The 43,447-nt window shown below is 72.5% G+C and carries 36 protein-coding genes and 1 tRNA gene; 23 read left to right on the top strand and 14 right to left on the bottom strand.

Annotated elements, in window-relative coordinates:
* Positions 1-16 precede the first annotated feature (16 nt).
* Positions 17-1,642 (bottom strand): penicillin-binding transpeptidase domain-containing protein, encoded by a 1,626-nt coding sequence (locus tag AB0D29_RS20580; protein WP_362855915.1) that lies wholly within the window; start codon positions 1,640-1,642, stop codon positions 17-19.
* 140 nt (positions 1,643-1,782) lie between these two features.
* On the opposite strand from AB0D29_RS20580, the gene AB0D29_RS20585 reads away from it, so the two are divergent.
* The 3 genes from AB0D29_RS20585 (at position 1,783) to AB0D29_RS20595 (ending at position 3,805) form a co-directional block, all read left to right on the top strand.
* Complete coding sequence (locus AB0D29_RS20585) at positions 1,783-2,454, top strand: histone deacetylase (protein ID WP_362855916.1); 672 nt, start codon at positions 1,783-1,785, stop codon at positions 2,452-2,454.
* Between the two features lie 160 nt (positions 2,455-2,614).
* Positions 2,615-2,881, top strand: a complete 267-nt coding sequence (locus tag AB0D29_RS20590; RefSeq protein ID WP_362855918.1) for a hypothetical protein — start codon at positions 2,615-2,617, stop codon at positions 2,879-2,881.
* A 231-nt stretch (positions 2,882-3,112) separates the two neighbouring features.
* Entirely contained in the window at positions 3,113-3,805 is a 693-nt protein-coding gene (locus tag AB0D29_RS20595) for a hypothetical protein (protein ID WP_362855919.1), read from the top strand.
* A gap of 45 nt (positions 3,806-3,850) precedes the next feature.
* Here AB0D29_RS20595 and AB0D29_RS20600 read toward each other — a convergent pair whose 3' ends face one another.
* The 3 genes from AB0D29_RS20600 to AB0D29_RS20610 all read right to left on the bottom strand — a co-directional run bounded on the left by AB0D29_RS20600 (position 3,851) and on the right by AB0D29_RS20610 (position 7,657).
* Positions 3,851-5,140, bottom strand: a complete 1,290-nt coding sequence (locus AB0D29_RS20600; RefSeq protein WP_362855920.1) for an NAD(P)/FAD-dependent oxidoreductase — start codon at positions 5,138-5,140, stop codon at positions 3,851-3,853.
* Between the two features lie 189 nt (positions 5,141-5,329).
* The gene (locus AB0D29_RS20605) at positions 5,330-5,551 is read right to left on the bottom strand and encodes a cupin domain-containing protein (protein WP_362855921.1); all 222 of its coding nucleotides are present in this window, start codon (positions 5,549-5,551) and stop codon (positions 5,330-5,332) included.
* A 423-nt stretch (positions 5,552-5,974) separates the two neighbouring features.
* A complete protein-coding gene (locus AB0D29_RS20610) occupies positions 5,975-7,657 on the bottom strand; it encodes a phospholipid carrier-dependent glycosyltransferase (RefSeq protein ID WP_362855985.1) in 1,683 nt (560 codons plus the stop codon).
* A 236-nt stretch (positions 7,658-7,893) separates the two neighbouring features.
* Between AB0D29_RS20610 and rsmI the strand changes: the two genes are divergently transcribed.
* The 13 genes from rsmI (at position 7,894) to AB0D29_RS20675 (ending at position 24,021) form a co-directional block, all read left to right on the top strand.
* Positions 7,894-8,751, top strand: coding sequence for a 16S rRNA (cytidine(1402)-2'-O)-methyltransferase (rsmI, locus tag AB0D29_RS20615; protein ID WP_362855987.1), 858 nt, complete (start codon positions 7,894-7,896; stop codon positions 8,749-8,751).
* Between the two features lie 278 nt (positions 8,752-9,029).
* Positions 9,030-9,413: a hypothetical protein gene (locus AB0D29_RS20620; RefSeq protein WP_362855989.1), complete on the top strand. Its 384-nt coding sequence runs from the start codon at positions 9,030-9,032 to the stop codon at positions 9,411-9,413.
* A gap of 10 nt (positions 9,414-9,423) precedes the next feature.
* The gene (locus AB0D29_RS20625; RefSeq protein ID WP_362855922.1) at positions 9,424-10,305 is read left to right on the top strand and encodes a TatD family hydrolase; all 882 of its coding nucleotides are present in this window, start codon (positions 9,424-9,426) and stop codon (positions 10,303-10,305) included.
* Positions 10,306-10,462: 157 nt separating this feature from the next.
* A complete protein-coding gene (locus tag AB0D29_RS20630; protein WP_362855923.1) occupies positions 10,463-12,055 on the top strand; it encodes a ubiquitin-like domain-containing protein in 1,593 nt (530 codons plus the stop codon).
* Complete coding sequence (gene rsmA, locus AB0D29_RS20635) at positions 12,052-12,972, top strand: 16S rRNA (adenine(1518)-N(6)/adenine(1519)-N(6))-dimethyltransferase RsmA (protein ID WP_362855924.1); 921 nt, start codon at positions 12,052-12,054, stop codon at positions 12,970-12,972. The genes AB0D29_RS20630 and rsmA overlap by 4 nt, the downstream gene beginning before the upstream one ends.
* The gene (locus AB0D29_RS20640; RefSeq protein WP_362855926.1) at positions 12,969-13,880 is read left to right on the top strand and encodes a 4-(cytidine 5'-diphospho)-2-C-methyl-D-erythritol kinase; all 912 of its coding nucleotides are present in this window, start codon (positions 12,969-12,971) and stop codon (positions 13,878-13,880) included. Before rsmA ends, AB0D29_RS20640 begins: the two co-directional genes overlap by 4 nt.
* 141 nt (positions 13,881-14,021) lie before the next feature.
* Positions 14,022-15,377 carry an acyltransferase family protein gene (locus tag AB0D29_RS20645; RefSeq protein ID WP_362855928.1) on the top strand — a complete coding sequence of 452 codons (1,356 nt, stop codon included), beginning with the start codon at positions 14,022-14,024 and terminating at the stop codon, positions 15,375-15,377.
* A gap of 53 nt (positions 15,378-15,430) precedes the next feature.
* On the top strand, positions 15,431-17,239 hold the full coding sequence (locus AB0D29_RS20650) for an ABC-F family ATP-binding cassette domain-containing protein (RefSeq protein ID WP_362855930.1): 1,809 nt from the start codon (positions 15,431-15,433) through the stop codon (positions 17,237-17,239).
* Positions 17,240-17,394: 155 nt separating this feature from the next.
* On the top strand, positions 17,395-19,056 hold the full coding sequence (locus AB0D29_RS20655) for a PQQ-binding-like beta-propeller repeat protein (RefSeq protein WP_362855932.1): 1,662 nt from the start codon (positions 17,395-17,397) through the stop codon (positions 19,054-19,056).
* A gap of 43 nt (positions 19,057-19,099) precedes the next feature.
* Complete coding sequence (locus AB0D29_RS20660) at positions 19,100-20,878, top strand: PQQ-binding-like beta-propeller repeat protein (protein WP_362855934.1); 1,779 nt, start codon at positions 19,100-19,102, stop codon at positions 20,876-20,878.
* A gap of 165 nt (positions 20,879-21,043) precedes the next feature.
* Positions 21,044-21,766, top strand: a complete 723-nt coding sequence (locus tag AB0D29_RS20665) for a LuxR C-terminal-related transcriptional regulator (RefSeq protein WP_362855991.1) — start codon at positions 21,044-21,046, stop codon at positions 21,764-21,766.
* Positions 21,767-21,813: 47 nt separating this feature from the next.
* Positions 21,814-22,773, top strand: coding sequence for a UDP-glucose 4-epimerase GalE (gene galE, locus AB0D29_RS20670; RefSeq protein WP_362855936.1), 960 nt, complete (start codon positions 21,814-21,816; stop codon positions 22,771-22,773).
* Positions 22,774-23,253: 480 nt separating this feature from the next.
* Positions 23,254-24,021, top strand: a complete 768-nt coding sequence (locus AB0D29_RS20675; RefSeq protein ID WP_362855938.1) for a response regulator transcription factor — start codon at positions 23,254-23,256, stop codon at positions 24,019-24,021.
* Here AB0D29_RS20675 and AB0D29_RS20680 read toward each other — a convergent pair.
* Complete coding sequence (locus AB0D29_RS20680; RefSeq protein WP_030386194.1) at positions 23,980-24,477, bottom strand: MarR family transcriptional regulator; 498 nt, start codon at positions 24,475-24,477, stop codon at positions 23,980-23,982. The two genes, AB0D29_RS20675 and AB0D29_RS20680, sit on opposite strands and share 42 nt — an antisense overlap.
* Before the next feature lie 161 nt (positions 24,478-24,638).
* Between AB0D29_RS20680 and AB0D29_RS20685 the strand changes: the two genes are divergently transcribed.
* Positions 24,639-25,496, top strand: a complete 858-nt coding sequence (locus AB0D29_RS20685) for a trans-aconitate 2-methyltransferase (RefSeq protein WP_362855939.1) — start codon at positions 24,639-24,641, stop codon at positions 25,494-25,496.
* Between the two features lie 2 nt (positions 25,497-25,498).
* Complete coding sequence (locus tag AB0D29_RS20690) at positions 25,499-25,891, top strand: VOC family protein (protein ID WP_362855941.1); 393 nt, start codon at positions 25,499-25,501, stop codon at positions 25,889-25,891.
* 77 nt (positions 25,892-25,968) lie between these two features.
* Here the strand turns inward: AB0D29_RS20690 and AB0D29_RS20695 are convergent, their stop codons facing one another.
* Positions 25,969-26,640 carry a TetR/AcrR family transcriptional regulator gene (locus tag AB0D29_RS20695; protein WP_362855993.1) on the bottom strand — a complete coding sequence of 224 codons (672 nt, stop codon included), beginning with the start codon at positions 26,638-26,640 and terminating at the stop codon, positions 25,969-25,971.
* Complete coding sequence (locus AB0D29_RS20700) at positions 26,640-27,620, bottom strand: fatty acid desaturase (RefSeq protein ID WP_362855943.1); 981 nt, start codon at positions 27,618-27,620, stop codon at positions 26,640-26,642. The genes AB0D29_RS20695 and AB0D29_RS20700 overlap by 1 nt, the downstream gene beginning before the upstream one ends.
* A 418-nt stretch (positions 27,621-28,038) precedes the next feature.
* On the opposite strand from AB0D29_RS20700, the gene ppc reads away from it, so the two are divergent.
* Positions 28,039-30,732 (top strand): phosphoenolpyruvate carboxylase, encoded by a 2,694-nt coding sequence (gene ppc / locus AB0D29_RS20705; RefSeq protein ID WP_362855995.1) that lies wholly within the window; start codon positions 28,039-28,041, stop codon positions 30,730-30,732.
* A gap of 63 nt (positions 30,733-30,795) precedes the next feature.
* Here ppc and pth read toward each other — a convergent pair whose 3' ends face one another.
* From pth to AB0D29_RS20730, 5 genes are all read right to left on the bottom strand, one after another.
* Complete coding sequence (gene pth, locus AB0D29_RS20710; RefSeq protein ID WP_319729251.1) at positions 30,796-31,386, bottom strand: aminoacyl-tRNA hydrolase; 591 nt, start codon at positions 31,384-31,386, stop codon at positions 30,796-30,798.
* Between the two features lie 99 nt (positions 31,387-31,485).
* Positions 31,486-32,070 (bottom strand): 50S ribosomal protein L25/general stress protein Ctc, encoded by a 585-nt coding sequence (locus AB0D29_RS20715; protein ID WP_362855945.1) that lies wholly within the window; start codon positions 32,068-32,070, stop codon positions 31,486-31,488.
* Between the two features lie 182 nt (positions 32,071-32,252).
* On the bottom strand, positions 32,253-33,230 hold the full coding sequence (locus AB0D29_RS20720) for a ribose-phosphate diphosphokinase (RefSeq protein ID WP_030723354.1): 978 nt from the start codon (positions 33,228-33,230) through the stop codon (positions 32,253-32,255).
* Positions 33,231-33,363: 133 nt separating this feature from the next.
* Positions 33,364-34,809: a bifunctional UDP-N-acetylglucosamine diphosphorylase/glucosamine-1-phosphate N-acetyltransferase GlmU gene (gene glmU, locus AB0D29_RS20725; protein ID WP_362855947.1), complete on the bottom strand. Its 1,446-nt coding sequence runs from the start codon at positions 34,807-34,809 to the stop codon at positions 33,364-33,366.
* 132 nt (positions 34,810-34,941) lie between these two features.
* Positions 34,942-35,013 (bottom strand) — tRNA-Gln (locus tag AB0D29_RS20730).
* Positions 35,014-35,173: 160 nt separating this feature from the next.
* On the opposite strand from AB0D29_RS20730, the gene AB0D29_RS20735 reads away from it, so the two are divergent.
* Complete coding sequence (locus AB0D29_RS20735) at positions 35,174-36,469, top strand: histidine kinase (protein ID WP_362855949.1); 1,296 nt, start codon at positions 35,174-35,176, stop codon at positions 36,467-36,469.
* Positions 36,470-37,346: 877 nt separating this feature from the next.
* On the opposite strand, the gene AB0D29_RS20740 is transcribed toward AB0D29_RS20735, so the two are convergent.
* On the bottom strand, positions 37,347-37,856 hold the full coding sequence (locus AB0D29_RS20740) for an SUKH-3 domain-containing protein (protein ID WP_362855950.1): 510 nt from the start codon (positions 37,854-37,856) through the stop codon (positions 37,347-37,349).
* Between the two features lie 2 nt (positions 37,857-37,858).
* The gene (locus tag AB0D29_RS20745) at positions 37,859-38,437 is read right to left on the bottom strand and encodes a YwqJ-related putative deaminase (RefSeq protein ID WP_362855952.1); all 579 of its coding nucleotides are present in this window, start codon (positions 38,435-38,437) and stop codon (positions 37,859-37,861) included.
* Between the two features lie 230 nt (positions 38,438-38,667).
* Here AB0D29_RS20745 and AB0D29_RS20750 point away from each other — a divergent pair, with 230 nt between their 5' ends.
* From AB0D29_RS20750 to AB0D29_RS20760, 3 genes are all read left to right on the top strand, one after another.
* Positions 38,668-39,681, top strand: a complete 1,014-nt coding sequence (locus AB0D29_RS20750) for an SMI1/KNR4 family protein (RefSeq protein ID WP_362855954.1) — start codon at positions 38,668-38,670, stop codon at positions 39,679-39,681.
* 7 nt (positions 39,682-39,688) lie between these two features.
* Positions 39,689-42,220 carry an SUKH-4 family immunity protein gene (locus tag AB0D29_RS20755; RefSeq protein ID WP_362855955.1) on the top strand — a complete coding sequence of 844 codons (2,532 nt, stop codon included), beginning with the start codon at positions 39,689-39,691 and terminating at the stop codon, positions 42,218-42,220.
* 134 nt (positions 42,221-42,354) lie between these two features.
* Positions 42,355-43,230 (top strand): cellulose-binding protein, encoded by an 876-nt coding sequence (locus AB0D29_RS20760; RefSeq protein ID WP_362855957.1) that lies wholly within the window; start codon positions 42,355-42,357, stop codon positions 43,228-43,230.
* Positions 43,231-43,447: the final 217 nt, after the last annotated feature.

Genomic DNA, 43,447 nt, shown 5'->3' on the forward strand with positions numbered 1-43,447 from the left:
GCCCGGCCGATGCGGGTCAGCCCGCCTTCAGGACCTGCGCGACGATCGGACCCGCCGCATCGCCGCCGTGGCCGCCGCCCTCGACCATCGCGGCCGCGGCCACGTCGCCGCTGTAGCCCGTGAACCAGCTGTCCGGGTTGCCGGCGCCGTCGACCTCCGCCGAGCCCGTCTTCGCGCCCTTGTCGCCGCCGACCGACCGCATGACCTTCTCGGCGGTGCCGGCGGTCGCCGTCTGCCGCATCATCGAGACCAGCTGCTGCTGCACCGAGGGCTTCATCCGCCGCTCCGCCGTCGCGATCTTCCGGCCGTCCAGCTCCGGCGAGACCAGCAGCGGCTGGCGGAACACGCCGGTGCGCGCGGTCGCGGTGACGGACGCGATGTTCAGCGGGTTCATGGTGATCTTGCCCTGCCCGATGTAACCGGCGGCTTCCTCCGCGCCCGTCGCCGTCGGGACCGTGCCGTCGACGGACTGGATGCCCGTCTTCCAGTCCAGGTCGATGCCGAAGACCTGGTTGGCCTCCTTCGAGAGCGCGGCGTCGTCGCGCACCTGCGCGACCGGCTTGATGAAGGCCGTGTTGCAGGACTTGGCGAAGCTCGTCGCGAAGTTCGCGCCCGGCAGGTCGAAGTTGTCCAGGTTGTGGAAGGTGCGGCCGCCCCAGACCACGTCCTTCGTGCACTGCGCCGGCTTGTCGGCCGCGACCAGCCCGCGGTCGATCAGCATGGCCGCCGTCACGATCTTCATCGTGGAGCCGGGAGCCCTGGCACCCCGCATCGCCGCGTTGAAGCCGTCGGTGCGGTGGTTGGCGACGGCCAGGATGTGCCCGTTGCTCGGCTGGACGGCGACCACCGAGGCCTCCGGGTACTTGGCCACCGCCTGCTCGGCCGCCGCCTGCACCTTCGCGTCCAGGTACGTCTTGAGGGTGCTCGGCTCGCCCTCGACCAGGGTCAGCAGGGTCCGCTTGGGGGACTCCTTGAGGGCCGGCTCGATCCACACCTCCGCGCCCGCCCTGCCGCCCGTCTTGGCGCCGTAGTTCTGGCGCAGCTCGTCGAGGATCTGCCGCAGGGAGGGGTACTTCTCCGGGGTCAGCTCCTCGCCGTTGCGGTCGACGGCCTTGACCGGCGGGTTCGCGGCCGCGCCCGCGCGCAGCTTCTCGTCCTTCTGGAGCTGCGGGTGGATCACCGACGGCTGCCAGTCGACCAGCGGCTTCCCACTGGTCAGCCCGCGCACCACCGTCAGCTGGGAGTCGTAGGCGAGCGGCTTGGTGGTGCCCTCGTACGTGATCTCGGCCTCGACCTTGAAGGGGACGGTGGTGCCGTTCGGCGGGCCGGGGGTGATCACGGCCTTGGAGACGTACGCCTTGGTCTTGAAGTCGCCGACGGCGGTCTGCGCGGCCGCGGCGTTGTTCGTCAGCTCGGCGGCCACCCGCTCGTCCCCGGCGGCCCACGCGGCCAGGAAGGCCTTTGCGGTCGCGGCGGTCTCCTTCGCGCCGACGGGGCCGCTGCCCTTCTCGGCCTGGACGGACGTGTCGCCGTCCTTCCCCTCGCCGCTGTCCCCGACCAGGGCGTACACCCCGTACCCGGCGCCGCCGAGCATCGCGAGGAACACCCCGCCGACGATGGCACCCTTCGCTGCCCCGTTCACTGCGTCCCCTCCCCAGGAGCCACGGCTCTCTGAACATGTTCAAAGAGCCCTTGGTGTGGACCTTACGCTGCGGAGCGGATCGTTCCGGGCGTTGTTACCGGACCGGAACATCGCGACTGCGAAGACCGTTGTACGAACTGATGACCACGAAGAGGCTCATGGCAGTGGAGGCGCTCCGCACCGGCGGACCGCCTCCCGAGCGGATCTGGTACACCTCCTACGGCTCGAACATGCACCGGGGCCGGCTGGCCTGCTACCTGGCCGGGGGCACCCCCGCGGGCGGTGCCCGCCGCCAGCCCGGATGCCGCGACCCCCGCGCGCCGGCCCGCTCGGTGGCCGTGGAACTGCCCGGAAGCCTGTACTTCGCCACCGAGTCCCTCGTGTGGACGGGCGGCCGCGGGTTCTACGACCCGACGGCGCCGGGCCGCATCCGCGGACGGGCCCACCTGGTCACCGCCCAGCAGTTCTCCGACATCGCCGCCCAGGAGATGTACCGGGAGCCCGGCGCCGGCGCGGACGTCTACCTCACGCACGTGCTGCGCACCGGACGCGACGAGCTGGGACCCGGCCGGTACGAGACGCTGATCTGCGCCGGCGCCCTGGACGGCATCCCGGTGCTGACCTTCACCGCGCCCTGGGCGATGCACGAGGTGGAGTGGGTCAGCCCGGCCGCCGCGTACGTCACGCACCTGGCGGCCGGACTGCTGGAGTCCGGGGCCTGGAACGCCCGCTCCGTCGCCGACTACCTCGCCCGGTGCCCCGGCGCGGCCGGCCACTGGAGCGCGGACCGGATCGCGGCCCTCCTGACCTGAAGTGCGCGCCCCGGGGCCGTGCTCTAGCGTCGAAAGGGCGAGGGTGACCGCCGCGACGAGTACGGTCGCCCCTGCGCGTGCCCGCTCCGCGCCGCCGCCCCCGCCCGTGGTCCGGCGCACCCGCCGATCGCGCGACCGACCGAGAGAGCAGGTGCAGCGCATGCGTCCGTCCGCCCGTATCCCCGGCATCCTCGCCGGCCTCGTCCTCGCCGTCGGCGGCGCCGTCTTCACCGCCCCGGCCGCCCACGCGGACATGAAGGCCTGCGAGCAGTCCCTCGCGAAGAAGAACGTGCAGATCACGAGTGATGTCGTGCAGGCCTGCTACGAGGGTCAGATCGGCAACCAGACCAGCTGTAGCGCCAGCCTCACCGAGGCCGGCGTCTCCAAGGAGGACGCGGCCAACGCCTGCCAGGTGGCCCCGAAGTAGCACCGACGAGCAACGACGACGGGCCCGGCGCCATCAGGTGCCGGGCCCGTCGTTTTGGCTGCTAGACCCAGGTGTCCAGCCACATGCGGCCGCGCCAGGAGTCCATGGGCAAGGTCTGGACCGTGTAGATCGGCGTCTCTGACGTTGCCAAGCGACACCTGAAATCCTTGCCGTGCGGGCTGACCAGTGGGTCTGCGCCGCGGGCGGCCGGTGACACGGTAGGAGTGGGTGATGACCGCTTCTGGTTCAGCCCGTGAGGTGCCGGCGTCGAGTGGGTGGGAGGTCCGCCTGTACTGGCGCTGGATCGCGTACAACTCGATCGCGTTCGTCATCGTCCTGAGCGTGGGTGTCGCGCTGGCACTGCTGGGCAGTGACGTGCTGCACCTGAGACTTGCCAGTGGTCACGTGCTGGTCGCCCTGGTGATCGCGACCCTGGGAGCCGTGCTGTTCGGGGGTGTCCTCGGCACGCTTCAGTGGCTGGTCGTGCGGGAGCGGGTGGCCGCCATTCCCCGCAAGGCGTGGGTGACGTCCAACATCGGCCCGGCGTTGCTGGCCTGGCTGCTGGTGATCATGCCTGCGGTGATCGGCGCCCAGAACTCGGACCAGGACGTGTCCATGGCCTATCTCCTGGCCGCCAGCCAGAGCCTGGCGCTGGGTCCCCTGCTCGGCCTGTCGCAGTCACTCGTACTGCGCAAGGTCACCAGGCGCTGGGTATGGTGGATCGGCGCCAACCTGGCCTCATGGCTCGTCGTCGACGTCGCCCTGCTCCTTTTGTCACGGCTGTCCGGTGACCTCGACGTCCTGCGGGGTGACGGATCGGTGGCCGAGGTCTATCTTTCCCTCATCGCCACCACGCCACTCACCGGCCGGGCCCTGCTGTGGGTGCTCGCCCCCTCCGCCCTGACCGTCACCGAGGACCCGTAGCCAGATCACGGCGGCGGCGCCCGAAGCAGGCGCCGCCGCCGGTGATCAGCTGGTCAGGTAGTTGTCGATGTCGCGGGCGGAGCGGTAGCCGCTCTCGATCGCCCCGTCGATGAAACCGCGCCACACGGTCGCCGAGTCGGCGCCCGCGAAGAACAGCCGGCCCTCGGTGGTGCGCAGATCCGGCAGCACCTTCGCCAGCTGCCCCGGCCTGAAGATGCACCAGGTGCCGAGCGCGAGCGGGTCGCCGGCCCAGTCCCAGCCGACGATGCTCTCCACCTCGACACCCGGCAGGAGCGGCTGCAGCGCTGTCTGCATGCCCTGGACGTCGTCAAACTGGCTCATCTGCAGCTTGTCCGGGTTGGCGGAGAACACGATCAGCCACGAGCCTTCCGAGTCGTGGGTGTAGGTGACCACGAAGTTCACCGCCTGGGCCTCGGGGGCCACGATGCTGACGTTGCCGATGTCGCCCTTGACGCGGACGAAGCACTTCCTGCCGGCACCCGCGTGCCGGTCGGCCGACGCGGTCCGCTTGATCTCGGACAGGCCGGGCTCGAACTCCACGCTGTTCAGTACGTTCATGGGCAGCGCGATCAGCGCGGTCGGCGCGCTGACGGTCTCGCCGCTCTCCAGCTCGACCCGTACACCGCCGTCGGTCTGTGTGACACGCCGCACGGGCGAGTTGAGGCGGATGTCGGCCAGGGTGGCCTGCCCGGCAATGGAGTTGATCAGCTCGCGTGTCCCCTTGACCAGCTTCGTCTGCGACAGGGAGGCCATGGTCTGCGCCGCGCTGTACCCGGCCAACGCATGGCACCGGAAGATCTCGGAGGCACCGGCCTTCTCGAGGGGACCGAACGCGACCAGGCAGCACATCCCCTCCACCCAGTCATGCAGCACCGGCTCGGCCTTGAAGGAGTCGAGCAGGTCACGCATCGACCGCCCGCCTAGGCCGTCCGGGTCCGAACTCACCGTTTCCAGGAACGGCTCCGGGAACAGGCTCATGCCCGGGGCGCAGAACTCGTCGAACGCCTCCAGCGCCCGCTCGACATCCTCGTCGGACAGGTCCACGACGCGGCCGTCGGAGACGACCGCCTGCCGCAGCCCCTCCAGCACCGGGAACGTCTCCGTCTCGACCGCGTACCGGTCGACCTCCGACCACACGTGCGGCTGCAGAGGGTGGACCCACGTGCCGCCGAACTCCATCGGATGCCCGTCGTGGTCCTTCGTGTACGTCCGACCGCCCAGACGGTCTCGCGCCTCGACCAGCACCGCCCGGCGTCCGCGCGCCGACAATTCACGCGCGGCCGTCACGCCGGCGAAACCGCCGCCTACGATCACGACATCCACTTCAGAATCTGACGTCCCCACGATCTGCTCCCTTACCTCGTCCGGCCTGACTCGCGAGCCACTATCCGGGAATGGGCGGCAGCCGATCGCGCGCCACGCTCTGCCTGAAAATCGTGTCTTCTCGGTTCATCTCCTGGGGGTACGCCGACGCAAGTATCACGCTGCGTCCAGCACCTGTTCTCAGCCCACGACGAAGAACTTCATGAACGGCGACAGGGTTCTCCAGGTGCCCGTGAATCCGGCAGGGAAGGAATAGATGCCCCCGGCAATGAGCTCGATCTTCTCGCCGTCCGGGGTCTCCAGCTCGGCCTCACCCTCGATCACGTGGAACGTGTCCGTGGCCGCCGGCTTGTAGGGGAACTCCGCACCCTCCGCGGGGCCGATCCTCCACAGCCCCGACATCTGGCCCTCCTCCGCCTTGACGAGCCAATGAATCTCCCCAGTCTCGCGGCCGTCCTCGAAATAGGGTTCCCACGACTGGGCGGTTACCGATGAGCTTGAAAAACCCGCAGAGTTAGTCATATTTCCCTCCACAGGGAGTGAGACATTTGCCCGCTAGCAATAGCGGTGTCGAAGAGCAGGTCGTTCGCTCCACGCCGGCGGCGCCTCTACCCGTAGTGGATTAACCACTGATTCGCCGGATGGATCTTCTAGTGGGTTGCGCACCCCTCCCACACCAACGTACCCACGGTCGGGGCTTTGAGCCTGACGGAGGTCTTGAGCCGTCTGTGGGCCGTCGGGGGGCAGCCCACGACGGCCAGCGACCACCACTGACAACCACGACGGGCCCGGCACCATGAGGTGCCGGGCCCGTCGTTTTGGCTGCTAGACCCAGGTGTCCAGCCACATGCGGCCGCGCCAGGAGTCCATCGGGAGCGTCTGGCCCGTGTAGATCGGCCAGAAGTAGATGAAGTTCCACACGATCAGCAGGACCAGCACCCCCGCCCCGATCGCGCCCAGGGCGCGCCGGCGCTCGGACGAGCCCGCCGGGCCCAGCAGGGCGCCGATCATCATCGCCACCGCCAGGCACAGGTACGGGACGAAGACCACCGCGTAGAAGTAGAAGATCGTCCGCTCCTGGTAGTTGAACCAGGGCAGCAGACCCGCGGCCACCGCGCACGCGATCGCACCCGCCCGCCAGTCACGGCGGAAGAACCACCGCCACAGCACGTACAGCAGCGCGAAGCAGCCCGCCCACCACAGCAGCGGGGTGCCCAGCGCCAGCACCTCGCGGGCGCACTTGCCCGCCTCGGTCGCCGGGCAGCCGTCGGTGCCGGGCGCGGGGGACTCGTAGAAATAGGAGACGGGCCGGCCCAGGACCAGCCAGCTCCACGGGTTCGACTCGTAGGTGTGTCCCGAGGTCAGCCCGACGTGGAACTTGTAGACCTCGGTCTCGTAGTGCCACAGGCTGCGCAGCCACTCCGGCAGGAACGACAGCGCGCTGTGCTGGTCGTTCTTGGCCGCCCAGTCGCGCAGATAGCCGCCCTTGCCGTTGTCCGGGCTGAAGATCCAGCCCGACCACGAGGCCACGTACGTCACGATCGCGACCGGCACCGTGGAGACGAACGCGGGCAGCGCGTCGCGCCGCATCATCGCCGCGTACGGGGCCCCCGCGCCCGCGGTGCGGCGCGCGGCCGCGTCCCACAGCACGGTCAGGACCCCGAAGAAGGCCAGAACGACGAAGCCGTTCCACTTCGTGCCCGCGGCCAGGCCCAGGCAGACCCCGGCCAGGATCCGGTACGGCCGCCAGCCCAGCCGCAGCGTCTCGGCGATCTTCATGTCGGGCCGGGTCCGGCCCTCCGGATCGACGGGCAGCGCGTCCGCGAGTCTGAGCCGGGCCCGGTCCCGGTCGATGAGCAGCGCCCCGAACGCGGCGAGCACGAAGAACATCAGCACCAGGTCCAGCAGCGCGGTGCGGCTCATCACCAGGTGCAGGCCGTCCACCGCGAGCAGTGCGCCCGCCAGACAGCCCAGGAACGTCGAACGGAAGAGGCGCCGCCCGATCCGGCACAGCATCAGCACCGACAGGGTGCCGAGCACGGCGGTCATGAACCGCCAGCCGAACGGGGTGAAGCCGAACATCCACTCGCCGAGCCCGATGACCCACTTGCCCACCGGCGGGTGCACCACGTAGCCCGGGTCCACCGGCAGCGCGACCCCGTCCGGGTTGGCGAGGATCGACGAGTCGATGTCCTTGGGCCAGCTCGCCTCGTAGCCCTGCCGGACCGTGGCCCACGCGTCCTTGGCGTAGTACGTCTCGTCGAATATCACCGCCTTCGGGCTGCCCAGGTGCACGAACCGCAGCACCCCGGCGACCAGCGCCACCAGCAGCGGCCCCGCCCACCCGACGATGCGCTGCCAGGTCCCCCACACCTCTGGCGGCAGACCGAAGGTCAGCCACAGCTGTCGGGACGGCTTGGCGTACGGGGGCACCAGCCGGGTGCGGACGTCCGCGCGCGGCGACGCGGCGGCGGCCGGCACGTAGCCGAAGCCGCGCAGCCGGCGCAGCCAGGTGGGCGGCTCTTCTTCGCGCCCCGCCGGCGAGGCGGCAGGGGCCCCCGCGGGGCTGGGCGACGGCGTCGCGGTACTGGTCACCGGCACATCGTAGGGAAGAGAACTGTGTGCGCCCCAGTGGCCGGGGCCTGACGGGGGGCGGCGGGGCGCGGGACTGAGAGGATGGGCGGGTGACAAACGACCAGCCCCGCGGTACCCAGCCCACCCCCCATGCCGCCGCGGCCGAAGGCCTGACGGGCACGCTCGTCCTCGCCGGAACCCCCATCGGCGACCTCGCCGACGCCCCGCCGCGCCTCGCGGCCGAGCTGGAACGGGCCGACGTGATCGCCGCCGAGGACACCCGGCGGCTGCGCCGGCTGACCCAGGGCCTCGGCGTCCACACCACCGGGCGCGTCCTGTCGTACTTCGAGGGCAACGAGTCGGCGCGCACCCCCGAGCTGGTCGAGGCCCTGGCCGGCGGTGCGCGCGTCCTGCTCGTGACCGACGCCGGCATGCCCTCGGTCTCCGACCCCGGCTACCGGCTGGTCGCCGCCGCCGTGGAGAAGGACATCCGGGTCACCGCCGTCCCCGGGCCGTCCGCGGTGCTCACCGCGCTCGCCCTGTCCGGGCTGCCCGTGGACCGGTTCTGCTTCGAGGGGTTCCTGCCGCGCAAGGCCGGCGAGCGCCTCGGCCGGCTGCGCGAGGTCGAGGCCGAGCGGCGCACCCTCGTCTACTTCGAGGCCCCGCACCGGCTCGACGACACCCTCGCCGCGATGGCCGAGGTCTTCGGCGCCGAGCGGCGGGCCGCGGTCTGCCGCGAGCTGACGAAGACGTACGAGGAGGTCAAGCGCGGCGGGCTCGGCGAGCTCGCGGCCTGGGCCGCCGAAGGGGTGCGCGGGGAGATCACCGTCGTCGTGGAGGGCGCCCCGGCCGCCGGACCCGGCGACGTGGACGCCGAGGAGCTGGTGCGCCGGGTGCAGGTGCGCGAGGAGGCGGGGGAGCGGCGCAAGGAGGCCATCGCGGCGGTCGCGGCCGAGGCCGGGGTACCCAAGCGCGAGGTGTTCGACGCGGTGGTCGCGGCAAAGAATGCGGCACAGAAGATGCCGTAAGTCGGTAAAGAGCTAACCTGAAAAGCAAAGCTCAGACCGGGCACCGGGCGCTTTGGGCATGGACTCGCCCAAAGACCGTCCAACACTGGACAGGGCCTGATGCGCTCCCGCCCGAAGAGGCGTCCACTGGCAGTGGCACCAGTGGAACAAGAGGAGCTGGCATGAGTGAGATCGCTGACACCCCGGTACCCGTCCCCGCCGCGGTACCCACCGCAGTCCCTGCCGCCGTCTCCCGCCCCGACGTACAGACCGTGCACGAGGCCTACTCCTTCGCCTGCATGAGGTGCGGGTACGCCTGGGAGCAGGCGTACGCCATCGAGCACCACATCGACGGCAGGGGCGAGCCGTTCATCATGTACACGGTCAACGGCGAGCGGGTGCCCTCCCCGCTGTCCAACCCGACCTGCATGAACTGCGGCGGACACGTCGTACGGATCATGCGCGCGGGCCAGGTCTCCTCGGTGCTCGGCATGATCGACCACCTCTACCACCACCGCATCGCCCCCGGGATCGCCGGACCGGTGCCGGCCGGGGCGAACGTCCCCCGGACCCCGAAGCCCCGCAAGGGCGCGCACGACTCACCCGGACCCGTCGCCGTCGACCAGGCCCAGGAGCGCCGGGGCTGGCTCTCCCGCCTGATGGGCGTCTTCCGCCGGTCATAAGATCGGCCGTATGAGCCCTTCCTCCACCTCCAAGGACGCCCTGCCCCCGCTGCCCGAACCCCTCCGGGTGGCGGTGGCCGACTCGCACACCCACCTCGACATGCAGGCGGGCACCGTCGAGGAGGGGCTCGCGAAGGCCGCCTCGGTCGGCGTGAGCACCGTCGTCCAGGTGGGCTGCGACGTGAAGGGCTCCCGGTGGGCCGCCGAGACCGCCGCCGCGTACGAGAACGTCCACGCGGCCGTCGCCCTTCACCCGAACGAAGCCCCCCGGATCGTGCTGGGGAATCCTGACGGCTGGTCGCGGCAGGGCGCCCGGGCCGGCGGCGGCGAGGGCGCGCTCGACGAGGCGCTGGCCGAGATCGAGGCGCTGGCCGCCCTCGACCACGTCAAGGCGGTCGGCGAGACCGGTCTGGACTACTTCCGCACCGGGCCGGAGGGGATGGCCGCGCAGGAGCGCTCCTTCCGCGCCCACATCGAGATCGCCAAGCGGCAGGGCAAGGCGCTGGTCATCCACGACCGCGACGCCCACGCCGACGTGCTGCGCGTCCTGCGCGAGGAGGGCGCCCCGGAACGGACCGTCTTCCACTGCTACTCCGGGGACGCCGACATGGCCCGCGAGTGCGCCGCCGCCGGGTACTACATGTCCTTCGCCGGGACCGTCACCTTCAAGAACGCCGCGCCGCTGCGCGAGGCGCTGGCCGTGGCCCCGCTGGAGCTCGTACTCGTCGAGACGGACGCGCCCTACCTGACCCCGGCGCCCTACCGCGGACGGCCCAACGCGCCGTACCTCATTCCGCTGACGGTACGGGCGATGGCCGCGGTCCGCGGCATCGACGAGGACGCGATGGCCACCGCGCTGGCCGCCAACACGGCACGCGCCTTCGCCTACTGAAACCGCCCGTCCACGAGCGATCCACCGGTGATCCACCGGCCTCCCGCCCCCTCCCGTTCGACACGCTGGGTGTCCGTCCGACTTTGGAGCGTGACGACTCCTCCGCTAGGGTGCCGTGCCCGAACCGGGGTGCCGGATCACCAGTGGAGCGAGCGTCGTGAGCGATACGCAGGGCAGTCACCGCCGTGGCGGTCCCGTCCCCGAGGTGTACGGGGCCGAGCCCCAGGTCTGGACGGCCGGTACGGGGGATCCCGGGGACACGCTCCGGGACCCCGACCCCGGGGTCCCCGCCCCCCGCCCCGGCAGCCGGCGGGCGGGGCGCCGCCGCCGGGCCGCGGACACCGCCCCCGGTCCCGGCCTCCACGGCTCCGGGACGCCGGCCGAATTCGCCGAACTGGCCGGGCTGGCCGCGCTGGAGGAGCTGGCCGAGCTCGCCGAACGGGCCAGGCTCTCCGAGGCCGACACCCTGGCCGCCCCCGGCTCGGGCCGCCGCCGGGCCGTGAGTCCGGCCGGCGCCGCCGTGGCCCCCGCCCCCGCCGCCCCGGCGGTCCCCGGGACGGGCCGGCGCGCCCGCGGCCGCGGCGTGCCCGCCGAGGCCCCGGCCGCGCCGCCCGGCACCGGCCGCCGCCGCGCCGCCCGCGGGGCCCCCGCCGCACCCGGCGGGAACTGGCGGCGGATCGTTCCGCAGGCCCTGGTCGTCGCCTTCCTCGCCGGCGGCACGACCGCGTTCGTCGCCGCCGACAAGTCCGTACGGCTCACCGTGGACGGAGTCCCGCGGAACCTGCACACCTTCGCCGACGACGTCGAGGAACTGCTCGCCGCCGAGGGCCTCGGCGTCGGGCCGCACGACCTCGTCGCCCCCGCCCCCGGCGAACCCCTCGAAGACGGCGAGGAGATCGTCGTCCGCTACGGCCGCCCCCTGCGCCTGACCCTCGACGGGCAGCAGCGCCAGGTGTGGACCACCGCCCGCACCGTCGAGGGCGCGCTGCGCCAGTTCGGCATCCGCGCCGAAGGCGCCTACCTCTCCGCCCCCCGTACCGCGCCCGTCCCGCGCGCCGGCCTCGCCCTGAGCGTCCGCACCGAACGCAGCGTCACCTTCATGGCCGACGGCCGCGAACGCACCATCCGCACCAACGCCGCCACTGTCCAGGAGGCCCTCGACCAGGCCGGCATCACCCTCCAGGGCCAGGACACCACCTCCGTACCCGCCACCGCGTTCCCGCGCGACGGCCAGACCGTGACCGTGCTCCGCATCACCGGCACCCGGGAGGTCCGCGAGGAGCGCATCCCGTTCGAGACCGAGAAGGTCAACGACCCCGACCTGTTCGCCGGCACCGAGGTCGTCGAACGCGCCGGCCGGCCCGGGGCGCGCCGGGTCACCTACACCCTCCGCACGGTCAACGGGGTCCGCCAGACTCCCCGCGCCATCGCCGACGAGGTCGTCCGCGAGCCCGTCACCCAGCTCGTCAAGGTCGGCACCAAACCGCTGCCCAGCTCCGTCGCCGGCGCCGACGGCCTCAACTGGGCGGCCCTCGCCCAGTGCGAGTCCGGCGGCCGCCCCTCCGCCACCGACGCCTCGGGAACGTACGGCGGCCTCTACCAGTTCGACGTCCGCACCTGGCAGGGCCTCGGCGGCAGCGGCCGCCCCCAGGACGCCTCGGGCACGGAACAGACCTACCGGGCCAAGAAGCTCTACGTGCAGCGGGGGGCGAGCCCCTGGCCCCACTGCGGCCGTAGGCTTTACCGGTGAGCACCGCAGAGCAGCAGCCCGAGAACCCCTCCTCCAGCACCCCCGGCACGCCCGACGCCCTCCTCGGGCCGGCCGACATCCGGGAGCTGGCCGCAGCCCTCGGCGTACGCCCGACGAAGCAGAAGGGGCAGAACTTCGTCATCGACGCCAACACGGTCCGCCGGATCGTGCGGACCGCCGAGGTCCGCCCGGACGACGTGGTCGTCGAGGTCGGCCCGGGGCTGGGCTCGCTGACGCTCGCGCTGCTGGAGGCCGCCGACCGGGTCGTCGCCGTCGAGATCGACGACATCCTGGCGGCCGCGCTGCCCGCCACCATCGAGGCCCGCATGCCGGCGAAGAAGGACCGCTTCGCGCTGGTCCACTCCGACGCGATGCTCGTGACGGAACTGCCCGGTCCGGCTCCGACCGCGCTCGTCGCGAACCTGCCGTACAACGTGGCCGTGCCCGTCCTGCTGACCATGCTCGACCGTTTCCCCACCATCGAGCGGACCCTGGTGATGGTGCAGGCGGAGGTCGCCGACCGGCTGGCCGCAGAGCCGGGCAACAAGGTCTACGGGGTCCCCTCCGTCAAAGCCAACTGGTACGCGCACGTCAAGCGCGCCGGCGCCATCGGCCGCAAGGTCTTCTGGCCCGCCCCGAACGTCGACTCCGGTCTCGTCTCGCTGGTGCGGCGCACCGAACCGATCAAGACCACCGCCACGAAGGCCGAGGTCTTCGCGGTCGTCGACGCCGCGTTCGCGCAGCGCCGCAAGACGCTGCGCGCCGCGCTGGCCGGCTGGGCCGGCTCGGCGGCGGGCGCGGAGGCCGCGCTGGTCGCCGCCGGCATCTCGCCGCAGGCGCGCGGCGAGTCCCTGACGGTCGAGGAGTTCGCCGCGATCGCCGAGCACAAGCCCGCGATGGAGAGGCCCGCACTGTGAGCGCGCGCACGACGGGTGTGACCGTACGGGTCCCCGCGAAGGTCAACGTGCAGCTGGCGGTGGGCGCGGCCCGGCCCGACGGCTTCCACGACCTGGCCAACGTCTTCCTCGCCGTCTCCCTGTTCGACGAGGTCACGGCCACCCCGGCCGACACACTGACGGTGACCTGCGAGGGCCCCGACGCCGACCAGGTCCCGCTGGACCGCACCAACCTCGCGGCACGGGCGGCCGAGATCCTCGCGGCCCGCCACGGCATCGAGCCCGCCGTCCACCTCCACATCGCGAAGAACATCCCGGTGGCGGGCGGCATGGCGGGCGGCAGCGCGGACGGCGCGGCGGCCCTGCTGGCCTGCGACACCCTGTGGGGTCTGGACACCCCGCGCGCGGAACTCCTCGACATCTGCGCGGAGCTCGGCAGCGACGTCCCCTTCAGCCTCGTCGGCGGGGCCGCGCTCGGCACGGGCCGCGGTGAGCTGCTGACCCCGGTGGCCGCGGGGGCGTTCCACTGGGTGTTCGCGGTGGCCGACGGGGGGCTGTCCACCCCGGCGGTGTTCCGCGAGTTCGACCGGCTCACCGCCGAGCGGGAGGTCCCGGCCCCCGAAGCCTCCCCGGCGCTTCTCGCGGCCCTGGCCTCGGGCGATCCGGACGCGCTGGGCGCTGCGCTGGCCAATGACCTCCAGGCTGCGGCGCTTTCCCTCCGGCCGTCCTTGGCGGACACGCTGTCGGCGGGCACCGGAGCCGGGGCGCTGGCCGCGCTGGTCTCCGGGTCGGGCCCCACGACGGCCTTCCTGGTCGCGGACCGGGAGTCGGCCGAGAAGGTGGCCGCGGCGCTGGAGGCGTCGGGCACGTGCCGTGCCACGCGTGTGGCGAGCTCGCCGGCCCCGGGCGCCACGGTCCTGCCGTCCTGACCCCGGTCTTGAAGCCCCGCCGGCGTTTGAGGCGCGGGCGCGGAGCGCCGTAAGGGGTCTGGGGCGGAGCCCCGGTACCCAGGCGGGAATTGAGTATCCGCACCCTGTCGGGAGGCGGCCCGCGCGGGCGACCGTGGTCCCATGACAGCCAGCGCACGCGACCTCGCCCTCGCCACCCCGCCCGGCCGGGACCGGTACGTCGACCTGCTGCGCGCCGCCTCGCTCGGCACCGTCATCGCCGGGCACTGGCTGATGGCCGCCGTAAGCGGCGACGGGATAGGGAACCTGCTCGCCCTCGTGCCCGGCCTCCAGGTGCTCACCTGGGGGCTGCAGGTCATGCCGGTGTTCTTCTTCGTCGGCGGGTTCTCGCACGCCCTGTCCTACCGCTCCCTGGCCCGCCGCAGCGACCCCGCGGCCTCCGTCTACGCCGCCTTCCTCCGGGCCAGGCTCCGGCGGCTGTTGCGCCCGACCCTCGTCTTCGTCCTGGTGTGGGCCGCCGCCGCGCTCGCCGTGCAGCTCGCCGGGCACGGCGGCGGCCGGCTGACCGGGGCCGCGCTGCGGATGGTCACCCAGCCGCTGTGGTTCATCGGCATCTACCTGGCGATGGTCGCCTTCACCCCGCCCCTGCTGAAGCTGCACGAGCGCCACGGCTGGACCGCCTTCGCCGCGCTGGCCGGGTCGGCCGCGCTGGTCGACGTACTGCGCTTCGCCTTCGGCGTGCCCTACGTCGAGTTCCTGAACTTCGCCCTCGTCTGGCTCGCCGTCCACCAGCTCGGCTTCCTGCGCGCCGACGGCCGGATCCGCCGGCCCGCCCTCCTCGCCGCCGCGGGTCTGGCCGGGGCCGTCCTCCTGGTGGCGTACGGCCCGTACCCGCTGTCCATGGTCGGGATGCCCGGCGAGAAGGTGTCCAACATGGCGCCGCCCACCCTCGCCCTGCTCGCGCACGGCATGTGGCTCGTCGGCGCCGTCCAGCTGCTCGCCCGGCCCGCCGCCGCCTGGCTGGACCGGCCCCGCGTCTGGCGCGGGGTGGTCGCCGCCAACGGCGTCGCCATGACCGCCTTCCTGTGGCACCTCACCGCCATGCTCGGCGTGTACGGGGCCCAGCTCGCCCTCGGCCTGGACCTGCCGGCCCCGGCCGGCGCCGCCTGGTGGGCGCAGGTCCCCGTACGGATCCTGACCGCGTCGGCGCTGACGGCCGGCTTCGTCGCGCTGTTCCGCCGCTTCGAGGCCGCCCCGGCTGCTCCCGCCGCCCCGGCCGAGTCGCGCACCGGCACGGCGGGCGGCGCCGGCGGCCTCCTCGCCGCCCTCGGCATCACCCTGTGCCTGCTCGGCATCCTGGGCCTGTCCATGACCGGACTCGGCGGTCTGCTCGACGGGCACAGCGCCACCCTGATCGCCTTCCCGGTCACCGCTCCGGTCGCCATCGGGATGGCCCTCGCGGGCGCCCTGCTCGTGGAACGGTCAGCCCCGGCGCGGAGCGTTAGGCTGGGCAGCTGATCCACACCCTCCCCCAGAGTCCGTCCGGGGGTACCCCACCTGGAGCGCGTCTGATGGCCGTCAATCTGGTCAATGTCGAGGCAGTCAGCAAGGTGTACGGCACACGTACCCTGCTGGACAGCATCTCCCTCGGCGTGTCCGAGGGGGACCGGATCGGCGTGGTCGGCCGCAACGGCGACGGCAAGACCACCCTCATCCGCATGCTCGCCAAGCTGGAGGAGCCCGACACCGGCCGGGTCACCCAGTCCGGTGGCCTGCGCATGGGCGTCCTCACCCAGCACGACTCCCTCGATCCCAAGGCCACCATCCGCCACGAGATCATCCGGGACATGGCCGACCACGAGTGGGCCGGCAACGCCAAGATCCGCGACGTGCTCACCGGACTCTTCGGCGGCCTCGACCTGCCCGGCTTCGGCCAGGGACTCGACACCGTCATCGGCCCGCTCTCCGGCGGCGAGCGCCGCCGCATCGCCCTCGCCAAGCTGCTCATCGCCGACCAGGACCTCCTGATCCTCGACGAGCCCACCAACCACCTCGACGTCGAGGGCATCTCCTGGCTGGCCCAGCACCTCCAGGAGCGCCGCTCCGCGCTCGTCTGCGTCACCCACGACCGCTGGTTCCTCGACCAGGTCTGCACCCGCATGTGGGACGTGCAGCGCGGCGACGTGCACGAGTACGAGGGCGGCTACAGCGACTACGTCTTCGCCCGCGCCGAGCGCGACCGCATCGCCGCCACCGAGGAGTCCAAGCGGCAGAACCTGATGCGCAAGGAGCTGGCCTGGCTGCGCCGCGGCGCCCCCGCCCGGACCTCCAAGCCCCGCTACCGCATCGAGGCCGCCAACGAGCTCATCGCCGACGTGCCGCCGCCGCGCGACAAGTCCGAGCTGATGCGGTTCGCCAACGCCCGCCTCGGCAAGACGGTCTTCGACCTCGAGGACGTCGCCGTGCACGCCGGCCCCAAGGAACTGCTCAAGCACCTCACCTGGCACCTGGGCCCCGGCGACCGCGTCGGCCTCGTCGGCGTCAACGGCGCCGGCAAGACCTCCCTGCTGCGCGCGCTCGCCGAAGCCGCCCGCACCCAGGGCGACGTCCAGCCCGCCGCCGGCAAGATCACCGTCGGCAAGACCGTCAAGCTGGCCTACCTCTCGCAGGAGGTCGGCGAACTCGACCCGTCCCTGCGGGTCCTGGAGGCCGTGCAGCGCGTCCGTGACCGCGTCGACCTCGGCAAGGGCCGCGAGATGACGGCGGGCCAGTTGTGCGAGCAGTTCGGCTTCACCAAGGAGAAGCAGTGGACGCCGGTCGGCGACCTCTCCGGTGGCGAGCGGCGCCGGCTGCAGATCCTGCGCCTGCTGATGGACGAGCCCAACGTCCTCTTCCTCGACGAGCCCACCAACGACCTCGACATCGAGACCCTGACCCAGCTGGAGGACCTCCTCGACGGCTGGCCCGGCTCGATGATCGTGATCTCCCACGACCGGTTCTTCATCGAGCGCACCACCGACACGGTGATGGCGCTGCTCGGCGACGCGAGCCTGCGGATGCTGCCGCGCGGCCTGGACGAGTACCTGGAGCGCCGCCGGAGGATGATCGAGGCGGCCGCCCCGGCGGCCGTCCCGGCCACCGCCGCCGCGGCGGCGAAGACCGCCGCCTCGGTGGACTCCCGGGCCGCGAAGAAGGAACTCCAGAAGATCGAGCGGCAGCTGAACAAGCTCGCCGACCGCGAGGGCAACCTGCACGCCCAGATCGCCGAGAACTCCACCGACTACGACAAGGTGGCCAAGCTCGACGCGGAGCTGCGCGAACTGCTCGCGGACCGCGACGATTTGGAGATGCGCTGGCTGGAGCTGGCCGAGGAGGCCTAGATCCCCTCACCCCGCCGGGCCAACTGGCGGGATAACGACGGCGTCACGGGCCGGTCCTCCCTTGGGAACAGGGGGCGGACCGGCCCGGTGTTCGAGGGCCGTCAGTGATAGAAAGGTCATCCTCCCCGACCCGCCGAAGCCGAAAGCGTGCGCTGATGACCGAGCCGCCCCAGCCGCCGAACCAGCCACCGAGCCCCTCCGGTTACGGTCACCTGCCCGGCCCGCCGCAGCAGGGGTACGGATACCCGGCGCAGGGCGAGAACCCGTACGCACAGCAGGCCCCGTACGCGCAGCAGCCGCCCACCGTCCAGCAGCAGCCGCCGGGTTACGGCTACCCGCCGCCGCCCGGGATGCCCGGCATGCCCGGTGTGCCCGGCCCCGCCGGCGGCCCCGGCATGCCGCCGAAGAAGAAGCGGACCGCGCTGATCGCCGCCTCGGCCGCCGCGGCCGTCCTCGCCGTGGCCGTCGTCGGCTACTTCGGCCTGTCCGGGTCCGACGAGGACCCGAAGCCGCCCGTCGCGCAGGAGTCCACCGACGCCAAGCCCTCCGGCTCGCCCTCCGTGGACAAGGGAGACGGCAACGGCACCGGCGCCGGCGGCGACGGGGTCGACCTCAACTCCGGCCGCAAGCAGGGCGAGGACAAGGCCCTCTACCTCAAGACCGCGAAGGTCGACGGTCCCGGCATGGGCGTCGAGTCCGCGGGCCAGTGGGTCGTCGGCGACACCGTCGTCAAGAGCGTCTGGAAGTCCCTCAACGGCTACGCGGTCACCGACGGCAAGGAGAAGTGGACGCTCGCCTTCCCTGCCGCGATCTGCTCCGTCGCCCGGGGCACCACCGCCGAAGGCAAGACGGTCGTCATGTACCGCGACGGCGAGGGGGAGAACTCCTCCTGCACCCAGATGCGCGTCGTCGACCTCAAGACCGGCAAGGAGGTCTGGTCGAAGGAGGTGCCCAAGGAAGGGCTCTTCGACATCTTCACCAGCCCCACCCTGGCCATGACCGGCGACACCGTCGCCGTCAGCCGCGGCGGCACCGCCAGCGCCTTCAAGATCAGCAACGGTGACAAGCTCTTCGGGAGCGCCCTGGGCACCGGCTGCAAGCCCGACGGCTACGAAGCCGGCAACGGCAAGATGATCGCCCTCGCCACCTGCAGCGACGCGGACGCCAGCGCCGAGGTCCACGGGGTCGACCCCGTCAGCGGCCAGAAGAGCTGGGCCTTCCGGCTCCCCAAGAAGTACAAGGTCACCAGCATCTACTCGGTGGACCCGGTCGTCCTCGACATCGGCGACGAGGAGGCCAAGCAGCGCTCCATCGTGGTCCTGGGAGCCGACGGGAAGCAGACCGCCACCCTCGCCGGAGAGGGCAGCTTCGCGACCGGCTGCGGCGACACCGGCCTCTTCCGGGCCCTGACGACCTGTCCCTCGGCCGTCGTCGAAGCGGGCACCCTGTACCTCCCCACCGCGGCGGAGTCCGGCAAGGCCAACGAGATCGTCGCCTTCGACCTGGCCACCGGCAAGGCCAAGTGGCGCTCCCCGGCCGGCGACAAGCGCACCCTCACCCCGCTCAAGGCCGCCAACGGGCAGCTGATCGCCTACCGCAAGGCCGAGGAAGAACAGGGCGGCGAGGTCATCTCCATCCCGGCCGGCGGCGGCACCCCCACCGCACTCCTGCGCCACCCGTCGGGCCCCGCGGCGCCGATCGAGAGCTCCTTCCGCACCCCGAAGCTCGACTACGTGGACGGGCGGTTCTTCATCTCCGCCTCCCGCCTGCAGGCCAAGGGCACGGACGAGAAGCTCCTGATGGTCTTCGGCAAGTGACAACGCGTCCAACGAGCAGCCCACTGAGAGGCAAGAGCAGCCCATGAGTACCCCGCCGCCCCCCAGCCAGCCGCCGTCCGGCGGCTTCGGCGCGCCGCAGGACCCTCCGCCGGGCGGGTTCGGCGCACCCACGCCGCCCGCCGGACCGCCCGCCCCGCCGGCCGGACCGCCCGCGCCCGCGCAGCCGCCGGCCGCGCCGCCCGCGTACGGGTACCCGCAGACCGGCCCCGGCTACGGCTACCCGCAGCAGCCCGGCACCCCGCCGCCGTTCGGCGCCCCCGGCACCCCGCCGCCCTACGGCGCTCCGGGCGCTCCGGGCGCCCCGTCGTCCTTCGGCTCGGCAGGCGCCCCGGCGCCCGCCGCCCAAGGCCCGGCCGGCGGCGGCAACGACAAGCGCACCCAGCTGATGATCGTCGGCGCGGCCCTGCTGGCCATCGTCCTCATCGTCGGCGGCGGCCTCTGGTACGCCTCCGGCGACAGCGACGGTGACGGCAGGACGGACACCGCGGACAGCGGTCCCGCCAAGCCGGGGGACGACAAGTCCGAGCCCGGTGCGGGCGGCAGCGAGAAGGTGCCCTCCAACGTCAAGTCGAAGGTGATGGTCAACCAGCCGAGCCCGACGCCGGACGAGATGGTCCAGGTCCCCGGGTCCTGGCTGACCGAATCCACCTACGTCAAGTCCGACGTGTACAAGATCGTCGGCTACAACGTCGTCGACGGCGGGATGAAGTGGGAGATTCCCCTCCCCGGTGAGCTCTGCGGCGCGTCCCGGCACGTCACCGACAACAAGACCGCGGTGATCTTCCGTCCCACGAAGCCCACGGCGGAGGTCAAGTACCCGGCGTGCACCGAGGTCGGCGTCATCGACATGAACGCCGGCAAGCTCCTGTGGACCGGCCAGGCCAAGGGCGCCACCAGCGGTGACAAGCCCGTGTCCTACTACGAGGTCACCGTCAGCGGGCAGACGGTCGCCGCCGGCGGTCCCTCGGGCGGCGCCGCCTGGAGCCTCGCCGACGGCAAGTCCCTGTGGCTGCCCAAGGTCGACGGCGAAGGCTGCCGCGACGTCGGCTACGGCGGCGGCGAGGCCCTCGCCGTCATCCGCAGGTGCGGCCAGAGTTCCAACCAGACCCTGTACGCGCAGGCCCTCGACCCGAACACCGGCGCGCCGCAGTACTCGTACAAGCTCTCCGCGGGCATCGAGACCGCCGGCATCGTCTCCACCAAGCCCCTGATCGTCTCCGCCGACGTCGGCAAGACCGCCAAGAACGCCAGCGGCGTCAGCGACCTCTTCGTCATCGACAACGCGGGCCAGCTGAAGACGCGCATCTCGCTCTCCTCCGGCACCTTCGGCGGTGAGTGCCACACCGAGGTCGAGCGCTGCTCCGGGATGATCGTCGGCAACGGCAAGCTCTACCTGCCCTCCTACGAGCACCAGGGCAAGGACGCCTACGGCAAGACCAACGAGCTGCTCTCCTTCGACCTGGAGACCGGCAAGCAGACCACCGACCGCGCCGACGCGGGCGAGCGGTACAAGCTGTTCCCGCTGCGCATGGACGGCTCGAACGTCATCGCCTACAAGGAGCCCCCGTACGACAAGGGCGGCCAGATCGTCAGCATCGACGGCAAGACGATGAAGGAAACCGTCCTGATGGAGAACCCGTCGGACAAGACGACCCAGCGCATCGAGACGGCCTACTCGCCCGAATTCCACGAGTACCGCTACCACAACGGCAAGCTGTTCCTCGCCCGCACCTCGGTCAAGAAGCCGTACTCCGCCAGCTCCGACCCGGAGTTCATCTTCACCTCCTTCACCGCGAGCTGATCCGCCCGCCCGCCCGCCCGCCCGCACGACGCGCCGCGCGCCGCGGCGAGCCGCCGCAAGCCCCCGGAAGGTCCGCCTTCCGGGGGCTTCTGCGCGGTAACCCCCGCGCACCGTCGAACAAGCGTGTAGCTTGCCGGGTCAGAAGGGTGGGGGGTGGGTTCCGCAATGGGCGTACGGGTCGTGGTGGTCGACGAGCACCGGCTGCTGGCCGAGGCGCTGGCCTCTGCCCTGAAACTGCGCGGCCACCGGGTCCTGGCGGCCGCGGCCCCGGCCGCGGGCGCCGCCGAGCTGGTCATCGGACGCGCCCCCGAGGTGTGCCTGTTCGGGACGGCGAGCCCCGCCGAGGCCGGGGTCTTCGAGCCCGTGGCCCGCATCAAGCGGGAACGCCCGCAGATCGCCGTCGTCGTCCTCGGCCCGGTGCCGAGCCCGCGCGGGATCGCGGCCGCCTTCGCCGCCGGCGCCTCCGGGTACGTACGCCACGACGAGCGCATCGAGGGCGTGGAGCGGGCGCTGGCCAAGGCGCGGGCGGGCGAGGTGGCGATCGCCCCGCAGCTGCTGCAGGGGGCCTTCGCGGAGCTCCTGAACCCGGCCGCCCAGCCCGACGACGAGGGCAGCCGGCTGCTGCGGCTGCTCACCCCGCGCGAGGTGGAGGTGCTGGTGCGGGTCGCCGAGGGCGAGGACACCCGGCTGATCGCCGCGGGCATGGAGATCGCGCCGAGCACCGCCCGTACGCACGTGCAGCGGGTGCTGATGAAGCTGGGCGTGGGCTCGCGGCTGGAGGCGGCCGCGCTGGCCGCCCGTACCGGCCTGCTGGACCGGGCGCTGCCGGTGCGGCCGTCCGCCGCCGATTTCCCCGCGGGCGCCGAATCGGGTAAGCCAGTGTCCTAGCACGCGCACGCTCCCGCGCGTGCTCCCCCGCGAGAGGCAGTAGGCGAGTGAGCAAGTACCTGGTAACCGGTGGCGCCGGATACGTCGGCAGCGTGGTCGCGGCCCACCTCCTGGAGGCCGGCCACGAGGTCACCGTCCTCGACGACCTCAGCACCGGCTTCCGCGTCGGCGTCCCGGCGGGCGCCGCCTTCATCGAGGGCCGGATCCAGGACGCCGCCCGCCACCTGGACTCCTCCTACGAGGCGGTGCTGCACTTCGCGGCCTCCTCGCAGGTCGGCGAGTCCGTGGTGAACCCGGGCAAGTACTGGGAGAACAACGTCGGCGGCACGCTCGCCCTGCTCGGGGCGATGCGCGAGGCGGGCGTGCGCAAGCTGGTGTTCTCCTCCACCGCCGCCACCTACGGGGAGCCGACGGAGGGCCTGCTCACCGAGGCCTCGGTGACCGCGCCGACCAACCCGTACGGCGCCTCCAAGCTGGCCGTCGACCACATGATCGCGGGGGAGTGCGTGGCGCACGGCCTGGCCGCGGTCTCCCTGCGCTACTTCAACGTGGCCGGGGCGTACGGGGAGTTCGGCGAGCGGCACACGCCCGAGACGCACCTGATCCCGCTGGTCCTCCAGGTCGCGCTGGGCGAGCGCGAGTCGATCTCGGTGTTCGGCGAGGACTACCCGACCCCGGACGGCACCTGCGTGCGCGACTACATCCACGTCGCCGACCTGGCGGAGGCGCACCTGGCCGCCCTGCGGGTCGCCGCCGAGGGCGAGCACCTGATCTGCAACCTGGGCAACGGCAGCGGGTTCTCGGTCCGCGAGGTCGTCGAGACGGTCCGCAAGGTCACCGGCCGGGAGATCCCCGAGGTCGTCGCCCCGCGCCGGGCCGGCGACCCCGCGATGCTGGTCGCCTCCGCCCGCACGGCGCACGAGCGCCTCGGCTGGACCCCGAGCCGCTCGGACCTGACCGGCATCATCACGGACGCGTGGAACTTCGCCCGCACGCACACCGCCTGACCCACGGGTATCCCCCCGGAACACCGCTGTCCTGCGCGCCCCCCGCACCCTGTCCGGTGCGGGGGGCGCGTGCGTATGGGCCATGCGCTGCCGCCGGGCGCTGCGCGCGGGCGCCCGGCGTGCACACGCCGGGTGAATTGCCCCCCGTGCAACTGCCGGTGGCACGCGCCGGTACGGAAGCCGCCATCCGGACCGGTGGTACAGGTGATTTCAAGCCACCACAAAGGCGGTTCAGAACGCCTGCGCCGGAAAATCGCTGGGAAAACTTCTGCTATTCGGCCAACCGCGAGCGGCACCGGGCCCTACGCTGATGCGTGACACCGGTGGGGGCCGGTGTTGATTCAGGGGTCGAGACAAGTCGGGTACGACGTCCGGTCCGGGGTAGTGCAGAGGTGTCACGGCGGCGGCCGGGGCAGCTGCGGACCACCCGGTCCGGGCGCCGTACCCGCCGTCGTCCGTTCCCCTACCCTTGGGGGTTTTGTGGTTCGTATCCGGGTTCTCGTCGTCGACGATCACCGCATCTTCGCCGAATCGCTCGCAGCCGCGCTCGCGGCCGAGCCGGACGTGGACGTGTCCGCGGCCGGCAGCGGCCCCGCCGCCCTGCGCTGCCTCGAACGCGCGGTGGCCGAGGGCCGCCGCTTCGACGTCCTGCTGGTCGACGCCGATCTCGGCGCGGTCGCCGGGGCCGTGCCCGCCCAGCGGGAGTCGGGCTCGGGGCCGCCACCGCCCGGCTCGGACGGGATCGCGCTGGTCGCCGGGGTGCGGGTGACCCACCCCGGGGTCCGTACGGTCGTGCTCGCCGAGCGCGACGACCCCCGCCGGGCCGCGCACGCGCTACAGGCCGGGGCCTCGGGCTGGGTGGCGAAGGACTGCTCGCTCTCGCGGCTGCTGGCCGTCATCCGCGGGGTGCTGCGCGAGGAGACCCACCTGCCGCCCGCGCTGCTGACCGGAGTGCTCCGGGAGTTGACCGCGGCGCGCAAGCACCGCACGGACAGCGAACGGCTCGTGGAGTCGCTCACCCCGCGCGAACACGAGGTGTTGCGCTGCATGGTGGCGGGGCTGGGGCGCAAGGACGTGGCCGCGCGCCTGTTCCTGTCCCCGCACACCGTCCGCACGCACATGCAGAACGTGCTGGGCAAGCTCGGCGTGCACTCCACGCTGGCGGCGGTGGCGCTGGCCCGGCGGGCCGGCGTACGACCGGCCGACCTAGCCGGGGATGTTGTCGAACGGAGCGGTCAACTGGCGTAGCAGCCCGGCGAGATCACCGCGCTGGTTCTGCGAGAGCTGGGCGAGGATCGCCCGCTCCTGCGCCAGCAGCCCGGCGAGGGCCTGGTCCGCACGGTCCCGGCCCTCGGGGGTGAGCCGCACCAGGACCCCGCGGCGGTCGCTGGGGTCCGGGAGCCGCTCGACGAGGCCCTTCTTGGCGAGCCGGTCGATGCGGTTGGTCATGGTGCCGGAGGTGACCAGGGTCTGGGTCAGGAGCTGGCCGGGGGAGAGCTGGTAGGGCGCACCGGCCCGGCGCAGGGACGTCAGGACGTCGAACTCCCACGGCTCCAGGCCGTGCTCGGAGAAGGCCAGCCGGCGGGCGCGGTCGAGGTGGCGCGCGAGCCTGCTGACGCGGCTCAGTACCTCGAGCGGTTCCACGTCGAGGTCAGGGCGCTCCCGCCGCCATGCCGCCACCAGTCGGTCGACCTCGTCCTCCATGCCGATCAGTGTAAGGGGTCTGTCGATGTGAAGTCTCTTCATAACGAGTATCTTGACCACGAGTATCTTGACATCGAGATATAAATCGCGCGAGCATGGGGCATGGAGGGGGCCGGAACAGATTCCGCTTCCGACCGCCCCGCCAGCAGGGAGGCTCGAACATGTATTCCGATACCGCGCACTCGGGGACCCCCACGTCCACCGCGCCCTCCGCTCCCACTTGGGATCCCCAGCAGTACCTCCGGCACGCAGGCCACCGCACACGGCCCTTCCTCGACCTCCTCACCCGGATACCCGAGCTCCCCAACCGGCCCGCCCGCATCGCCGACCTCGGCTGCGGCCCCGGCAATGTCACCGCGCTCCTCGCCGACCGCTGGCCCGGCGCCCGCATCACCGGCTTCGACCTCTCCCCGGAGATGCTCCACCGCGCCACCCAGGAGCACGCCGGCCCCACCACCGGCGGCGGCAGCCTCGACTTCCGCCACGGAGACCTCGCCGGCTGGCTCCCCGAGGAGCCCTACGACCTGATCGTCTCCAACGCCGCCCTGCAGTGGGTCCCCGGCCACGCCGGCTCCTTCGGCGCCTGGATCAACGGCCTGCGCCCCGGCGGCACCTTCGCCTTCCAGATCCCCGGCAACTTCACCGCCCCCAGCCACGCCCTGCTCGCCGAACTGTGCGACACCCCGCGCTGGCGGCCCCGGCTCGCCGGCCACGGCGCCCGCTACATCCACCTCCTCGAACCCGCCGAATACCTTGCCCGGTTCACCGCGCTCGGCTGCGCCGCCGACGTCTGGGAGACCACCTACCACCAGCTGCTCCAGGGCCCCGACCCCGTACTCGACTGGGTCAAGGGCACCGCCCTGCGGCCCGTCCTCACCGCCCTCGGCGACGACCAGGACGCCGCGGACGCCTTCCTCACCGAATACCGAGACCGGCTGCGCGTGGCCTACCCGAGCGGGCCACGCGGCACCGTCTTCCCGTTCCGCCGGATCTTCGCCGTCGCCCGCAAGGAGGCCTGACCGTGCTCACCGCCGTCGACCACGTCCAACTCGCCGCGCCGCCGGACTCGGAGGACCGGCTCCGCGCCTTCTACACCGACGTCCTCGGCATGACCGAGATCCCCAAACCGCCCGTCCTCGCCGCGCGCGGGGGCTGCTGGTTCGCCGCCGGGCCCGTACAGCTGCACCTCGGCGTCGAGGAGGACTTCCGGCCCGCCCGCAAGGCCCACCCCGGACTGCGGGTGACCGGGATCGAGGCGTACGCGAACAGACTGGAGGAACGCGGTGCCAAGGTCGTCTGGGACGACGACCTGCCCGGCCACCGCCGCTTCTACTCCGAGGACCCCGTCGGCAACCGGCTCGAATTCCTTGAAGAGCACGCCCTGGAACCGCAGGCCCTGGAAGAGTGCGGCTGACCCGGCCCGCACCACACGACGGCGCCCCGCCACCGAGTGTCCGGTGGCGGGGCGCCGTCGTACGCGCGCCGCGGTGCTCAGCTCTTGCGGCGGCCCACCAGCTGCGGCTTCGACTCCAGCCCGTCCAGCCCGTGCCAGGCCAGGTTGACCAGGTGCGCGGCCACCTCCGCCTTCTTCGGCTTGCGGACGTCCAGCCACCACTGCCCGGTCAGCGCCACCATCCCGACCAGCGCCTGCGCGTACAGCGGCGCCAGCTTGGGGTCAAAGCCCCGCGCCTTGAACTCCAGACCCAGGATGTCCTCGACCTGCGTGGCGATGTCACTGATCAGCGAGGCGAAGGTGCCGGTCGACTGCGCCACGGGGGAGTCCCGGACCAGGATCCGGAAACCGTCGGTGTACGACTCGATGTAGTCCAGCAGCGCGAACGCCGCCTGCTCCAGCAGCTCCCGCGGATGCCCGGCCGTCAACGCCCCGGTCACCCCGTCCAGCAGCTGGCGCATCTCCCGGTCCACGACCACCGCGTACAGCCCCTCCTTGCCCCCGAAGTGCTCGTACACCACCGGCTTGGACACCCCGGCCTTCGCCGCGATCTCCTCCACCGACGTGCCTTCGAAGCCCTTCTCCGCGAACAGGGTCCGGCCGATGTCCAGCAGCTGCTGGCGCCGCTCCGCGCCCGTCATCCGCACCCGGCGGCCGCGCCGGGGCTTGTCACCGCTGGAATTACCGCCGTCGATCGCCACGCCCCCCATCATGCCGCTTTCGCGTCGCTTTCCCTGCGTCGGGCGTCGATGCGGGCCGGCGACGGCCAGCGCACGTCCGTGGCCCAGCCCAGCTGCTCGCACCAGCGGATCAGCCGGGCGCTGGAGTCGACCTGGCCGCGCAGCACGCCGTGGCGCGCCGAGGTCGGATCGGCGTGGTGCAGGTTGTGCCAGGACTCCCCGCAGGAGAGCACCGCCAGCCACCACACGTTGCCGCTGCGGTCGCGGGACTTGAACGGCCGCTTGCCCACCGCGTGACAGATCGAGTTGATCGACCACGTCACGTGGTGCAGCAGCGCGACCCGCACCAGCGAGCCCCAGAAGAACGCCGTGAACGCGCCCCACCAGGACATCGTCACCAGACCGCCCACCAGCGGCGGGATCGCCAGCGACAGCATCGTCCAGAAGATGAAGTCGCGCGAGATCCGCCGGATCGCCGGGTCCTTGATCAGGTCGGGGGCGTACTTCTGCTGATCGGTCTGCTCCTCGTCGAAGAGCCAGCCGATGTGCGCCCACCACAGCCCCTTCATCAGGGCCGGCAGCGTCTCCCCGAACCGCCACGGCGAATGCGGGTCACCCTCGTGGTCGGAGTACTTGTGGTGCTTGCGGTGGTCCGCCACCCAGCGCACCAGCGGCCCCTCCACCGCCATCGAACCCATCACGGCCAGGGCGATCCGCAGCGGCCGCTTCGCCTTGAAGGAACCGTGCGTGAAGTAGCGGTGGAAACCGATGGTGATGCCGTGGCAGGCCAGGAAGTACATGAAGACCATCAGGCCCACGTCCAGCCAGCTCACCCCCCAGCCCCACGCCAGCGGGATCGCCGCCAGCAGGGCCACGAAGGGAACGGTGATGAACAGCAGCAGAGCGATCTGCTCGATGGACCGCTTGTTCTCGCCGCCGAGAGTCGCGGACGGCGCAGTTGTCTCGGAGGGTGCCGAGGCGCCCTCGATCAGATCGGGACTGGTGGTCATGGGTGTCCCCTGGGGGGTGAGAGAAGTCGGCAGGCTCCCTGATTACGAACCCTACGGACCCGTAACCTACGGCATCGTAAGTATGGCAAAGCCGGGTCCCGTGGCAAGAGGAGCGCGGCCGGGGTGAAGACGCGCACGCCGACAGGGCGCGCGCCGCCTGGTGAGACGTCTGCCCGGGCACACGCGTGGGACACCTATCCTGGTCCCGTCGGACAGCGCGGTCCGCACGGGCAGCCCGAGCTGCGCATCGGGAGCGACGATCCCCCGGACGCAAGTCCGCAGGGCATCGGAGCGCGCGGCCGGCAGCCCACCGCCCAGTAGCGCTCGAACACTGCAAGGAGCCGCACCTGTGAGCAGTGCTGACCAGGCCCCCCAGGGCCAGGCCCCCGTCACCCAGGCCGCCACCGCCAACGCGGAGCTGCGCGCGGACATCCGCCGCCTCGGCGACCTCCTCGGGGAGACCCTCGTACGCCAGGAGGGTCAGGAACTCCTCGACCTCGTCGAAAAGGTGCGCGCCCTCACCCGCACGGACGGCGAGGCCGCCGCCGAGCTGCTCGGCGACACCGACCTGGAGACCGCCGCCAAGCTCGTACGCGCCTTCTCCACCTACTTCCACCTCGCCAACGTCACCGAGCAGGTGCACCGCGGCAAGGAACTGCGCGCCCACCGTGCCGCCGAGGGCGGGCTCCTCGCCCGCACCGCCGACATGCTGAAGGACGCCGACCCCGAACACCTGCGCGAGACGGTCAAGAACCTCAACGTCCGCCCCGTCTTCACCGCGCACCCCACCGAGGCGGCCCGCCGCAGCGTCCTCAACAAGCTGCGCCGCATCGCCGCCCTGCTGGAGGAGCCCGTCACCGGCGCCGGCGACCGCCGCCGCCACGACCTGCGGCTCGCCGAGAACATCGACCTCGTCTGGCAGACCGACGAACTGCGCGTGGTCCGCCCCGAGCCCGCCGACGAGGCCCGCAACGCCATCTACTACCTCGACGAGCTGCACGCCGGCGCCGTCGGCGACGTCCTCGAAGACCTCGCCGCCGAGCTCCAGCGCGTCGGCGTCGAGCTGCCCGCCGGCACCCGCCCGCTCACCTTCGGCACCTGGATCGGCGGCGACCGCGACGGCAACCCCAACGTCACCCCCGACGTCACCCGCGACGTGCTGATCCTCCAGCACGAGCACGGCATCACCGACGCACTCGAACTCATCGACTTCCTGCGCGGACTCCTCTCCAACTCCATCCGCTACACCGGGGCCACCGAGGAACTCCTCGCCTCCCTCCAGGCCGACCTGGAACGCCTCCCCGAGATCAGCCCGCGCTACAAGCGGCTGAACGCCGAGGAGCCCTACCGCCTCAAGGCCACCTGCATCCGGCAGAAGCTCCTCAACACCCGCGAGCGCCTCGCCAAGGGCACCCCGCACGAGGAGGGCCGCGACTACCTCGGCACCGCCGAACTGCTCACCGACCTCACCCTCATCCAGACCTCCCTGCGCGAACACCGCGGCGCCCTCTTCGCCGACGGCCGCATGGACCGCACGATCCGCACCCTGGCCGCCTTCGGCCTCCAGCTCGCCACCATGGACGTACGCGAGCACGCCGACGCCCACCACCACGCGCTCGGCCAGCTCTTCGACCGCCTCGGCGAGGAGTCCTGGCGCTACGCCGACATGCCCCGCGACTACCGCGGCAAGCTCCTCGCGAAGGAGCTGCGCTCCCGTCGGCCCCTCGCGCCCACCCCGGCGCCCCTCGACGCCGCCGGGCAGAAGACCCTCGGCGTCTTCCTCGCGATCAAGGACGCCTTCGAGAAGTTCGGCCCCGAGGTCATCGAGTCCTACATCATCTCGATGTGCCAGGGCGCCGACGACGTCTTCGCCGCCGCGGTACTGGCCCGCGAGGCCGGCCTCATCGACCTGCACGGCGGCTGGGCCAAGATCGGCATCGTCCCGCTCCTGGAGACCACCGACGAGCTGCGCGCCGCCGACGTCATCCTCGACGAGATGCTCGCCGACCCCTCCTACCGGCGCCTCGTCTCCCTGCGCGGCGACGTCCAGGAGGTCATGCTCGGCTACTCCGACTCCAGCAAGTTCGGCGGCATCACCACCAGCCAGTGGGAGATCCACCGCGCCCAGCGCCGGCTGCGCGACGTGGCCCACCGCTACGGGGTGCGCCTGCGCCTCTTCCACGGCCGCGGCGGCACCGTCGGCCGCGGCGGCGGCCCCTCGCACGACGCGATCCTCGCCCAGCCCTGGGGCACCCTGGAGGGCGAGATCAAGGTCACCGAACAGGGCGAGGTCATCTCCGACAAGTACCTGGTCCCCTCGCTGGCCCGCGAGAACCTCGAACTGACCGTGGCGGCCACCCTGCAGGCCTCCGCCCTGCACACCGCGCCGCGCCAGTCCGACGAGGCCCTCTCGCGCTGGGACGCGGCCATGGACGTCGTCTCCGACGCCGCCCACGCCGCGTACCGCGCGCTCGTCGAGGACCCGGACCTCCCGTCGTACTTCTTCGCCGCGACCCCCGTCGACCAGCTCGCCGACCTCCACCTGGGCTCGCGGCCCTCGCGCCGCCCCGACTCGGGCGCCGGCCTCGACGGTCTGCGCGCCATCCCGTGGGTCTTCGGCTGGACCCAGTCCCGCCAGATCGTCCCCGGCTGGTACGGGGTCGGCTCGGGCCTCAAGGCCCTGCGCGAGGCCGGACAGCAGGACGCCCTCACGGAGATGGGCGAGCGCTGGCACTTCTTCCGCAACTTCCTGTCCAACGTCGAGATGACGCTGGCCAAGACCGACCTGCGGATCGCCCGCCACTACGTCGACACCCTCGTGCCCGACCACCTCAAGCACGTCTTCGCGCGCATCGAGGCCGAGCACGAGCTCACCGTCAACGAGGTCCTGCGCATCACCGGCGGCAGCCGTCTGCTGGACTCCAACCCGGTCCTCCAGCAGACCTTCGCCGTCCGCGACGCCTACCTCGACCCCATCTCCTACCTCCAGGTCTCCCTCCTGGCCCGTCAGCGCGCGGCCGCCGCCCGCGGCGAGGAGGCCGACCCCCTCCTGGCGCGCGCCCTGCTGCTCACCGTGAACGGTGTGGCCGCGGGCCTGCGCAACACCGGCTGAGTCCCCGGACCCGGACATGACGGAGCCCCCGCACCGACCGGTGCGGGGGCTCCGTCATGTCCGTCAGGAGTTGTACGTGGACTGCGCGCGCTCCAGGCCCTCCTGGATGAGGCACTCCACCGAGTCGGCGGCCCGGTCCACGAACCAGTCCAGCTCCTTGCGCTCCGTGGACGAGAAGTCCTTCAGGACGAAGTCCGCGACCTGCATCCGGCCCGGCGGCCGGCCGATGCCGCAGCGGACCCGGTGGTAGTCCGGGCCCATCGACTTCGTCATCGACTTCAGACCGTTGTGGCCGTTGTCCCCGCCGCCCAGCTTCAGGCGCAGCGTCGGGTAGTCGATGTCCAGCTCGTCGTGGATCGCGACGATCCGGTCCAGCGGCACCTTGTAGAAGTCGCGCAGGGCCGTCACCGGGCCGCCGGAGAGGTTCATGTACGTCATCGGCTTGGCCAGCACCACCCGGCGGTTCGCCGGTCCGGGCGCGCCGATGCGGCCCTCGACCACCTGGGCCCGGGCCTTGTGCGCCTTGAACTTCCCGCCGATCCGCTCCGCCAGCAGGTCGGCCACCATGAAGCCGATGTTGTGGCGGTTGCCCGCGTACTCCGGTCCGGGGTTGCCGAGGCCGACGATCAGCCAGGGTGCCGCGTCGTCCGACATCAAAAGCTCCTTAAGGCCTTGAACGAAGACGACCGCCGTCCCGCTCCAGTGGAGCCGGACGGCGGTCGGTCAGCAACTGCTGAGGGGGGAAGGCGAGGCTCAGGCCTCGGTGCCCTCGGCGGCCTCGGCGGCCGGCTCCTCGGCCTGCGGGGCCACGACCTGCAGGACGGCGATGTCGCCGTCGACGGCCAGGGTGGTGCCCGCCGGGAGGACCAGGTCCTTGGCGTGGATGGTGGCGCCGGCCTCGAGGCCCGCGATGGAGACGGTGACCTCGGTCGGGATGTGGGTGGCCTCGGCCTCGACGGAGATCGTGTTCTGGAGGGTCTCCAGCATGTTGCCGCCGGCGGCCAGCTCGCCCTCGGTGACGATCGCGACGTCGACGGTGACCTTCTCGCCCTTCTTGACGATCAGGAAGTCGACGTGGGAGATCGAGCGCTTCAGCGGGTGCTTCTGCACGGCCTTCGGGATGACCAGCTCGGTGCCGGCGTCGCCGAGGTCCAGGGAGATCAGGACGTTCGGGGTGCGCAGCGCCAGCTGAAGGGCGTGGGCGTCGACGTTGACGTGCTTCGGGTCGGTGCCGTGGCCGTAGATGACGGCGGGGGTCAGGGCGTCACGACGGGCCTGACGGGCAGAGCCCTTGCCGAACTCGGTGCGGACCTTGGCGGAAAGCTTGACCTCGGACATGCTCACTCCTCGTGGGGTGACGGAAAAAGGACGACAGTCACCCGGCCGGAACGGCCTGCTACGAAGAGCGCGTCGATAACGGAGCATCCGTACCGGAAAAAGGTACGGCCTCCCTCGCCGAGCAACTCATGGAGTGTACCCGGCAGGGGAGGCCGTACCAAAAAGGATCTACCGCGGAGCGGTTACTGCTGCTCTTCGAAGAGGCTGGTGACCGAACCGTCCTCGAAGACCTCGCGCACCGCGCGCGCGATCATCGGGGCGATCGAGAGCACCGTGATCTTGTCGAGCTCCAGGTCGGACGGGTCCGGCAGGGTGTTCGTGAACACGAACTCGCTGACCTTGGAGTTCTTCAGGCGGTCGGCCGCCGGGCCCGACAGGATGCCGTGCGTGGCCGTCACGATGACGTCCTCGGCGCCGTGCGCGAAGAGCGCGTCGGCCGCGGCGCAGATGGTGCCACCGGTGTCGATCATGTCGTCGACCAGGACGCAGACGCGGCCCTTGACCTCACCGACGACCTCGTGGACGGTCACCTGGTTGGCGACGTCCTTGTCGCGGCGCTTGTGCACGATGGCCAGCGGCGCGTCCAGGCGGTCGCACCAGCGGTCGGCGACGCGCACGCGGCCGGCGTCCGGGGAGACGATCGTCAGCTTGGTGCGGTCCACCTTGGCGCCCACGTAGTCCGCGAGGACGTTCAGGGCCGAGAGGTGGTCCACCGGGCCGTCGAAGAAGCCCTGGATCTGGTCCGTGTGCAGGTCGACCGTGAGGATGCGGTCCGCACCCGAGGTCTTCAGCAGGTCCGCGACCAGGCGGGCCGAGATCGGCTCGCGGCCCTTGTGCTTCTTGTCCTGGCGGGCGTACCCGTAGGACGGGATGATCACGGTGATGGAGCGCGCCGACGCGCGCTTCAGCGCGTCGATCATGATCAGCTGTTCCATGATCCACTTGTTGATCGGAGCCGTGTGGCTCTGGATCAGGAAGCAGTCCGCGCCGCGAGCCGACTCCTGGAAGCGAACGTAGATCTCACCGTTCGCGAAGTCGAAAGCCTTGGTCGGCACGAGGCCGACTCCCAGCTGGTGCGCGACCTCCTCGGCCAGCTCGGGGTGGGCGCGGCCGGAGAAGAGCATCAGCTTCTTCTCGCCGGTCGTCTTGATCCCGGTCACAGCACTGTCTCCTCAGACGTGTTGAAGCTGCTCGCCCCCATGTGCGTCCGTCCCGCACACGGTGAGCCAGCCGAATTGCGTGCACCTATCACGGTACGCCGTCGCGGGCGTACCTGTTTCCGGTCAGTTCACCTCAGTGGCGCTCGGAATCCTCCGAGGCCGCCGACTGCGCCGCCGTGGCGGCCGCGCTTCCCGGACGCTTGCGGGCCACCCAGCCCTCGATATTCCGCTGCTGGCCGCGGGCCACGGCCAGCGCACCGGGCGGCACATCCTTGGTGATCACGGATCCGGCCGCCGTGTAGGCGCCGTCCCCGATCGTGACGGGAGCCACAAACATGTTGTCCGAGCCCGTCTTGCAGTGTGAGCCGACGGTGGTGTGGTGCTTGTGCTCACCGTCGTAGTTCACGAAGACGCTCGCCGCGCCGATGTTCGTGTACTCGCCGATCGTCGCGTCGCCCACGTAGGACAGGTGCGGCACCTTGGTGCCCTCGCCGATCGTCGCGTTCTTCATCTCGACGTACGTGCCGGCCTTGGCCTTCGCGCCGAGGTCCGTGCCCGGACGCAGGTACGCGAACGGCCCCACGGTCGCCTGCGGACCCACGACCGCGCTCTCCGCGACCGTGTTGTCCACCCGGGCGCCCGCGCCCACCGTGGTGTCCTTCAGCCGGGTGTTCGGGCCGACCTCGGCGCCCTCGGCGATGTGCGTGGCGCCCAGGAGCTGGGTGCCGGGGTGCACGAGCGCGTCCTGCCCGAAGGTGACGGTCACGTCCACGAAGGTGCTCGCCGGGTCGACGACCGTCACGCCCGCGAGCATGGCCTGCTCCAGCAGGCGCGCGTTCAGCAGCGCGCGGGCCTCGGCCAGCTGGACGCGGTTGTTGATCCCGAGGATCTGGCGGTGGTCGCTGCCGACGGCCGCGCCGACGCGGTGCCCGGCCTCGCGCAGGATGCCGAGGACGTCGGTGAGGTACTCCTCGCCCTGGCTGTTGTCGGTGCGGACCTTGCCGAGCGCGTCGGCGAGCAGGCTGCCGTCGAAGGCGAAGACGCCGGAGTTGATCTCGCGGATCGCCCGCTGGGCGTCGGTGGCGTCCTTGTGTTCGACGATGGCCGTCACGGCGCCGCCGGCGTCCCGGACGATCCGCCCGTAGCCGGTGGAGTCCGGCACCTCGGCCGTGAGCACGGTGACCGCGTTGCCGTCGGCCTCGTGCGTCGCCGCCAGCCGCGCCAGCGTCTCGCCGGTCAGCAGCGGGGTGTCGCCGCAGACGACGATCACGGTCCCGTCGACCGGGCCGCCGAGCTCTTCGAGGGCCATGCGGACGGCGTGCCCGGTGCCGTTCTGCTCGTACTGGACGGCGGTGCGGACGCCGGCGTCGACGCCGGCCAGGTGCGCGGTGACCTGCTCCCGGGCGTGCCCGACGACCACGACGAGGTGGGTGGGGTCCAGCTCACGGGAGGCGGCGACCACGTGACCGACGAGCGAGCGCCCGCAGATCTCGTGCAGAACCTTGGGAGTGGCCGACTTCATGCGGGTGCCTTCACCCGCTGCGAGTACGACGACGGCTGCCGGGCGGTTGGCGCTCACGGGGATGCCCTTCGGCTTCGGGGGTGGACCCGTGAAGGATACCGGGGTGTAAAGGAGCCGAAACGAGGGCGGTAAGGGAGCCGAAATGAAGGCGGGTCCCGACCGATGGTCAGGACCCGAGGGGCTGTGCAGCTCCCCTGTCAGGACTCGAACCCGAACATAAGGCACCAAAAGCCTCAGTGCTGCCAATTACACCACAGGGGATGGTAAATCAGGCCGAATCGGACGGTTTGCTGATCCGATCAAGCTGGCCGTCCCTACTATGCCGTACCACCCGGCCTCAATGCGACGGTACCCGTGTCCGCCGTTTCGGAGGCGGGGAATTGCCGGGGCCCCCGCGGAGGCCGCCCGTACGCTGGACGGCATGACCAGTACGGGGGAAGTGGAAGGCCGCGCTGGGCCGCCGTTGTGGTGGGCGCGGCGCCGGGATGCCGTGGCGGACGTGGCGCTCGCCGGGGTGTCCGCCGTGGAGTGCGCGTGGGAGGGCGTGACCTTCGCCCGTGAGACGGGGCTGCCGACCGCGGTCGGTGTGGCCTTCGGGCTCGTGGTGGGGGCCACGCTCGTGCTGCGGCGGCGCTGGCCGATCGCCGTGGTGCTCGTGGGCATCGCCGTGGCGCCGGCCGCGATGGGATTCCTGCTCTCGGTGGTGGGGATGTACTCGCTCGCCTCCTCCGAGGTGCCCCGGCGGATCATCGCGACCCTGGCCTCGATGTCGCTGGTCGCGACCTTCGTGGTGATGTACCTGCAGACCCGCGGGGACGTCGAGGCCGATCCGAAGCTCGTGGTCGCGCTCTCAGGGTTCGTCGCGGTGGCGCTGACCGTGCCGCCCCTGCTGCTCGGGCTCTACATCGGGGCCCGGCGGCGGTTGATGGAGAGCCTGCAGGAGCGGGCGGACTCGCTGGAGCGGGAGCTGTCGCTGCTGGCGGACCGGGCGGAGGAACGGGCCGAGTGGGCCCGCACGGAGGAGCGGACCCGCATCGCGCGGGAGATGCACGACGTGGTCGCGCACCGGGTGTCGCTGATGGTGGTGCACGCGGCCGCGCTGGAGGCGGTGGCGACGAAGGACCCGGCGCGGGCGGCGAAGAACGCGGCGCTGGTGGGGGACATGGGGCGGCAGGCGTTGACGGAACTGCGGGAGATGCTCGGCGTGCTGCGGGCTGCGCCCAAGCCGGCGGTGGCGGTGGGGGTGGCCGCCGGTGCGGGTGCGGGTGCGGCTGCGGTGGCCGCCGTGCCGGTCGCTCCGGTCGCGCTCGTGGGGGGTGCGGAGGAAGGGCCCTCGCTCGACGAGCTGGAGGTGCTGGTCGGGCAGTCGCGGGCGGCCGGGATGGTCGTGGAGATGCTGGTGCAGGGCGAGGGGGCGGGCTACGCGGCGGAGGTCGAGCAGACGGCGTTCCGCGTGGTGCAGGAGGCGCTGACCAACTGCCACAAGCACGCTCCCGGGGCGCGGGTCGTGGTGCGGCTCGCGCATCGGGACGGGGAGGTGGCGATGCAGGTGGAGAACGGGCCGTGCGAGGGGAAGGCGGACGGGGTCGGGCTGCCGAGCGGGGGGAACGGGCTGGTCGGCATGCGGGAGCGGGTGCTCGGGCTGGGCGGGGTCTTCGTGTCCGGGCCGACGGACGCGGGTGGGTTCAGGGTGTCGGCGGTCCTGCCGGTTCGCTAGGCGCGGCCTCGGCGGGGGCCGGTGTGCCGGTGCGGCGCCGCTGCGGGGGCGCTGCCCCCGGACCCCCGCGCCTCAAACGCCGGCGGGGCTGGGTTTGGTCGGGTGCGGCGGGGACCGGTCGGCTGCGCCGCTCGGGCGGGGTGCGGTGGGGGCCGGTTGTGCCGGGGCCGGGCGCGCGCCGGGGTGTCTCCTCGGGCGCCGAACGTGTCGGGAGGTCGGAGAGCTCGGCGGCAGTGCGTTCGGCACCCTGCGGGGATCACCCCGACACACACCCGACCCCGCCCCAACCGGCCCGCTTCGGCCGCACCAAATCCAGCCTCGCCGCACCAAATCCAGCCCCTCCGGCGTTTGAGGCGCGGGGTGCGGGGCGGAGCCCCGATCTTTGAGCGGCACTATCCCGCTTCGCCGCACCACCTCCGACTTGGCTGCATCCTCCGGCTTGGCCGCGCAAATCCAGCCCCTCCGGCGTTTGAGGAGCGGGGTGCGGGGCGGAGCCCCGATCTTTGAGCGGCACCATCCGGCTTCGCCGCACCACCTCCGACTTGGCTGCATCATCCGGCTTGGCCGCGCAAATCCAGCCCCTCCGGCGTTTGAGGAGCGGGGTGCGGGGCGGAGCCCCGATCTTTGAGCGGCACTATCCCGCTTCGCCGCACCACCTCCGGCTTGGCCGCGCAAATTCAGCCCCTCCGGCGTTTGAGGAGCGGGGTGCGGGGCGGAGCCCCGATCTTTGGGCCGCGCTATCCGGCTTGGCCGCACCACCTTCGGCTTCGCCGCACCAAATTCAGCCTCGCCGGCGTTTGAGGCGCGGGGTGCGGGGCGGAGCCACGGCGCCATTCGGGTTCGCCGCACTAGTCCGGCCCCGCAGGGAAGGGGCGGGTCAGGTCGTCGTGAGGCGGGTGGGTTGGAGGCCGGTCAGGAGGAGGGTGAGGGCTTCGTCGAGGGTGGAGCCGAGGTACCAGTCGCCGGTGTGGTCGATGCCGTAGACGCGGCCCTCGCGGTCGAGGGCGAGGTGGGAGCCGCCGTCGGCCTCGACGCCGAGCGGGCAGAGCTGGGTGGACAGGGCCCGGCCGAGGTCGGCGAAGGTGCGGGCGAGGTGGAGACCCGTGAGCGGGTCGAGCCGGACCGGGGTGGGGGCGATCTGGCGGCCGGGTCCGGGGGCGGTGACGGTGAGGCCGCCGAATTCGGCCCAGGCCTCGACGGCGGCGGGGAAGACGGTGTGCCGGTGTCCGGCGGGGGTGGTGTGGTCCCGGAGCGCGTCGGCCCAGTACTCGGCCTGCTTGATGTCCCAGCGGCCGGGTTCCCAGCCGGCCGTGCGCAGGGCGGAGTCCACGGCGACCGGGAAGCGGGTGGCCGAGGAGCGGTCGTAGGAGGCGGAGGTGGGGGTCATGGCTACTCGGCTGGGGTGAGGTCGACGGGGCGTACGCCGAAGTGGGCGAGGAGGGCGTCGCAGGAGCGGCAGGGCGGTGCGTAGCTGCCGTGGAGGGGGTCGCCGTCCTCGCGGATGTGGCGCGCGGTGATCTTGGAGTGCTTGAGCGAGCGGCGGGCCTCGCTCGCGGAGAGCGGTTTGCGGGAGGCGCGCCGGGAGCGGGCCGCCTCGACGGCGGCGAGGTGGCGGGAGAGCAGTATCGCCTCGGGACACCGGCCGGTGAATCGTTCGCGCTGGCCGCTCGTGAGGGTGTCGAGGAAGTCCTGGACGAGGGGATGGAGTACGGGGGGCTGGTCGGCCTTGCCGGCGGTGCCGGTGAGGGTTTCGCCGCGTACGGAGAGGGCGGCGGCCACGGTGGGGAGGATGCCGTCGCGGCGGAAGCGCAGGACGGGGACGACGGGGCGGCCGTCGGTGCTGCTCCAGCGCAGGCGGGGGTCGCCGGCGGGGCCGGCCGCCTCGCCGGCCGGGCCCGCGGCTGCCGGCGTGCCCGGTGCTTCCGGGGTGGTGTCGCCCGGTTCTGTGCGTGTTGCCGTGTGGTGCATGGTCGCGCTTTCCCTCCCGTGGCGGCGGTGGTGACCGCTGTCGCGCACGCCCCCGTGCTGCGGGGACAGCCTGTCAAACGTCACCTGTCATGCGGAAGCGGGGTCGAATTTTCGTATCAATTCGGATGTTCCTGGCCCCGCGGTCGGTGTGCCGGTCGCGTGCGGGTGAGGCTCTTGCCCCAGCGCATAGGCTGTGGTGAACCAGCCAGATCCAGCAGGGGGCTACCGCCATGACGACAGGTCGGCTCGGGCAGCAGGCCGCGCCACCCAACGCCGCTTACTCGGGGCAGGTCGTGCATTTCCCGGACCCGGTCCGGGCCGCTCGGCATCCCCACGGGGTGCGGATGGACGGCAACGGGCATCCGGACTTCTCCGCGTACGCGCGTGCGGCCGTGGAGATCGCCGAGCCGCCGGAGGGCTTCGGCGTCGACGAGTTGCGGCTGACGGACTGCGTGTCCGCGAACGCGGCGATGAAGGCCGCCGGGCACGAGTTGTGGGACACGGTCGGGCCGGTGGCGACCCCGCACGGCTGGACCTGGCACCACGTGGCGGGTTCGCGGCGCATGGAACTGGTCCCGGTCGAGGTGAAGGCCTTGCTGCGGCACCACGCGGGGCTGGCGACGGCTCCGGTGGACCACGAGAAGCGCGGGACGCGGCCGTTGCAGGAGCTGCGCCCGGTGCACATGGGGCTGCCCAAGTCGGTGGTCTCGGTGTCCGAGGAGCAGGTGCAGGGGGTCGAGGAGGACCTCGGCTACCGGCTGCCGGAGGCGTACCGCTCGTTCCTGAAGGCCGCGGGCGGCTGCGCGCCGGTGGGCGCGGGCCTGGACGTGGACCTGGGTCTGCTGGTGGACCAGCCGTTCTTCACCGTGCGTGAGGAGGCGGCGGTCAACGACCTGGTGTACGTCAACAAGTGCCTGCGGGACCACCTGACGAAGGACTACCTGTGCGTGGCCTTCGCGCAGGGCGGGCTGCTCGCCCTGAAGGTGAAGGGCGAGAGCATCGGCTCGGTGTGGTTCTCCCCGTACGACGATGCGCGCGACCAGGACGGCTGGTCGGTACAGGAGCGCGTGGAGCGGCTGTTGCTGCCGTGCGGTGCTGATTTCGACGCCTTTCTGGAGCGGCTGGCGGGCAACCCGCCGGAGCTGGAGACGGTGGCCGGTCTGATGGTGGACGGCGGATTCGCACGCTCGGTTCCCGTGGCGGGGCCGGTTCCGTCGGTGCGTCCCGGTTCGGATGAGGGGTGACGGCGCGATGGTGACGTTTGCGCAGGCGCAGGAGCGCGCCGAGGAGTGGATCAACGGGGACGTGCCCGCGTACCAGCACCGTGAGGTGCGCGTACGGGAGTTCGGGCTCGGGTTCGTGGTGTGGGCGGAGGACCGTGCGGCGGGTCCGGTGTCCGGGGGTGGCCGGCAGCGGCTGGTCATCGCGCGGGACAGCGGGGAGGTGACGCTGTGGCCGGGGCTGCCGGTGGGTGAGGTGATCCGCCGGTACGAGGAGGAGTACGGGGCGGTCGCCGCTTCGGCCGCTGCGGAGGCTTCGGTCCCGCCGCCGAGGATCGACTCGGAGCAGACCTCGTTCATGCTGAGTCCGCCGGAGTGGCTGCAGGAGGCCGCGGACCGGGCGGGGATTCCGCCCGCGCCGACGCCCGCGCCCGCGTCGGCTTCGGCTTCCGTCGGCGGTGAGACCGGCGCCGCGGCTCCGGCCGCCCCGCCTTCGGCGCCGGTGGAAGCGGTGCCGCTGCGGCGCGGGGGCGAGATCCCGTACGAGCCGACGGCCAACGACGGCGTCCCGGCGGCCGCCCCGGCCCCGGCCGCCGCGGTGCCGACCGGTGCCACGCCGTGGGCGGGTACCGACGTGAACTCCGGTACGGACGACGCGTCCGTGCCGCTGCCCGCGACCGTGTTCGCGCCGCCGCTGTCCGGGTCGGACCTGGAGGACCGGCCGTCCTCCGGTGTGGCCCCGGAGGCCAAGACCACGCTGATGCCGGGTGGCAGCCAGCTGCCGAGGACGGCCGTGGTGCCCGCGCTGGGTTCGCCGGCGGCCGACATCGCCGACGCGCCGACGAGCAAGGCGCAGGTCTCCCGGCCGGGTGGGCCCGCGACGCCGCCGGGTGCCCCCGGCGTCCCCGGTTCGCCGGGTGCGGGTCAGCAGTCGACGCCGCCCGGTGCGCCCGGTGCGCCCGGTGGCGGGGCCCATCACGCCGCGACGATGCTCGCGGGTCCCGGCGTACCGCAGCCTCCCGGTCCGCCCGGTGCCCCGGGCGCCGGCGCGCCCCAGCCTCCCGGCCCGCCCGGTCCGCCGGGGGCTCCCGGGTCGCTCGGCCGTGGGCTCGACCATGCCGCGACGATGCTGGCCGGTCCGGCCGTGACCGGTCAGCCGCCCGCGCCTCCCGGTCCGCCCGGCGCCCCGGGCGCCGGCGCGCCCCAGCCTCCCGGCCCGCCCGGTCCGCCGGGGGCTCCCGGGTCGCTCGGCCGTGGGCTGGACCACGCCGCGACGATGCTGGCCGGTCCCGCCGTGACCGGTCAGCCGCCCGCGCCTCCCGGTCCGCCCGGAGCTCCCGGGGCACCTGGTGCGCCCGGCGCTCCCGGTGGCGGGGCCCATCACGCCGCGACGATGCTCGCGGGTCCCGGCGTACCCCAGCCGCCCGGTCCGCCGGGGGCTCCCGGTGCGCCCGGTGGCGGGCTCGACCATGCCGCGACGATGCTCGCCGGTCCCGGCGTACCGCAGCCCCCCGGCCCGCCCGGTCCGCCCGGCCCGCCGCCGGGCGGACCCGTGGCGCAGCCCTCGGTCCAGGTCCCGACCGGTGCGCCCACGGTCGGCCCCGGCTACCAGGCCGTGCTGCGCTACCGCGCGCCCGACGGCTCCGAGCAGCAGCTCATCCGCCGCTCGGCGCCCGGCACCCCGCACCCGGAGTGGCAGATCCTGCACGAGCTGCGCGCCATGAACGTGCCGCCGCAGCAGGTGCTGGAGCTGCACACCGAGCTGGAGTCCTGTGAGCTGCCCGGCGGTTACTGCGCGCGGATGATCCGTGAGACCTGGCCGCAGGTGCGGATCACCAGCGTGGCCCCGTACGGCAAGGAGCACGCGGGCCGGCAGGCCGGCATGCGGCACCTGCTCACGCATCAGGGCGAGCTGCACCAGGTGGCGGACGGTCCGGCGCGCCCCGCGCCGGTACGGGCGCCCCTGCCGCAGGTCCCGCTGCAGCCGGCGATCCCGCTGGAGGCGATCGCGCAGGAACTGACGGGGGCGTTCGGTCCGCAGGGCGTGTTCCGCTTCGACCAGCGGGCGGTGTCCCGTCAGGGCGTGCCCGAGATCGTGGCACAGACGCTGATGTGGTCGGGTCTGCCGGTCGACTTCGGGCCGTTCTTCTGGGCGCAGGCGGTGCCGGGTCAGCCGGTGCCGACGCTCGCCGAGATGGCCGCGCAGCGGCAGGTGCAGCCGGCTTCGGACGCGGGTTCGTACCTGGTGGTCGGCAGCGACTTCGGCAAGGCGCTCTGCGTGCAGTACGGGACCGCGCACATCGTGGCGGTGCCGGTGGAGGGCGGTCCGGGGGGTGCTCCGGTGCCGCCGCAGTTCGTGAACTCGAGCCTGCCGCAGTTCGTGCGTTCGCTGGCGATGCTGGGTCACATGTGGCGGCTGCGCCAGCATCTGACGCCGGAGCAGGCCGGCCGGTGGACCGTCGATTTCCAGGCGAATCTGGCCGGGCTCGACAGTGCGGCGCTGGCGTCGCCGGAGAGCTGGTGGTCGGTGCTGCTGGAGCAGATGTGGGACGGACTGCTCTGACGTCGCCCTGATCGGGCGAATGGTGGAATGGCCGGGTCGGGACCCTCGGAGGGGGTCTCGGCCCGGCCATTCGGGCTTCTGGGATCAAATGGCGCATCCTTGACGGGAATCCCCGCGAGAGAGGCGCATCCAGGATGAGTGCACCCATTGCGACCGTGCGCGGTCGCGGCTACCGCATGGAAGAGGTCGACCGGTATCTCGCCCGGCTCTCCGGGAGCCGCGACGACGCCTGGGAGCGGGTGGCACGGCTGACGGTCCTGGCCAAGCAGATGGAGGCGGAGGCGGCGCGGCTGCGGGAGGCGGTGGCCGGGCTCGCCCCGCAGACGTACGACGAACTGGGCGAGCGGGCCCGGCGGATCCTGCTGCTGGCGGAGGAGGAGGCGGACGCCGTACGGATGGACGCGCGGGCGGACGCGTACGCGACGCTGGGCGCGGCCGAGGCGCGGGCCGACCGGGCGGCGGAGCTGGCGCGGGGCGACGCGGAGGCGGTGCGCGAGCAGACGGAGGTCCGGGTCCGGCAGGGCCTGCTGCGGGCGCAGCGGGAGGCGGACGACGTACGGGCGCAGGCCCGGGAGGACGCGGCGGCGTGGCGGGCGGAGGCGGCGGCCGCGCTGGCGGAGACGCGGCGGCGGGCGGACGCGGAGCTGGCGGAGCGCGAGCAGGAGCAGACGGAGCGCCGGGAGGCGGCGGAGCGGGGCCTCGCGGCGCGGGAGGCGGAGCTGGAGGCGCGCCACGCCGAACTGGAGCAGTACGCGGAGGCCCGCCTGGCGGAGGCCCGGCGGGGGTTCGCGGAGGCGGAGGAGTCGGCGCGGCACGGCCAGGAGGACGCGGAGGCGCGGGCGGCGGAGCTGGTGGCGGCGGCGCGGGTGCGGGAGGAGCGGGTGGGGCGGGAGACGGACCGCATCCTGCGGGAGCACGGGGAGTCCGAGGACGAGATGCGGGCCCACATGAACCACGTCCGCTCCAGCCTCGCCGCCCTGACGGGCCGCGCGGCCCCTGCGGAGGGCTGAGCCCCGTTCTTTCAGCCCCTCCGGCGGGGCCGCGCGGCCCCTGCGGAGGGCTGAGCCCCGTTCTTTCAGCCCCTCCGGCGTTTGAGGAGCGGGGTCTGGGGCGGAGCCCCGGGAAACGGTGAAAGGGCGGGGCGGGGAGAACGCTCCGCGCAGCGGCGCCGTTGCCGGGGCCAGCCCCGGACCCCGGGGCGGGCACCCCCCGCGGGGCGGGGTGGGG

Source organism: Streptomyces sp. NPDC048424, assembly GCF_040651555.1.
Classification (GTDB): domain Bacteria; phylum Actinomycetota; class Actinomycetes; order Streptomycetales; family Streptomycetaceae; genus Streptomyces.

What these genes read in the sequence shown, in the direction of transcription:
- AB0D29_RS20695 (WP_362855993.1), bottom strand. Translation starts at nt 26,640, where the DNA reads ATGGGGGGCGTGGCGATCGACGGCGGTAATTCCAGCGGTGACAAGCCC.
- pth (WP_319729251.1), bottom strand. Translation starts at nt 31,386, where the DNA reads ATGTCGGACGACGCGGCACCCTGGCTGATCGTCGGCCTCGGCAACCCC.
- AB0D29_RS20685 (WP_362855939.1), top strand. Translation starts at nt 24,639, where the DNA reads ATGTATTCCGATACCGCGCACTCGGGGACCCCCACGTCCACCGCGCCC.
- AB0D29_RS20585 (WP_362855916.1), top strand. Translation starts at nt 1,783, where the DNA reads ATGACCACGAAGAGGCTCATGGCAGTGGAGGCGCTCCGCACCGGCGGA.
- AB0D29_RS20595 (WP_362855919.1), top strand. Translation starts at nt 3,113, where the DNA reads ATGACCGCTTCTGGTTCAGCCCGTGAGGTGCCGGCGTCGAGTGGGTGG.
- AB0D29_RS20590 (WP_362855918.1), top strand. Translation starts at nt 2,615, where the DNA reads ATGCGTCCGTCCGCCCGTATCCCCGGCATCCTCGCCGGCCTCGTCCTC.
- AB0D29_RS20755 (WP_362855955.1), top strand. Translation starts at nt 39,689, where the DNA reads ATGGTGACGTTTGCGCAGGCGCAGGAGCGCGCCGAGGAGTGGATCAAC.
- AB0D29_RS20715 (WP_362855945.1), bottom strand. Translation starts at nt 32,070, where the DNA reads ATGTCCGAGGTCAAGCTTTCCGCCAAGGTCCGCACCGAGTTCGGCAAG.
- AB0D29_RS20700 (WP_362855943.1), bottom strand. Translation starts at nt 27,620, where the DNA reads ATGACCACCAGTCCCGATCTGATCGAGGGCGCCTCGGCACCCTCCGAG.
- AB0D29_RS20735 (WP_362855949.1), top strand. Translation starts at nt 35,174, where the DNA reads ATGACCAGTACGGGGGAAGTGGAAGGCCGCGCTGGGCCGCCGTTGTGG.
- AB0D29_RS20660 (WP_362855934.1), top strand. Translation starts at nt 19,100, where the DNA reads ATGAGTACCCCGCCGCCCCCCAGCCAGCCGCCGTCCGGCGGCTTCGGC.
- AB0D29_RS20760 (WP_362855957.1), top strand. Translation starts at nt 42,355, where the DNA reads ATGAGTGCACCCATTGCGACCGTGCGCGGTCGCGGCTACCGCATGGAA.
- AB0D29_RS20650 (WP_362855930.1), top strand. Translation starts at nt 15,431, where the DNA reads ATGGCCGTCAATCTGGTCAATGTCGAGGCAGTCAGCAAGGTGTACGGC.
- AB0D29_RS20680 (WP_030386194.1), bottom strand. Translation starts at nt 24,477, where the DNA reads ATGGAGGACGAGGTCGACCGACTGGTGGCGGCATGGCGGCGGGAGCGC.
- AB0D29_RS20625 (WP_362855922.1), top strand. Translation starts at nt 9,424, where the DNA reads ATGAGCCCTTCCTCCACCTCCAAGGACGCCCTGCCCCCGCTGCCCGAA.
- AB0D29_RS20665 (WP_362855991.1), top strand. Translation starts at nt 21,044, where the DNA reads ATGGGCGTACGGGTCGTGGTGGTCGACGAGCACCGGCTGCTGGCCGAG.
- AB0D29_RS20740 (WP_362855950.1), bottom strand. Translation starts at nt 37,856, where the DNA reads ATGACCCCCACCTCCGCCTCCTACGACCGCTCCTCGGCCACCCGCTTC.
- AB0D29_RS20655 (WP_362855932.1), top strand. Translation starts at nt 17,395, where the DNA reads ATGACCGAGCCGCCCCAGCCGCCGAACCAGCCACCGAGCCCCTCCGGT.
- AB0D29_RS20745 (WP_362855952.1), bottom strand. Translation starts at nt 38,437, where the DNA reads ATGCACCACACGGCAACACGCACAGAACCGGGCGACACCACCCCGGAA.
- AB0D29_RS20750 (WP_362855954.1), top strand. Translation starts at nt 38,668, where the DNA reads ATGACGACAGGTCGGCTCGGGCAGCAGGCCGCGCCACCCAACGCCGCT.
- AB0D29_RS20605 (WP_362855921.1), bottom strand. Translation starts at nt 5,551, where the DNA reads ATGTCGGGGCTGTGGAGGATCGGCCCCGCGGAGGGTGCGGAGTTCCCC.
- AB0D29_RS20620 (WP_362855989.1), top strand. Translation starts at nt 9,030, where the DNA reads ATGAGGTGCGGGTACGCCTGGGAGCAGGCGTACGCCATCGAGCACCAC.
- AB0D29_RS20645 (WP_362855928.1), top strand. Translation starts at nt 14,022, where the DNA reads ATGACAGCCAGCGCACGCGACCTCGCCCTCGCCACCCCGCCCGGCCGG.